Origin of the sequence: Microbacterium sp. SORGH_AS_0454 (assembly GCF_031453395.1) — a bacterium.
Taxonomy (GTDB): domain Bacteria; phylum Actinomycetota; class Actinomycetes; order Actinomycetales; family Microbacteriaceae; genus Microbacterium.
On sequence record NZ_JAVIYS010000001.1, the window covers coordinates 1769571 to 1825607 of the forward strand.

Sequence of the window (56037 nt, forward strand, 5' to 3'; positions counted from 1 at the left end):
GGGGCCGGAGTAGATGTGGCGGCTCAACAGGTCGATGACGCCGCGCAGATCGACCTGGAACTGCTGGGCGGGCGCGTGCGAACTCATCGGGGTGCTCCTGAACTCTCGCCGGTCGCCGATGTGTCGGGGGCCAGGATGGCGACCGTCCTCCAGCCTATCCACGAGCCCTCGACGACGGCCGCACGGGGGCTCCGTTCGTCGGCGGTGCGCCCGATGCCGTACACTTGCAGTGCAGTCGAAATCTGCATTCTTTCGCCATGCCCCCGGGCGTGCGGCATCCCTCCTCGAGGAATTCCGGGCGGAAGCGCGTCGATTTCGCATCCTGGATCCCGCGGGATCTTAGGGCGGTAGCTCAATTGGCAGAGCAGCGGTCTCCAAAACCGCAGGTTGCAGGTTCGATTCCTGTCCGCCCTGCGCACAGCGCACGCTGGCACAGACACAGACCTAGGTGGTTCGATGACGCAGGACGAGGCGAAGGGCGAGATCGTCGCCGAGCGCGGCGCGCCCCGCGAGAAGAAGCTCAACTTCTTCGCGCGGATCGCCCTGTTCATTCGTCAGGTCTTCGCGGAACTGCGCAAGGTCGTCACGCCGACGCGGCAGGAGCTCTTCAAGTTCACCGCCGTCGTCCTCGGGTTCGTCGTCGTCATGATGGCGATCGTCTACGGCCTCGACGTGTTGTTCGTGTGGATCACCACCGCCGTCTTCGGCGTCCCCGGTACCGCCGGCGCCTGACCGGCGTCTGGGCGGACGCGCGGCCCCACGAGCGGCCGCCTCTGAACGGAAGAGATCACAGTGTCTGAAAGATATGTCGACGACGCCGACTGGGCGACGGCCGCTGAGCAGTCCAGCGAGGACGACGAAGCCCAGGAGGGCAACGTGCTCGCGTCTCAGGAGCGTGCCTCCGACTCGGCCGAGCACACCGCGGTCCACATCGTCGATGACGAGACCGACACCGACGACGCCGACCTCGGCGACATCGACATCACCGACCCGGAGGCGGACGCGATCGTGAACGACGCTCTCGAGATCGACGAGACCAGCGAGGCCGAGGCCGCCGCCGAGGTCCTGAACGACTCCCTCGCGGAGGAGCAGGCGGAAGAGGCCGCCGAAGCCGCTGACGAGGTCACCCCCTACGACGGTCCCGACGTGAACGGCGAGCCCGACGCTCCCGTCCTCGACGAGGACTTCGTCGACGAGGTCTCCGCCGCCGCGGGCGAGGTCGACGCGGCCGAGGCCGCCGAGTCGCCCGCCGATGCCGCCAGCGACGTCGACGGCATCGACGCCGACGAGGACGCCGACCCGTACGAGGCGTTCCGCGCCGAGCTGCGTTCGCTCCCCGGTAAGTGGTTCGTCATCCACTCCTACGCCGGGTTCGAGCGCAAGGTGAAGGCCAACATCGAGCAGCGCAAGTCGACGCTCGAGGTCGAGGACGACATCTACCAGGTCGAGGTCCCCATGGAGGACGTCGTCGAGATCAAGAACGGCCAGCGCAAGATGGTCAACCGCGTGCGCATCCCCGGCTACGTGCTGGTGCGCATGGACCTCAACGAAGACACCTGGTCGGTCGTTCGCCACACCCCCGGTGTCACCGGCTTCGTGGGCAACGCCCACAACCCGACCCCGCTGCGCTTCGAAGAGGCCTTCAACATGCTGAAGAGCCTCGTCGAGGTCAAGGAGGCCGCCCCCGTCAAGGGCGCCGCCGCCAAGGGCTCGGCCACCACGGCTCGCGTCATCCCCGCCGAGGTCGACTTCGAGACCGGCGAGACGATCACCATCAAGGAAGGCTCGTTCGCGGGTCTGCCCGGCACGATCAGCGAGATCAAGCCCGAGAGCGGCAAGCTCACGGTGCTCGTGTCGCTCTTCGAGCGCGAGACCCCGGTCGAGCTGTCGTTCGACCAGGTCACCAAGATGATCTGACGCCCCGCGTCTTCGCGAACGCCCCGCTCGGCTCGGTCCGGCGGCGCGTTCGCCGTCTCCGGTGCCGCGCGGTGCTGTGCCGCGCTGCGTTGTGCCGCGCCGTGCCGCGCTGCGTTGTGCCGCGCCGTGCCGCGCTGCGCTGTGCCGCGCCGCGTGCCGCGCTGCGCTGTGCGGGCGCGGGCACCTCGGCGGGTGGGCGGGCGGAGCCCTGGTCCCCACGCAGAAACGCTCTGCGCGCGCAGAAACGCGTGGTCATCGCGTTTCTGCGCGCGGATCGCGTTTGCGCGGGTCACTTCGAGCGGACATTCCTGCCCACCGACGCCAGCGCGGCCACCTCGGCACGGCGCACCTGTCGCAGTCCCGCTGCCGTCAAGGCGTTTCGCAGCGCAGTCACCCCCACTGCGCCTGGGTAGTCCCATCGAGCGATCTGCCACCCCTCTCGGCGGAGCGCGTCCTCGCGTCGCTTCTCCGCACGGACCGCCTCGGCCGCTGCCACGGGATCCTCCCCGCCGTACTTCAGCCACCCGTCGCACTCGCCGATGATGTTCTGCTCCGGCCAGCAGAAGTCCGATCGGAATATCCGTCCTTCGACGTCGTGCTCGACCTGCAGCCGGGGCGAGGGAAAGCCGCACCACTCGATGACCGCGCGGCTGATCGACTCCGCCGGGGACTCGGCCAGCGGCGTGGCATGGGTCAACGCCCATCGCATGCGCCGTGCTCCGTACGCGTTGCGCTGCAGAGCAGCGCGCTCGAGTAACCGCTCGCTCTCGAGGCCGAAAGCTCGTAACGCCGCGTCGGCGACCGCGACGCCGAACGCGGGAGGCAGCGCACGGCTGAGATCGATGACCACGTCTTCGACCGCGGTGAGGCCGATGCCGACGACCGTGCATGTGGGACGCGTGTCGAGGCTGGTGTGTACGGTGACGTCGCCGTACCTGACCGACCTCGCGCGGCGTGCGTCGAAGATGTGGATGGTGCGGGGGTGACCGAAGATGGGGAGCCCGAGCAGCGCCGCAGCCGATTCGTGCGAGAAGACGGCATCCGGTCGCGTCAGTGCGAAGGCGTGGACGCGGGCGAGATAGCGATCCCACGGAGGTAGTGCGTCCCACGCGGCGCGGACGGCGTAGATACCGGTTCGCACGCGAACCAGAGATTCGTCGCGCCAGAGCGGTGGTCCGGGCCGTGGCGTGTCCGAGGTGAACATCAAGGGAGTCGGTGACGCGCGCAGCGCGCGGGGAACGGCATCCATTCGGCGAGGGTGCCAGGTTCACGGACAGCATGTGTGCGAGCTGTGGACAACCCCCGCGCGACCCAGGAGTAGGCGGGGGCCGTACGGGTGTCGGGGGCACCGTGATCGGCGGGCGGTGCGGGCGCAGGGTCACGCACGCGCATAAACACCGTTCGCGCGCAGAAACGCGCGGTCATCGTGTTTCTGCGCGCGGATCGCGTTTATGCGTGCTGCCACCGGTGCTGCCACCGGTGCTGGTGCTGCCGCTGGTACTGGCGGTGGTGCTGGTGCTGCCGCTGGTACTGGCGGTGGTGCCGGTGCCGGTGCTGGCGCTGGCACTGCCGCTGCCGCTGCCGCTGCCGCTCGCGGTGGTCGTGGGCGGAGGTCGGCGCGCAGGTCGAGGGGGAGCGGGCCCGGGCCGGCGACCCGCTCGCAGAAACGCTCGCAGCCCACAGAAACGCGCGGTCATCGTGTTTCTGCGCGCGGATAGCGTTTCTGCGTGCCGGGAGGCGAGTGCGCGGGCGTGGCGCGGGTGCGCGCAGGCGGGCGGGGGCCGAGGCGGGATCCGCTCGGGCGGGGAGAGCGTTGAGCGGTGCGAGGCGAGGACGGGAAGAGCCGCGGATGCCGAAACGCCCGGCGTCGCGTACAATGGCAAGGTTGCGTGCGTCAGTGCGCAACGACCGCTGCCCGGAACCGCCGGGCGTGCGGGAGAGAGGGAGCCGCGAGGCCCCCGCTCGAGAGAGGAAAAGGATATGGCACCCAAGAAAAAGGTGACCGGCCTGATCAAGCTCCAGATCAAGGCAGGCGCGGCCAACCCCGCACCGCCGATCGGTCCGGCGCTCGGTCAGCACGGCGTCAACATCATGGAGTTCTGCAAGGCCTACAACGCGGCGACCGAGGCCCAGCGCGGCAACGTCATCCCCGTTGAGATCACGGTCTACGAAGACCGCAGCTTCACCTTCATCCTGAAGACCCCGCCGGCGGCGGAGCTCATCAAGAAGGCGGCTGGACTGGCCAAGGGTTCGTCCACGCCCCACACGGTCAAGGTGGGCAAGCTCACCAAGGACCAGGTTCGCGAGATCGCCACCACGAAGCAGCCCGACCTGAACGCGAACGACATCGAGGCCGCCTCGAAGATCATCGCCGGCACCGCCCGTTCCATGGGCATCACGGTCGAGGACTGAGGGAGATAACAATGGCTACCAAGTCCAAGGCATTCCGCGCCGCAGCTGAGAAGATCGCGGCCGACACGTTCTACACCCCGACCGAGGCCGTCGCCCTCGCGAAGGAGACCGGCTCGAAGAAGTTCGACTCGACCGTCGAGGTCGCGCTGAAGCTCTCGGTCGACCCCCGTAAGGCCGACCAGATGGTCCGCGGCACGGTCATCCTCCCCCACGGCACGGGTAAGACCGCGCGCGTCATCGTCTTCGCCAACGGCCCCGCGGCCGAGGCGGCTCTGGCCGCCGGCGCCGACGAGGTCGGTGGCACCGAGCTCATCGAGAAGGTCGCGGCCGGCTACACGTCGTTCGACGCCGCCGTCTCGACGCCCGAGCTCATGGGCCAGGTCGGTCGCCTCGGTAAGGTCCTCGGACCCCGCGGCCTCATGCCGAACCCCAAGACCGGCACCGTGACCCCCAACCCGGCCAAGGCCGTCGAGGAGATCAAGGGCGGAAAGATCGAGTTCCGCGTCGACAAGCACGCCAACGTGCACTTCGTCGTCGGCAAGGCATCGTTCTCGGCCGAGCAGCTCGACGAGAACCTCAAGGCCGCTCTCGAGGAGATCGTCCGCCTCAAGCCCTCGAGCTCGAAGGGTCGTTACATCCAGAAGGGCGCCGTCTCGACCACCTTCGGTCCCGGCATCCCGCTGGACGTCAACGTCATCGTCTGACATCCGTCACCGAAAGCCCCGCCGCACCTCGTGTCGGCGGGGCTTTCGCGTTTCCGGGCGGCGCTGCGCCTGCACGATCGTGCAATACGGCGTCATGCGGGAAGACCGTCGCGCCCGAGCGTGTTCTGCTGGAGGGTACGCCTGCACCGCGTACCCCCCCACCACTCACACATGTCAGGAACAGCTATGCCCCGTCGCCGTTTGACCGTCCTCGCCGCCACCCTGGGCCTGAGCGCCCTCGCGCTGACCGCCTGCAGCGGCGGCTCCACCGCGGCCGACCCCGACGCGGGATCCGACCTCGGCCTCGTCTCGGGCGGCACGCTGACGGTGGCGACCGAGGGCACCTACCGCCCCTTCTCGTACCACGAGGGCGCGGGCGAGCTCACCGGTTTCGACGTCGAGATCGCCAAGGCCGTCGCCGACAAGCTCGGTCTGCAGGTGAAGTTCCAGGAGACCCAGTGGGACGCCATCTTCGCGGGCCTGGATGCCGGCCGCTTCGACGTCATCGCCAACCAGGTCTCGATCAACCCCGAGCGCCAGGAGAAGTACACCTTCAGCTCGCCGTACACCGTCTCTCGCGGCGTCATCGTGACGACCGACAGCGACAACGCCATCTCGAGCTTCGCCGACCTGTCGGGCAAGACCACCGCCCAGTCGCTCACGAGCAACTGGTACGAGCTCGCGACCTCGAGCGGTGCCCAGGTCGAGGCCGTCGAGGGCTGGGCACAGGCGGTCGCCCTGCTCAAGCAGGGGCGTGTGGACGCCACGGTCAACGACCAGCTCACCTACCTCGATTACGAGAAGACCAACAGCCCCACCGGCCTGAAGATCGCCGCGACCACGAAGGACTCCTCCGAGAGCGCGTTCGCTTTCAAGAAGGGTCAGGACAAGCTGGCGGATGCCGTGGACGGAGCTCTCGACGAACTCCGCGCCGACGGAACTCTCGCCTCGATCAGCGACAAGTACTTCGGCGCCGACGTCACGAAGTAACCAGCTGGTGTAAACCCCCGCGGATCATCCGCCTCCCCGCTCTAACGTGGGGGGCGGATGATCCGCTCGCGTGTGAGGAAGGAGGCTCATGAACGACATCTGGACCCTGCTCGTCGATTCGTTCTGGCCGATGGTTCTGGCCGGAATCACCGGTACGATCCCGCTGTCCCTGGCCTCGTTCGCGATCGGTCTCGTGATCGCGCTGGCGATGGCGCTGTTGCGGCTGTCGCGGAACGTGCTGCTGTCGGGCGTCGCCCGGTTCTACATCTCGATCATCCGCGGAACGCCTCTGCTGGTGCAGCTGTTCGTGATCTTCTACGGTCTGCCGTCGCTGGGACTGACGATCGATCCCTTCCCCGCAGCCGTCATCGCGTTCTCGCTGAACGTCGGCGGGTACGCGGCAGAGGTCATCCGCGCGGCAATCCTGTCGGTCCCGCGGGGGCAGTGGGAGGCGGCGCACACGGTCGGTCTGAACCGCCGCAAGACGCTGACGCGCATCATCCTGCCGCAGGCGGCTCGCGTCTCGGTGCCGCCGCTGTCGAACACGTTCATCTCGCTCGTGAAGGACAGCTCGCTGGCATCCCTCATCCTCGTGACCGAGCTGTTCCGCCAGGCACAGGCCATCGCGGCCTTCTCGTACGAGTTCATGGCGGTGTATCTCGAGGCCGCGCTCATCTACTGGCTGTTCTGCCTCGTGCTGTCGTTCGGCCAGAACGCCCTGGAAAAGAGGCTGGACCGCCATGTCGCCCACTGACACCGCTCCGCTGCTCGCCGTCTCGGGACTGCAGAAGAATTTCGGCACCAATCGCGTCCTCGACGGCGTCGACCTCGAGGTACGTCGCGGCGACGTGCTCGTGCTGATCGGTCCCTCCGGGTCGGGCAAGACCACGGTGCTGCGCTGCCTGAACGGCCTCGAGACCCCGGACGCCGGGGTGGTGGCGTTCGACGGGGGTCCGGTCGTGGACTTCTCGCGGAAGGTCTCGAAGGCCGACCGTGTCGGGCTGCGCGATCGCTCGGCGATGGTGTTCCAGCATCACAATCTCTTCCCTCATCTCACCGTCCTCCAGAACGTCGTCGAGGGGCCGATCCAGGCGCACGGCGTCCCTCGCGCCGAGGCCGTCGCTCGTGCCGAGACCCTGCTCGCCCGCGTCGGGCTGTCGGAGAAGCGCGACGCGTATCCGTCCGAGCTCTCCGGCGGCCAACAGCAGCGTGTGGGCATCGTCCGTGCGCTGGCCCTGCAGCCGGCGCTCCTGCTGTTCGACGAGCCGACCAGCGCGCTCGACCCCGAACTCGTGGGCGAGGTGCTCACCGTCTTGCGCGAGCTCGCGAACGAGGGCTGGACGATGGTGATCGTCACGCACGAGCTCGGCTTCGCGCGCGAGGTCGCCGACGAGGTGCTGTTCTTCGACGAGGGGGTCATCGTCGAGCGCGGTGCGCCGTCCGAGCTGTTGCGTCACCCGAAGAAGGAGCGCACTCGGCGCTTCCTCGACCGTCTGCTGCGCCCGCTCGACGGCCCCGACCCCTCGGACACCCCGACGTAGCTCCACGCGCAGTAGCGTCGAGGCATGGGCCGCCTCGAGGATCTGTTCGGCATCGATGTCCCGATCGTGCTCGGCCCCTTCGGCGGGCTCTCCTCCGTCGCCCTGACGGCGGCGGTGAGCACGGGCGGCGGGCTCGGCTCGTTCGGCCTCTACGGCTACACGCCCGAGCGCATCCTCGACACGGTGTCGCAACTGCGCGCCGCCACCGCGCGGCCGGTGGCCGTGAACCTCTGGCTGCCGCGCGGCGACGAGGTGACCCCCGCCGACCTGGACGTGCAGCCGTTCCTCGATGCGGCGTCGCCGCTCTTCGCCGCAGCGGGTGTCGAGGTCCCCGCCCCGCCGGCGGCGTTCCTCCCGTCCGTCGCCGACCAGCTCGGCGCCGTGCTCGAGGCCCGGCCCGAGGTGCTGAGCGTCGTCTTCGGGATTCCGGATGCCGCTACCCTCGCCGCCGCGAGAGGCCGCGGCATCCGTGTGATCGGCACCGCCACCTCGGTCGCCGAGGCCGTCGCGCTCGAGGCGGCGGGGGTCGATGCCGTCGTCGCCACCGGATCGGAGGCCGGCGGGCATCGGGTGTCGTTCCTCCGCGAAGCGTCGGCGTCGCTCGTCGGGACCTTCGCTCTCGTGCCGCAGGTCGTCGATGCCGTCGGCATCCCGGTCATCGCCGCGGGTGGGATCGCCGACCGGCGCGGGGTGGCGGCCGCCCTGGCTCTCGGGGCCGACGGTGTGCAGGTCGGAACGGCGTTCCTGCGCACCCGCCAGTCGGCGGCGACCGAGGATCACCGCGACGCGATCGCGCGATCGGTCGACACCGAGACCGTGCTCACCCGCGCCATGAGCGGGCGGCTGGCGCGCGGCATCCCGAATCGTGCGATGCGCGAGCTCGAGGCCGCGGGGATGATCGCCCCGTTCCCGGCGCAGAACTGGCTGACCGGGGTGTTCCGTGCCGCCGCGACGGCGAACGGCGACGGCGAGCTGGTGTCGCTGTGGGCGGGTCAGGCGGCGGCGCTGTCTCGTCTCGACGACGCCGCCGAGGTGCTCGACGAGTTGAAGGCCGGTCTCCCGACCTGACTCAAGCGGTGGCTCGGATCTCGAATCCGGAGGCGGACTCCCCGGTCCCCTCGACGACGTCCACATCGTCGACGCGGGCACCGGCCGGGCCATCGTGCGCCCAGGCGATCACGCCCTCGACCGCATCGGGGTCCCCGGCGAGGAACGCCTCCACCGACCCGTCGCGGCGGTTGCGCACCCAGCCGTCGACGCCGAGGCGCTGGGCCTCGGCCTGCATCGTGTAGCGGAAGCCGACGCCCTGGACGCGGCCGCTCACCGTCATCGTCACCGTTCGCATCGGGCCATTCTCGCGGACGACGGGGTGCGGGGTCGTGGGTCAGTGCGACAGCACGAGCGAAAGGGCGATCGCGAACATCACCACGGCGATGATCCCGTCGAGCAGGCGCCACGCGCGCGGGGTGTCGAGCCAGCGGCCGAGGAAGCGTGCGCCGTAGCCGAGGGCCGAGAACCACAACAGGCTCGCCGCGCACGCGCCCGTCGCGAACGCCCAGCGTCCGTCGCCGTGCGTCGAGGCCACCGACCCGAGGAGGAAGACCGTGTCGAGGTACACGTGCGGATTGAGCCAGGTGAGGGCCAGACACGTCAGCACCGTCGCCGCGAGCGTCGTGCGTGCCGGACGGGTCTGCACCGTCGTGGTCCCGGCGAGCGGTGCGAGCGAGGATCCCGAGGCGTCGAGGTGCAGCGTCGCGCCGCTCGGGCGCAGGGCGCGGCGCGCGGCGAGCAAACCGTAGCCGACGAGGAACGCCGCCCCCGCCCACCTCACGACGACGATGAGCCACGGCACCGCCTGCAGGACCAGGCCGATACCGGAGACCCCGAGCAGGATCAGCACCGCGTCCGATAGCGCGCACACCGCCACGACGGCGAGCAGATGCTCACGGCGGACGCCCTGACGCAGAACGAAGAGGTTCTGCGCGCCGATGGCGACGATCAGGGAGAAGCCGAGGCCGAGACCGGCGAGGAGGGAGGGGAGCACGAACTCGACGTTAGGGGGTGCTCGAGGCGTAGGCCAGCTCAGGATTCTGGCGCACCATTAGCATTCCTTCATGTCGATCCCCCTCGATCTCGCTCGCACCCTCGCCGTCGTCGTCGACGAGGGAACCCTCGATGCCGCCGCCCGTCGCCTCCACATCACGCCGTCCGCGGTGAGCCAGCGCATCCGGGCGCTCGAGGACCAGCTCGGTCGCGTCGTGCTCGTGCGCAGCAAGCCCGTCAGCGCGACAGAAGCCGGCGACGCCGTGGTGCGCCTGGCGCGTCAGCTCGCTCTGCTCGAACACGACGCGCTCGCCGCGATCGGGGCGGAGGGCGGGACGGTGGCATCCGTCCCTCTCGCCGTGAACGCGGACTCGCTCGCGACGTGGTTCCTGCCTCCTCTGGCCCGGGTCGCGCAGCGCCGGGCCGTCGTCTTCGACCTCCATCGCGACGATCAGGACTTCACGGCGGGGCTGCTCGAATCCGGGACGGTGATGGCCGCCGTCACCTCGCGCGAGGCCCCGGTGGCCGGGTGCCGGGTGCGCCGTCTCGGCGTCCTCCGGTACGAGGCGGTGGCGACCGCCTCGTACGCCGATCGATGGTTCGCCGACGGCGTCGATGCCGAAGCGCTCGGTTCAGCGCCGGTGGTCGACTTCGACCGGCGCGACGACTTGCAGACCCAGTGGCTGACGCGCCGCGGGGTGGCCGCAGCGGCTCCGCCGCGGCATCGGGTTCCGGCCTCCCAGGACTTCGCCACGGCCGTCGCACTGGGTCTGGGGTGGGGATTGCTCCCGGGGTTCCAATCGGCCGAAGCCCTGCGCGCGGGGGAGCTCGTGCGCCTCGGCGACGATCCGATCGATGTTCCGCTCTACTGGCAGCAGTGGAACCTCACCTCTCCGCTGCTCGATGAGGTCGCCGACGAGATCGTCGACGAGGGCCGCCGGATGCTGGCGGTCGGTTGAGGTCAGTCGTCGCTGACGCTCAGCACGATCTTCCCCCGCGTGTGCCCGCGCTCGAGCGCGGTGTGCGCGGCGGCGGCGTCGTCGAGTTCGAAGACGTGCTCGACGTACACGCGCACGGCTCCCGACTCGAGCAGCCGGGTGATCGTGGCGAGAGCTCCGCCGTCGGGGATCGTCTTGTAATCGGTGGAGCGGATGCCGCGCTCCGCGGCGGCCTCGCGGAAGCCGGGCCACGCCCCGGTGGGCACCTCGATGAGCAATCCCCCCGGGCGCAGCACCTCGAGCGAGCGCGTGCCGGTGTCGTCGGAGACGTTGCCGATGAGGTCGATGACCACATCGACGTCGGACACCACCTCTTCGAACCGTGTCGAGGTGTAGTCGACCACCTCGGCGGCGCCGAGCTCGCGAAGCCACTCCAGGTTGCGGGGAGATCCGGTCGCGATCACGTGAGCGCCGAAGTACGCGGCGAACTGCACCGCGAAGTGTCCGACACCCCCGCTGCCCGCGTGCACGAGGATGCGCTGGCCCTGATGCGCGAGGGCCGTCTCGACCACGATCCCCCAGGCCGTGAGGGCCGCCACGGGTACGCCGGCCGCCTCGACGTGCGACAGGGACGAAGGCTTGCGGGCGAGGGAGAGGGTCGGCACGACGACGTATTCGGCGTACGAGCCGCTCGTGCGCGGCACGGTGGCCATGCCGTAGACCTCGGTGCCGACGGGGAACGGGTGCGCGTCGAAGGGTGCCCGTACGACGACGCCGCTCACGTCGAGCCCGAGCACGGCCGGCCACGCCGAGATGGCGCCGGAGAGGCCGCGCCCCGCACGCGTCTTCGCGTCGATCGGGTTGACGCCCGCGGCGACCACCCGCACGAGCACCTCGCTCAGCACGGGAGTGGGAACCTCGACTTCGGCGAGGTGAAGGACGTCGGCGTCTCCGGGGCCGTCGAACACCACCGCCCGCATCGTGTCCGGCACCGGGGGAGCGGGCTGAAGGGCGGTCTCGGGACGCGTCGATCGGAATCTCATCGGGCGCTCACTCTCACTGCGGTCGGTCCGCGGCGACCTCGCCGCGATCCCCTCAGTCAACCCCGCCATTGTCTCGGCGGTGTTACGCCTCGGTCACCGTGTCGCGAAGCCCGCTCCTGCCCCGGCCCCGGGGAGCGATCAGTCGCGGGCGGGGACTTCGCCGACGGCCAGAGCGTGCAGCAGCGTCGACAGATGGCGGATGTCGTCGAGGGTCCAATCGGCGATCGCATCGAACAGGCGGCTCTCGTGCGGAGCACGTGCCTCCGCGAGGCGCGCGTGGCCCACCTCGGTGACGGCGATCAGCCGTGAGCGGCGGTCGTTCGGGTCGGGCGTCCGCGTGACCAGGCCGAGATCTTCGAGCTCGGTGATCGAGCGGCTGAGAAAGCCCTTGTCGGCGGCCAGCCGCTCGGCCAGGGCCGACAGGGTCAGCGGGCCGAAGCGGCTCACCACCGAGAGGGCCTTGAACGTCGCCGGCAGCATTCCCGGACTCACGCGTTCCGCCGCCTCGGAGACGAAGCGGCGGAACACGGTCATGAGTTCCGAGAACGACGACTCCAGGGCCTGCACGGCCACTCGGCGTTCGTCGTCCTGTTCGCTCGTCACGTCAGCCATCCTCTCCCATCTCGGCCGCTCGGCGTGCGCGGCGCGGGGAGCCGGCATCCTGTGTCGGGATGGTACCGGTGGCCGAGAGCGTGGCCATGGCCTCGGGCACGGACACGGTGGCGAAGTCGGCCTCGCTCGCCGCGACGCGCTCGGAGGTGGTCATGCGGGTCAGCGGGCGGTTGGGCAGGAACAGGATCGCGATGAGGCTCACCACCGCGACGGGCACGGCGATGAGGAACGAGTGGGCGATCGACTGCGCATAGATGTCCTCGACGATCACGCGGACGCTCTCGGGGAGGGTCGACACCTGCGGGATGGCCCCCGACTGCAGGCTCTGCGCGACCGAGGCCCCATCGGCGCCGAGGCCGATGATGGCGGCCTTGAGGTCGGCCGAGCGGTCGGTGAACAGGCTCGTCGCCATGCTCGCGAGAGCGGCCCCCATCACCGAGACGCCGATCGTGCCGCCCAGGCTGCGGAAGAACGTCACGCCCGAACTCGCCGCGCCCATCTGCGTGGGGTTGGCGGTGTTCTGCACCACGAGGACGAGATTCTGCATCGTCATGCCGACACCGGCGCCGAGCAACGCCATGTAGATCGAGACGAGGGTGAAGTTCGTGTCGTAGTGGATGGTCGACAGCAGGAAGGAACCCGCGATCAACAGCACGCCACCGGCGATGAGGAACGGCTTCCAGTGACCGAAGCGCGAGATCAGGGCGCCGACGACGATCGACGAGACGAGCAGGCCGCCGATCATCGGGATCGTCATGACGCCCGCCTCGGTCGGCGTGGCGCCGCGGGCCATCTGCATGTACTGGCTGAGGAACACCGAGGTGCCGAACATCGCGAGTCCTGTGGCGATCGAGGCGATCGTGGCGAGGGTGAACGTCGCGTCGCGGAACAGGGTGAGCGGCACGAGGGGCTCGGAGGAGCGCAGCTCGACCACGACGAACAGGATCGCGGCGAGGACCGCGCCGCCGACCATGAGCAGCGTCTCGGTGCTGGCCCACTCGAAGGTGCTGCCGGCGTTGGTGACCCAGATGAGCAGCAACGACACGGCGGCCGAGAGCAGGACGATGCCGACGTAGTCGATCTTCACCGCGCGCTTCGCCCGTGCCGGAAGGTGCAGCGTGCGCTGCTGGATCAGCAGGGCTGCGACGGCGAAGGGGAGGGCGACGAAGAAGTTCCAGCGCCAGCCGAACGCGTCGGTGATGACACCGCCGAGCAGAGGCCCGCCGACGGTGGCGACGGCCATGACCGCGCCGAACAGGCCCATGTAGCGACCGCGCTCGCGGGGGCTGATGATGTCGGCCATGATCACCTGGCTGAGGGCGGCGAGACCGCCGGCGCCGAGACCCTGGACCGCGCGGAAGGCGATCAGCATGTTCGTGTCCTGCGAGAAGCCGGCGGCGGCCGTCGCGAGCACGAAGATGGCGATGGCGATCTGGATGAGCACCTTGCGGTTGAACAGGTCGGCCAGCTTGCCCCAGATGGGGGTCGAGATCGCGGTGGTGAGCAGGGTCGCGGTGATGACCCAGGTGTAGGCGTTCTGGTCGCCGGACAGATCGTGCACGATGACGGGCAGAGAGGTCGACACGACGGTCGAGGCGAGCATCGACACGAAGGTGCCGAGCAAGAGGCCGATCAGAGCCGGCAGGACGCGCCGCTGTGCGGGCGCGTCGGTAGAAGTTGCTGTCATGCGGGAACTCCACGAAAGGGGGACGGATGCCGCGACGACACTGGCGCGATTGGTTGACTGATGTCAACGATACGCCTATTGCTTGACTTCCGTCAACTATTAATCGAGGAGGGCGAGAGCCCGATACCTGTCCGTGGGTTCCTTCTGCACCGGCACCGGCCGGCGTGCTTCCATGGTGCGGCGGTAGAGCTCGTCGATCAGCGAAGTCGCGAGCCCCACGAGCTTGGCGATCTCGCGCTCGTCTCGGTCGATCCACTGGCATCGCGGCTCGTCGTGCAGGGGGACGAAGCCGTCGTGCTGCTCCCAGGCGACGAGGGTGCGCTCGGCGCCGAGCACGTGCTGCTGCCACCAGATCTGGCGCATGTAGGTCTTCGGGATCGAGCGCCAGGCCTTGTTGGTGGTCTTGATCTCGGCGAGGACGATGCGGCCCTCGCCGTCGACGACCACTCCGTCGGGGGTCGCGAGGTGGCGCTTCTCGACGACCGCGTGGTAGAGCGCGGACGACGGTCGGATGCCATGGGTGGCTGCCACCCATGCGGCGATCTCGGGCTCGCGACGACGACCGTGGGCGGTGAAGGCGTTGCCCGAGAAGTTCGAGCCCATGAGCTTGGCATCCGCCGCCCGGGAGATCGCATTGGCGCTCGTGAGTGCGGCCACGTCGGTGGCGGTGATGCCCCGGGAGCGCGCGCGAATCCACGAGACGCGATCGCGCGAGTCGGCCACGATCCGGGCATCGAGGTCGGCGCTGCGAGAGGCGACGAGCTCGGGCGACATGGTTTCGACCCTAACCCCGCCCGCCCGTGGAGCGCATGAGAGCAGCGGCGCGTCGGCATCCGGGGTCTTGTGGGCGAAGTAAGGGTGACCTAAGTTGTGTGCATGAGTTCGGTTGACCCCTCGCTGCGTCGCCCCGACGGCGGTCGCTGGTGCGACCTGGAAGGCGCGGTGCTGCTCGGCGGCGACGCGCGCAACACCCCCGAGATGCGTCGGATCGCCGCGGCTCTCTCGCCCGGAGCGCACGCGACCGTGCTGGTCGAGATCTGCGGCGCGGGCGAGATCGAGGCGTTCGACGCCCCGGCGGCGCGGGTGAGCTGGCTCGACCGCACGATCGACGGCGAGTTGCGCCCGCGCGGCGAGAGGCTCGCGACGGCGATCCACGCGTGGTGTGCCGAGTGGGCCTGCGGGGAGGCGCCCGTGTGCACGGTGTGGCTCGGCGCGCGCACGCCCTCGCGCATCGTGCGCATGACCCGGGCCATGCTGCCGGCGGCGCGCGTCTCCTGAGGCCGGGCGGGTGGGGCGGGCGGTGAGCGCCCAAATCACGTGAACTGGGCCAACGGACACGCAATGACGTGTGGTGCGGGCGAGGTCGCGTGATGTCGAGGCTTGGGGGCGTTGCGTGGCCTCGGCTGGGGGAGGCCGGGCGAGAGGGGGCGAGAGGCTCCTCCCCAGTGGTGCGAGGCTGACCGCTGCCCACGGAATGGGGTGCTGGCAAGCCGGACAGGACGGAGAAGCGGGCAGGGTCGGAGGATGTCGAACGACCTCACAATCACCGACGCCCGACGCGCCCATTCACACGCGCTCGCAGCTCGTCGACCGTGACGTCGCGTCGAGCGAGATCCGGCGGGCGAACGGGGCGGGAGCGCTTGAGCGTCTGCAACGCAACGCCTACGTCGCGCGAGCGCCGTTCGCGGAGTTGCTCCCGTCGGCGCAACACCGGCTCAGGGTCGTCGCGGCCGCAGAGCAGATGCGGGGCGGGTCAGCGGTCGTCTCCCACCTGTCGGCTGCGGTGCTCCACGGTCTGCCTTTGTACCGCTTCGTCGAGCAACCGATCCAGATGACCTTGGCTGGCGGACGCCGCGCGTCGAGCCGTCCTGGCCTGCAGCGTCATCAGGGCCGGCTCGACGACGACGACATCGTCGAGGTCGACGGCATCCTGTGCACATCCGTGGAGCGCACGGTCTTCGACGTGGCGCGCACCAGCCCGTTCGAGACGGCGGTCGCGTGCGCCGATGGGGCTCTGCGCGGCACGTCGGTCGAAGGTCGCATTTTCGACCCGGATGCTCAAGAGGAGTGGCGTGATCTCATGTCGGAACGGACGCGGAATGCACCGGGCGCTCGGGGGGTCGTTCAGGCTCGGAGGGTGATCGCGTCTGCCGACGGGCGGGCCGAGTCCGTCGGGGAGAGCGTGAGTCGGGTGCAGCTCGTTCGGCTGGGATACACCGTCGAGCCGCAGGCGGCGGTGGCCGGACCACGGGGAACCACCTACTTCGCGGACATCGCTCTGCCAACTCAACACGTCTTCTGGGAGTTCGACGGCGCGGGCAAGTACACCGACCCGGTGATGCGTGGCAAAAAGTCCGCCGACGACGTTCTCCTGCAGGAGAAACGACGTGAAGATTGGATCCGCGCGGTCACGGGCTGGAAAGTCTGCCGGGGTGGCTTTCGCGACATCGTCACGCCGGAGGCGCTGGCTGCGCGCCTCGCGTCGTTCGGGGTCGATCTGCCGCGTTGAGCATGCGACGGTCCTCCCGCTCTTCGCTCGCGAAATCACGCGACGTGGTCGAACGCACATCGCCGTACATGTGCTTTCGTCCGCGTCACGTGATGTGGACGCGGGGTTGCCCGGGGATGGAGGGCTGGTTTGGCGGGGGAGCGGGGCATCGGGTACAGTAGTGACCAAGCCAAAGACCGTCGGTTATCGGAGTGCTCGCATTCCGATCGAAGCGTCTGCTGAAAAGCAGGGGACCTACGCAGGTAAACGAACTCTCCTTCGGGAATCCGAGCTCCGTGCGCCTGCGCCGGAGCTCTTCTTTTTGTCCGGACCCGGTGTCTTCGGCCGGCGCCCCGCCATCGCGGAGCGCCTCGTTCACACAAGGAGTGGCCATGGCGCAGAAGGATGCATCGGTCGCCGAGCTCACGAAGAACTTCGAGAGCTCGACCGCCGTTCTGCTGACCGAGTACCGCGGTCTGACGGTTGCCCAGCTCAAGCAGCTGCGCAACGACATCCGTCAGGACGCGGATTACGCCGTGGTGAAGAACACGCTGACCAAGATCGCCGCGGCTAACGCGGGGGTCACGGGACTGGACGACGAGCTCAAGGGCCCGTCTGCCATCGCGTTCGTGCACGGTGACCCTGTCGCCGTCGCGAAGAGCCTGCGTGCCTTTGCCAAGGCTAACCCTCAGCTCGTGGTGAAGGGCGGCTACTTCGATGGCGCCGCTCTGACCGCGGATGAGGTCAACAAGCTCGCCGATCTCGAAAGCCGTGAAGTCCTGCTGGCGAAGCTCGCCGGTGCGATGAAGGCGACGATGACCAAGGCGGCATACGTCTTCCAGGCGCTTCCGTCGAAGGCCGTTCGCACGGTCGACGCGCTGCGCGAGAAGCAGGACACCGCGGCCTGACTCGGCCCCGGATGATTAACCCGATCAAGGAGATACAACATGGCTAAGCTCAGCACCGAAGAGCTGCTCGACGCGTTCAAGGAGCTCACGCTCATCGAGCTGTCGGAGTTCGTCAAGGCGTTCGAGGAGACCTTCGACGTCACCGCTGCCGCCCCCGTGGCCGTTGCCGGCCCCGCCGCCGGTGGCGCTGCCCCCGCCGAAGAGGCCGAGGAGAAGGACTCGTTCGACGTCGTCCTCGAGGCCGCCGGTGACAAGAAGATCCAGGTCATCAAGGTCGTCCGCGAGCTCACCTCGCTCGGCCTCGGCGAGGCCAAGGCCGTCGTCGATGGCGCTCCCAAGGCCGTGCTCGAGGGCGCGAACAAGGAGACCGCCGAGAAGGCCAAGGCTGCCCTCGAGGAGGCCGGCGCTTCGGTGACCCTGAAGTAATCACGCTTCTCGGTCGCTTCAACGCGATACACGAAGGTCCGGATGCCAATGGCATCCGGGCCTTCGTCGTTACACCCGGGAGGCGAGAGACGTCGGCCGTCCGAGGGTGATGTCACCTTCGATTCTGTGAGACGCGGTTTCACCCGTTGAGGAACCGATGTTCACCAGATCGAAATAAAGAAGTCTGGGAAAAGGGTATGTGGATCATTTACGGTCGTTGAGACCCCCCGTCGATCCCCCCACCTCCGACGTCGCCCTGTGCACGCCGGTACTTGGAGACCCATGCCTTCCGTTGCTTCGCGCGTGTCCGCACGCCGTTTCTCCACCGCACTGAGCGCCGCTCTCGGCGTCGCCCTGCTCGGTTCCGCGATCGTTCCGCTGCCGGCGTCGGCGGCCGTCGGCTCCAAGGTGGTGATCAACGAGGCCTACCTGAAGGGCGGGAGCGCCGGCGCCTTCTTCAACCAGAAGTTCGTCGAGCTCTACAACGCGGGCGACACGGCGCAGGACCTCAGCGGGTGGTCGCTGCAGTATCGCGCCACGACGAACGTCGCCACGGGTAACGTGCAGAAGCTGACCGGTTCGATCGCCGCGGGCGGCTACTACCTCATCGCCCTCCCCGGGAACGGCAACCCGCCGGCCGGTGCAGACCTGCCCGCCGCCGACCTGACGAGCACCACCATCACGCCCTCGGGAACCAACGGCCAGCTCCTTCTCGCCAACGTCGGCGAGGCGGTCGCACCGGCAGCCGGCAACGTCACCGACGCCCGGGTGGTCGACTTCCTCGGCTACGGCTCCGCCGTCAGTTTCGAGACGAAGGCCGCCACGGTCACCGGAGGCACCACCACGCCCAACGCCCTCGTCCGCACCGACTTCGTCGACTCAAACGACAACTCCCTGGACTTCACCAACACCACGACGGTTACTCCGCAGGGTTCGGGCGCCGGCACACCGAACCCCGACCCGTCGGGTTCGGCGTCGCCGTCCCCCTCGCCGTCCGCCACGGCGACGCAGGCGCCGCCGGTCACGCCGGGCACGGTGATCCCGATCCGTGACATCCAGGGCACGGGTGCCACCACGCCCCTGGCCGACCAGACCGTCACCACGCGCGGCATCGTGACCGCGGCCTACCCGACCGGCGGCTACAACGGCTTCTTCATCCAGACGCCAGGCACCGGTGGTGAGCTCGACGTCGCCGCGCACCGGGCGTCGGATGCGATCTTCGTCTACGGATCGGCCGCGACGGCGAAGGTCGCCGTCGGCCAGCACGTCGAGGTGACCGGCACGGCCAAGGAGTTCTCGGGCCAGACGCAGATCACCGCCGAGGCCTCCGGGGTGAGCGTGCTCACCGAGCAGGCCGCCGCCGTGCAGCCCGCGAAGATCACGTGGCCGAAGACCGACGAAGAGCGCGAGCGCTTCGAGGGCATGCTTCTCGCTCCGCAGGGTGACTTCACCGTCACGAACTCGTACTCGACCAACCAGTACGCCGAGGTGGGTCTCGCCGCCGGCACCACGCCCCTGCGCACGCCCACCGACGTGGCCGTTCCCGACAGCCCCGAATACGTCGCCGCCGTCGCCGACAACAAGGCCCGAGCCGTCGTGCTCGACGACGGAGCGTCGATCAACTTCCTGAGCGACGCCAACAAGGGCATCCCCCTGCCGTACGTGTCGCTGACGACCCCGGTGCGCGTCGGCGCCCCGGTGACGTTCACGAAGCCGGTGGTCCTCGATTACCGCAACAACGCCTGGAAGTTCCAGCCGACGCAGCAGCTGACGGTCGACAACGCCAAGGACGTGCAGCCCGCGACTTTCGCGAACACTCGCACGAAGGCGCCCGCGCCGGTCGGCGGTGACCTGAAGATCTCGAGCTTCAACGTGCTGAACTACTTCACCACCACCGCCGTGAGCGTCGGATGCACCTCGGTCTACAGGGACCGCGAGAAAAACCCGATCACGGCGGACACGTGCCCTGCCCCCGGCCCCCGCGGTGCGGCGAACGCGGAGAACCTTCAGCGCCAGCAGGACAAGATCGTCGCGGCGATCAACGGCCTCGGCGCCGACGTGGTCTCGCTCGAGGAGATCGAGAACTCGGCGAAGTTCGGCAAGAACCGCGACGCGGCGCTGTCGACCCTCGTCGGAGCCCTCAACGCGGCGCTCGGCTCCGAGCAGTGGGCGTTCGTCCCCTCGCCCGCGACCCTGCCCGCGACGGAGGACGTCATCCGCACGGCCTTCATCTACAAGAAGGCCGTCGCCGCTCCCCTGGGAGAGAGCGTCATCCTCGACGACGCCGCCTTCCGCAACGCACGCCAGCCGCTCGCGCAGGCGTTCGCTCCGGTCGCGTTCCCGGATGCCAAGATCCTCGCGATCGTGAACCACTTCAAGTCGAAGGGCGACAGCAACCCCAAGGCGACGGGTGACAACGCCAACGGCATCCAGGGTGCTTTCAACGGCGACCGTGTGCGTCAGGCGGAGGCCCTCGGCAACTTCGCGAAGTCCCGCTCGGCCGCCGTCGGCACCGACGACGTGTTCCTGCTCGGTGACTTCAACTCCTACTCGCAGGAAGACCCGATCCAGAAGCTGCGCGACTTCGGCTTCGAGACGCTCGAGGCGGGTACGGGCAAGTACTCGTACTCGTTCAGCGGCCAGTCGGGCTCGCTCGACCACGTGCTGGCCTCGCCCTCGGCGCGTGCGCTGGTCACCGGCACCGACATCTGGAACATCAATGCGGTGGAGGCCCTGGCCCTGGAGTACAGCCGTTTCAACTACAACGCGCTGAACTTCTACGACTCCTCGCCCTACCGTTCCAGCGACCACGATCCCGTGATCGTCGGCCTCGACCTGTCGCCGACCACCCAGGTCAACCTGATCGGCATCAACGACTTCCACGGTCGCATCGACGCCAACACGGTGCGGTTCGCCGGAACCGTGGAGCAGATCCGCGCGCAGTACGGCGAGAAGAACTCGCTGTTCATCTCGAACGGTGACAACATCGGCGCCTCGGTGTTCGCGTCGTCGTACTTCGGAGACAAGCCGACGATCGACGTCTTGAACGCGCTCGACCTGAAGGCTTCGGCCACGGGTAATCACGAGTTCGACAAGGGCGCCGACGACCTCACGGGGCGCGTCGAGGGCCTCGCGGACTTCCCCTACCTGGCCGCGAACGTCTTCAAAGACGGCAAGCCGCTCCTGCAGGAGTACGCGATCTTCGAGGTCGACGGCGTGCGCGTCGGCGTGATCGGAGCCATCACGCAGTCGACTCCGACGCTGGTCACGCCCAGCGGCATCCAGGGAATCGAGTTCCGGGAGCCGGTCGCCGAGGTCAACCGCGTCGTCGCCGAGATCGACGACCAGGTCGATGTGATCGTCGCCCAGTACCACGAGGGTTCCGGCGCAGGCGAGAAGACGACGACGCTCGAGCAGGCCGTCGCGGCCGGTGGACCGTTCGCGAAGATCGTTACCGAGACCTCGCCCGAGGTGGATGCCATCTTCACCGGCCACACGCACCAGCTCTATGCCTGGAACGCGCCGATCCCGGGCCGCGAGGGCACCCGCCCGATCGTCCAGACCGGCAACTACGGGGAGAACGTCGGTCAGATCGTGTTGAACGTCGACGCCGACGGTGACGTCGTCACCTCCTCCGCCCGCAACGTCGCTCGGCTCGGGGGCAAGGACGCGGCCGTCAACACGGCGCTGGACGCGGAGCTCATCCGGACGTATCCGCGCGTCGCCGAGGTGAACGCGATCGTGACCGCGGCGCGTGCCGAGGCCGACGTGGTCGGACAGAAGGCGGTGGGGTCGGTGGGCGCAGACATCACAACGGCGTTCAGCGGTGGCTCGTACGTCGACGGTGTCTACACCGGCGGCACGCGCGGCGATCGGACGAAGCAATCGGCGCTGGGCGGCCTCGTTGCCGACGCTCTGCTCGACTCGCTCGATGATCCCGACCGCGGCGGTGCGGAGGTCTCGTTCGTCAACGCCGGTGGACTGCGCGACGAGCTGCTCTACGGCTCGGACGGCGTCGTCACGCTCGCCGAGGCGAACGCTGTCCTCCCGTTCCTGAACAACCTGTGGACGACCACCCTCACCGGTGATCAGCTGCGGCAGGTGCTCGAGCAGCAGTGGGGCGACTTCTCGCGGCGCACGGACAACGCCAACCTGTCGCTCGGCGTCTCCGAGAATCTCCGGTACACGTACGACGCGTCGCTCCCGGCCGGCCAGCGCATCACCGGTCTCTGGATCGACGGTGTGGCGGTCGACCCCGCGAAGGGATATCGCGTCGGTTCGTTCAACTTCCTGCTCGGCGGCGGCGACAGCTTCTCGGTCTTCGCCCAGGGCACGGACACCCGTGACTCCGGCCTGATCGACCGCGACGCGTGGATCCGGTATCTCACCGACAACCCCGGCCTGACCCCGGACTTCACCGCCCGTGGTGTGCAGGTGTCGGGCTCCACGACGGCCGCCCCGGGTACCGACCTCACGGTGACGGTGTCGAACCTGAACCTCACGTCGCTGGGTGCGCCGGAGAACACGACCCTCGACGCCTCCTTCGGGGCCGAGGCCGCGTCGACCCGCCTCGCCCTGTTCGCCGCTTCGACGGCGCGGGTCGCGGCTCTCGCGGCTCCGTCGGCGACGAGCGTCCCGGTTGTGAACGGGTCCGCGACTCTCACCGTGGGCGTGCCCGCCGACGCCGCCGGAACCCTGCAGCTGCGCCTGACGGCGCAGCCCACCGGCACCGAGGTCGTCGTCCCCGTGCGGGTCGCTGCCGCCGGTGACGGCGTCGGCACCCCCGGCGACGGTGCGGGCCAGGGCCAGGGCCAGGGCCAGGGCGGTTCCGGTTCGGGCGCCCTGCCGACCACCGGCACCGACACGGCGTGGATGGGCGCGGGCGTGCTTGCCGCCCTCGCGCTGCTGGGTCTGGGTCTGGTGGCCCGCCGACGGGCGACGCGCCAGGCCGACTGACGAGTGAGAAGGACGGGACCCCGGATGCCACGGCATCCGGGGTCCCGTCTTTTCACGTGGAGCGCGGGGGAGCGGTCGAAGCGCGGACGACCAGGCGCGTATCCGCCTCGGTACGCCACGCGGGTTGATCGTCCGTTCCCTCGATCATCGAGAGCAGCATGCGGGTCGCTTCGACGCCCTGTGCCTGCGGGAACTGCTCGATCGTGGTGAGCGAGAACATCTCGGCGTAGTCGTGACCGTCGATCCCGACGACGCTGAGCTCGGTGGGGACCGAGATGCCCATGCGGCGCGCGGCGATGATGACGCCGATGGCGACCTCGTCGCAGGCGGCGACGACGCCCGTCGGACGCGACGCCGCATCGGCCAGGAACGACGCCGCGGCCGCGTAGGCATCGGTGATCGTGAGGGTGGAGGGGACGCTTCGGATACGCACGGCGAGGCCGTGGTCGTTCATCGCGTTGCGATACCCGATCGAGCGTTCGTCGACGTCTTTCGCGGGGGCGTCGCTGCGAGGGGTACTGCCGACGAAAGCGATATCGGTGTGGCCGAGCGCGATGAGGTGCTGCGTGATGATTCGCGTGATGGCGACGTTGTCGAGGCCGAGGGTGGGCACTCCGCTCAGGGCGTTGCCGATGCTCACCACGGGCTTGCCGATGTTCGCCAGGCGCTCGAGGTCGGCGTCGTCGGGCTCGAGGGCGACGGCGATGATGCCGTCGAAGCGCTTTCGGGCGAGGTACGTGGAGTACAGACTCTCGCGGTCGTTCGAGCCCGGCTCGGCGACGTACAGGGTGACGTCGTAGCCGAGGGGGATCAGGGTGCGTTCCACGCCCTCGACGATCGAGCCGAAGTACCAGCGGTTGACCTTCGGGACGATCAGGGCGATCGTGCGCGTGCGCCCGGTCGCGAGGCTCACCGCGCTCGTCGAGGGCACATAGCCGAGTGATGCCGCGGCGTCGGTGACGCGTTGGCGCGTTCCGTCGGAGACGTAGCCGCCGCCCGTGAGAGCGCGGCTCGCCGTCGACTTGGACACGCCTGCCAGGCGTGCCACATCGGCGATTCCGCTCATGCCCTGATCTCCTCGTGATGCGTCGACGTCCGTGTCGACGTCGGAAAGAGTATCCGAGAATCCCACAAAGTGGAACCGGTCCCGGCCCGATATGCCGGGCGAGAGCCGCGTCTTTCCGCTAGTTATCGGTTCGTGACCTGAGGCTGGTTGCAAGTCTTCGGGAATGCCTCTACGGTTGCGTGGAATCGGTTCCCGACGGGACCCGGTGCACCAAGACACTCAAAGAGGAGAGACCACATGGGTATGTCACAGCGGTATCGGCTGCTTGCGCCCGTCGGACTGTTGGCGGTCGGTGCGATCGCTCTCGCTGGTTGCGCGGAGGGCGACAGCGGCGGCTCCGGAGCTTCGGGAGAAACGACCGTCCGCATCTCCGGTGGCATCACCGGTAGCGAGGCCGACCTGCTGAACCAGTCGTTCGACCAGTTCACCAAGGACACCGGCATCAAGGTCGTCTACACCGGCGACAAGAGCTTCGAGGGAAACATCGTCACCAAGGTGACCGGTGGCGACGCCCCCGACATCGCGATCGTTCCCCAGCCGGGTCTGCTCAAGACCCTCATCGGCACGGGCGACGTGAAGAAGGCGTCCGACACCGTGTCGTCGAACGTCGACCAGTACTGGGGCGAGGACTGGAAGTCCTACGGCAGCGAGGACGGCACCTTCTACGCCGCCCCGATGCTCGCCAACCTCAAGGGCTACGTCTGGTACTCGCCGGCGAAGTTCAAGGAGTGGGGCGTCGAGGTCCCCAAGACCCTCGACGAGCTCATGACCCTCACGGCGACGATCCAGCAGAAGACGGGCGCGGCCCCCTGGTGCGCAGGCTTCGCCTCGGGCGATGCGTCGGGGTGGCCCGGAACCGACTGGATCGAGGACATGGTCCTTCGCCAGTCCGGCGCCGACGTCTACGACAAGTGGGTCGCGAACGAGGTCAAGTTCACCGACGCCCCGATCAAGGAGGCCTTCGAGGCCACCGGCAAGATCCTCCTGAACCCGTCGTACGTCAACGCCGGCTTCGGCGACGTCAAGAGCATCAACTCGGTCGCCTTCGCCGACGTGGCCGCCAAGGTCGCCGACGGCAGCTGCCCGATGACGCACCAGGCCTCGTTCCTGTCGTCGAACTTCCTCACGGTCAAGAACGCCGCCGGCCAGACGCCGACGGTCGCTCCCGACGGTGACGTCTACGCGTTCCTGCTCCCCGGCGTGACCGAGGGCAACCTCGCGGTCGAGGGCGGCGGCGAGTTCGTCACCACCTTCTCCGACGACGCGAACGTCCAGAAGGTCGCCGAGTTCATGTCGACGCCCGACTTCGCCAACGCCCGCGTCAAGCTCGGCGGTGTGATCTCGGCCAACAAGGGCGCTGACCCCTCGCTCGCTTCGAGCGAGTTCCTGCAGGAGGCCATGAAGGTCGTGCAGGACCCGAGCACCACGCTGCGTTTCGACGCGTCGGACCTCATGCCGGCCACCGTCGGTTCGGGCTCGTTCTGGAAGGGCATGGTCAGCTGGATCGACGGTACGCCGACGGACCAGGTGCTGAGCGACATCCAGACCGGTTACAACAACTAACGCACTACCGCACCACCGATGGGCCGCCCGCCACGCGGGTGGCCCATCCGGGGTCCATACTTCTATTCCGCCCGCACGCACCACACGGGCACTCATCGATGAGCACGAAGGCGTGTTCGGGAGGGACGTCATGACCGATATCAAGAACGCGGAGAAGGCGCCGACGGCGTCACCTCCGCCGGGCGGACGAGCCGAGCGTCGCACGCGCGGCTCCGGCGCACGCAATCGGACCACGCTGCTCGTGGTCCTCGTAGGGCTCATCCTGGCGGTGGCGCTCTTCCTCTTCATGGTCACGCGGACACCCGCCGAGACCAAGCCGACCACCCTGGGCTTCAGCCTGAACAGCTTCTTCATCTGGCTCGGCGGACTCAGCCCCCTCGTCCAGATCCCGCTCGTCGTCGTCGCTTTCGGTGCCGTGGTGGGACTGCTGCTGCTCCTCATCGAGTACGCGCCGCGCTCCGGCAAGGGCTACTTCTGGCTGCGGCTCATCGCGTGCTTCGGCATCCCGGTGCTGGCCTTCATGCTGCTGCGCCCGTACCAGAACGCCGTCGTCTACGTCCTCGGTATCGCGATCCTGCTCGGCGCGGTCCTGTTCTACGCCGACTACCGTTCGCGCCAGGGTGCGGGATACCTCTTCCAGCTGATCCTCTTCGCGGCCCCCGCGTCGATCCTCCTGCTGATCGGCCTCGTCTACCCGGCCATCACCACCTTCTTCCAGTCGTTCTTCGACAAGACCGGTGACAACTTCGTCGGTCTCGAGAACTACATCTGGACCTTCACGAACCCCGAGGGGTTCTGGTCCGTAATCAACACGCTCATCTGGGTGCTCCTGGCCCCGACCATCGCCACGGCCATCGGTCTGGCGTACGCCGTCTTCATCGACCGCGCGGCGGGGGAGAAGTACCTGAAGGTGCTCATCTTCATGCCGTTCGCGATCTCGTTCGTCGGCGCCGGCATCATCTGGAAGTTCGTGTACGACTTCCGTCAGGGCGACCAGATCGGTGTGCTGAACGCGGTGGTCACGGCCTTCGGCGGGCAGCCGGTCTCGTGGCTCGCGGCCTCGCCGTTGATCAACACGCTGTTGCTCGTCGTCGTCTTCATCTGGAGCCAGACGGGGCTGGCGATGGTCATCCTGTCGGCTGCCATCAAGGCCGTGCCGCCGGAGCAGAACGAGGCGGCCGAGCTCGACGGAGCCAGCGCCTGGGAGCGTTTCATCAACGTCACCGTTCCCGGCATCCGCTCCTCGCTGATCGTGGTACTCACCACGATCGCCATCGGCGCGCTGAAGATCTACGACATCGTCGCCGTCATGACGGGCGGACGAAACGACTCGACGGTGCTCGCCTTCGAGATGGTCAACCAGCAGCAGCGTTTCCAGAGCTACGGGCACTCTGCGGCGTTGGCCGTGGTGCTGTTCATCTTCGTGCTGCCGCTGATCATCTTCAACGTCCGCCAGATCCGGAAGCAGAGGGAAGTGCGATGACCACCTCGACCGTGGTGATCGAACCCACCACCGACACACGCTCCGCACGCCAGGTCGCTCGCGACACGCGTAAGCACGAGGCGATGGCGCGCAAGCGCCTGACGTCGAAGGGCGCCACGATCGCGGCCATCGTGATCGCCTTCTTCTGGACGATTCCGACGTTCGGTCTGTTCATCACCTCGTTCCGACCGGGTTCCGACACCCAGTCGTCGGGGTGGTGGACGGTGTTCACCGACCCGTCGTTCACGCTGGAGAACTACCGCCTCGCGCTGACCTCGGGCGGGACCGCGTTGACGTTGGCGCAGTCCTTCCTCAACTCGCTCGCGATCACCATCCCGGTGGTGCTGTTCGCCCTCGCCGTCGCCTCGCTCATCGCCTATGCGTTCGCGTGGATCGACTTCAAGGGACGCAACTTCTTCTTCATCTTCATCTTCGCGCTGCAGATCGTGCCGCTGCAGATGGCCCTCGTGCCGCTGCTCAGCCTGTTCTCGCGCGGACTGACGATCAACGAGGTCACGATCTTCCCGGGCTTCGACCTGCGCGGTGTGGAACACAGCTTCGCGACCGTGTGGATCGCGCACGTGATCTTCGCGATGCCGCTAGCGATCTTCCTGCTGCACAACTTCATCGCCGAGATCCCCGCCGAGGTCATCGAGGCGGCGCGCGTGGACGGTGCCGGCCACGGGCAGATCTTCTTCCGACTGATCCTGCCGCTGGCCGCTCCCGCTCTCGCCTCGTTCGCGGTGCTCGAGTTCATCTGGGTGTGGAACGACCTGCTCGTGGCGACGATCTTCGCACCGTCGTCCTCGTTGCCGCTGACCCAATCGTTGAACTCGTTGTCGGGGACCTGGGGCGACCAGTGGTTCCTGCAGTCCGCGGGAACGTTCATCTCGATCCTGGTTCCGCTCATCGTGTTCTTCCTGCTGCAGCGCTTCTTCGTGCGCGGTCTGCTGGCCGGGGCCACGAAGGGCTGAGCCCGTCTCGACCGAGGGGGCGCGGCATCCGGAAGGGTGTCGCGCCCCTTCGTCGTTCCCCGGCCCGCGCGCCGGTGCCCATGCATAAACGCGATCCACACGCGGAAACACGCGCTCCTCGCGTTTGTGCGCGCAGAGGGCGTTTTTAGGTGGGAGGCGGGGCGGATGCCGTGCGGCGGGCTCGCGTGGGCGAGGGGCGTGGCGGGCGGGCCGGCGCGCGACCGTGGAGGGGGAACGGCGACCGCGCGGGCGGATGAACGCACTCCCTACGCATAAACGCGATCCGCACGCGGAAACGCGAGGAGAGCGCGTTTCTGCGTGCAGATCGCGTTTCTGCGTGAGGGGTGGGGAGCGGATCCCGCGCGGCGGGCGGCCGTGGGCGAGGGGCGTGGCGGGCGGGCCGGCGCGTGACCGCGGAGGGTGAACGGCGACCGCGGGGGCGGATGAACGCACTTCCGTACGCATAAACGCGATCCGCGCGGGGAAACGCGAGGAGAGCGCGTTTGTGCGTGCAGAGCGCGTTTATGCGTGGGGGCGGGGGCGGATGCCGTGCGGCGGGCTCGCGTGGGCGAGGCGCGTGGCGGGCGGGCCGGCGCGCGACCGCGGAGGGGGAACGGCGACCGCGGGGGCGGATGAACGCACTTCCGTACGCATAAACGCGCTCTGCACGCGGAAACGCGAGGAGAGCGCGTTTCCGCGTGCAGAGCGCGTTTATGCGTGGGGGCGGGGAGCGGATGCCGCGCGGCGGGCGGGCGTGGGCGAGGGGCCGCGGGGGTCAGGCGCTGCACGCGAGACGCGACTGGATGTCGCGCATCGCGTCGAGCTCGGCTGACTGGCCGGTCACGATCGCACCGGCGACCTCCTTGACGCGGGCATCGGTGCCGAGCTCGATGACGGCCTGCGCCATCGGGATCGCTCCCTCGTGGTGGCGGATCATCAGGTCGAGGAACAGGCAGTCCGCCGGGCGCCCCTCGTCGCTGCGCAGCTCGTCGAGCTGGGCGTCGGTGGCCATGCCCATCTCAGCGAGCAACTGCTCCTGCGTGAGCGCGGCGGTGTCGCCGTGGCTGTGCTCGCCCGACTTCTCCATCCAGGTCATCAGCGGCTGACTCGAAGACTGGGGCAGGCCCCACTGCACCAGCCACCCGTACATCTCGCCGCGCTGACCTGACTGCGCGGTGGCGATGTCGTACGAGAGGGTACGCAGCTCGTCGTCGTCGGTCTTGCGGTAGATCTCCATCGCCATGAGCACGGCCTGCGTGTGGTGCACCTGCATGTCGCGCGCGAAACCGGCCTCGGCCGAGTTCTCGCCCGGGTGCGCGGGCGCTGCCGTCGCGCCGAACGCGGTGAAGCGGCCGACCGCGAAGGCGACGGCGATCACCGCGACGGCGACGAGGGCGACGACGACCCAGCGGACCGTGGGGCGAGCGACCGGGGCGTCGTCGGTCATCAGGCCTTGCCCGGACCGTTGAGGCCTCCCGAGCACGCGGCGTTCGGCTCGGGGGCGTTCTGGCTGCGCCAGAACTCGGTGAAGAACTCCGCGATGCGCGGGTCGGTCGGGTCATCGAGCTTCAACTGGTGGTTCCACGCGCTGACCGCGACGGGGGTGTCCATGCCGGGGTAGGGCGAGAGAAGGGCGTAGCTCGAGGGCATGACGGCCTTGAGGGCGTCGATGCCGGCCTGGTCGACACGCTCCGGGTCGTAGGTGATCCACACGGCGCCGTGCTCCATCGAGTGCACCGCGTTCTCGTTCTGCTGCGGCTCGGTGTAGATGCCGCAGTTGAGCCAGATCGGGTTGTGCGGGCCGCCGGCGGGCGGGTTCTGCTCGTAGGTCACGGCACCCTGCACGTGATCGGAGCGGTTCTCGAACGTCTGCACACCGCTGATCTCGCGGCCGGTGCTGTTGCCCGCCTGGTAGCTGGTGGGGGGAGCGGGGGCGAAGGCGAAGGATGCCACGACGAGGCCGATCACCGCGACGGCGGCCGTGGAACCCACGACCCACCACACGAGCTTGCCGCGCTTACGCTTCGCGACCTGCTTCTGGTACTCGGCCAGCTTCTCTTGACGCTTCTGCTCACGCTGCTGCTTGACGGTGAGGTCGATCTGGGCCTGCTTGGCGGGGTTGCCGCTGGCTCGCTTGTCGGAGGGGGAGGTCATGCGCTGTGTTCTGTCTCTCTTCGGGGCGGGACACATCGGCAGCCGCCGACGTCCCCAGCCTATGCGGGTGAATGGGCCGATGGCCTGGGAGGAACCCGCGAGCCCGGGATGGTGGCGTGCGGGTGGTCACGGTAGTATGACGATGTCGAATCGATTCGAGGTTCGACGATCCCCCCTCTTTTCTCAGCCCGATTCCATCGGGCTGTCCGTGTTGCGAAACGAAATCAAACGCGTGCTCGATACTGCCTCCCACCCCGTCATCCCCTCGTCGCCCCGCTCGCCGCAGACGAACACCGGCGCCATCCGCGCGATCGGCAAGAACCCCGCCACCGCCCCGATCGTGCTCCACCCGGGCGACGCCATCCCCGCCTCCCGCCGCCTGCTGTACATCCTGGTGCTCGGCGCGCTCACGGCCCTCGGCCCGTTCACGATCGACCTCTACCTGCCGGCGTTCCCCGTGCTCGAGGCCGACTTCCAGACGACCGCGGCGGCGATCCAGCTCACGCTCACCGGCACCATGATCGGCTTCGCGCTGGGCCAGCTCATCGTGGGCCCGCTCAGCGACAAGGTCGGCCGTCGCCTTCCCCTGCTCTCGGTCACCGCTCTGCACGTGGCCGCGAGCATCTTCGCCGCCTCGGCGCCGACGCTCGAGACCCTCTCGATCGCGCGCGTGCTCATGGGTGCGGGTGCCGCCGCCGGTGGTGTCGTGGCCGCGGCCATCATCCGCGACCTGTTCGGCGGTCGCCGGCTCGTCGTGATGCTCTCGCGCATGGCCATGGTCTCGGGCGTCGCGCCCGTGCTGGCGCCCCTCGCCGGCTCCGCTCTGCTGCTGGTGATGAACTGGCGCGGCATCTTCGTCGTCCTCGCCGTCTACGGCGCCGTCATGCTCGTCTCGGCGATCCTGTTCGTACCCGAGACCCTTCCGCCGGCTCGCCGCAGCGGACCCGGTGCCACGACCGTCTGGCAGCGCTACGCGAGCGTGTTCCGCGACCGCGTCTTCATCGGGGTGCTCATCATCGGCGCGATGACCTTCAGCGGGCTGTTCTCGTACCTGTCGGCATCCTCGTTCCTCTTCCAGGTGACCTACCAGTTCAGCGCGCAGGGCTACGGCGTGCTGTTCGCCGCGAACTCCATCGGCGTCGTCGTCGGCGTGCAGGTGGCCTCGCGCCTCGCCGCCCGGTTCGGGCCGCAGTGGGTGCTGGCCGTCTCGACCGCGGTGCTCGTGCTCGCGGGCGGTGCCATCGTGCTGACCGACCAGCTGGGCCTCGGGCTGTGGGGCACGATCGTGCCGCTGTTCTTCTTCATGACCGCGTGCGGATTCACGTTCCCGTGCGCCCAGGTGCTCGCCCTCGACCGCCACGGCAAGGCCGCGGGAACCGCGCAGTCGATCATCGGTGCGGCGAACTTCGGCGTGGCCGGGATCATCTCGCCGCTGGTCGGTCTGCTCGCCACCGGTTCGGGTATCACCGCGACGACCATGGCCTCGGTCATGCTCGGCTGCGCGGTCATCGGCGTGCTGTCGCTGTGGCTGCTCGTGCGCCCGCGCACGGTGGAGCGCCTCGCGCCCTGACCAGCCTCGCCAGCCGGTCGGCGGCGCGCGCATTACCAGGTCGGTCCCGGGGGTTCGCTCCCGGGACCGCCCCATTCCCCCGTCGCCGCCGAGGCGGCATCATGAGGCGATGGATACCTCCGCGATCGACGACGTGCTGGACACGCGCCCGCAGCGATTCCGTGCGACGGTGGGCGTGGTGTGCATCGCCCTCGCGTGCGCGCTCGGGGCATGGGTGTTCTTCCGCGGGCCGAGTCCGTTCGCGCTCGACGTGTGGTGGAACCAGCTCTTCGCATCGTCGCCGTCACAGCCGCTGCTGATCTTCTCGATCGTGATGGACACGGTCGGGGGTCATCTCACCGCCGTCGTGATCGTGCCGGTCCTGGGCGCTCTGGCACTCTTCCTCTCGCGTAGGCGATGGTCGGCGCTGTACTTCCTGACCGCCTCGGTGGGCAGCGCTCTGCTCGTGCAGGTCGTCAAGCACACGTTCGGCCGCGCGCGACCGGAAGACATCCTCATCATCAGCGATTACGGATCGTTCCCCTCGGGGCACACGGCCAACGCGGCGACCATCGCGGTGGTCGCCGCCGTGCTCTTTCCCGCGTTCTGGGTGCGGATCGTGGGGGTGGCGTGGGTGGTGCTGATGGCGTTCAGTCGCACGTACCTGCACGCGCACTGGCTCTCGGACACCGCGGGTGGAGCGCTCATCGGCGCCGGTGCCGCCCTCGTCCTGGCGGCGGCGTTCTCGCGTCTGCGCGCCCGCGACGAAGACCGACTGGCGATTCGCAAGACACGCGAATCGGATGCCAGGGCATCGGTCGAGTCGTAGGCTGTCGCGCATGAGCGAGCCCGGCGACGCGCCCTCCGTTTCCGTCGAAGATCCATCGGCGGCCGATGCCGAGATCGCGCGTCTGCGCGCCGAGGCCGACGCGGCCGAAGCCGAACTCCGGCTGGCACGCGCTCGCGCCGACCTCGCTGCTGCTGAGGCGGCCGCTGCGGCGGCGCGTGCTCGTGCGGCGGGTGCGGCAGCGCCCGGCCCCGCGTCGGTCGTGCCGCCGGAGGAACGGTCGGCGACGACCCCCGACGCGGCCCCGGCCCCTGCCCCCGTCTCGTCCGTCGACGGCCCCCTCTCCGCCGCGCAGGTCGACGCGATCGCCGCCGGATACGCCGCCACCGGCGCAACCCTCGACCTGGGCGTGCTCGTGAACGGCGGGCCGGTGGCATCCGTGCCCGTACGTATTCCCCTCGCGATGACGAACCGCCACGGTCTCGTGGCCGGCGCGACGGGAACGGGTAAGACACGCACGCTGCAGCTGCTCGCGGAGCAGCTGTCCGAGAACGGCGTGCCGGTGTTCGCCGCCGACATCAAGGGCGATCTGTCGGGGTTGGCCGCCGAGGGCGTCTCGAGCGAGAAGCTCCTCGCGCGCACCGCCGCTGTCGGCCAGGACTGGTCGGCGCGATCGTTCCCGACGGAGTTCTTCGCCCTCGGCGACGACGTGGGGTCGGGCATTCCGGTGCGAGCGACGGTGTCGGGTTTCGGCCCCCTGCTGCTCAGCCGTGTGCTCGGTCTCAACCCGACCCAGGAGTCGAGCCTCGGCCTCGTCTTCCACTACGCCGACGAGAAGGGACTGGCGCTCGTCGACCTGTCCGACCTGCGCACGGTGCTGACCTACCTCACGAGCGAAGAGGGCAAGCCGGAGCTGAAGGGCATCGGCGGGCTCTCGGCGGCGACGGCGGGCGTCATCCTCCGGGAGCTGGTGGCTTTCGCCGCCGTCGGCGCCGACACCTTCTTCGGCGAGCCCGAGCTCGACGTCTCGGTGTTCTTGAGGACGGATGCCGCGGGCGCGGGCATCGTGAGCTTGCTCGAGGTGCCCAACGTCGCGGCACGGCCCCAGCTGTACTCGACGTTCCTCATGTACCTGCTCGCGGAGCTGTACGAGGCCCTCCCCGAGGTGGGCGATCTCGACAAGCCCAAGCTCGTGTTCTTCTTCGACGAGGCGCACCTGCTGTTCCGGGACGCGTCGAAGGCGTTTCTCGAGGCGATCACCCAGACCGTGCGGCTGATCCGCTCGAAGGGCGTCGGCGTCTTCTTCGTCACTCAGACGCCGAAGGACGTTCCCGGCGACGTGCTCGCGCAGCTTGGCTCGCGGGTGCAGCACGCTCTGCGTGCTTTCACTCCCGACGACGCCACGGCCCTGCGAGCCTCTGTGCGCACCTACCCCGACTCGGGTTACGACCTCGAGCGGGTCCTCCAGGAGCTCGGGACGGGCGAGGCGATCATCACCGTGATGAGCGAACGCGGGGCGCCCACCCCGGTCGCGTGGACGCGGATCTTCGCGCCGCGTGCGTCGATGTCGCCCCTCCCCGCCGAGGCGATGGCGTCGGCGGTGTCGGCATCCCCCCTCTTCTCTGCCTACGGAACGCCGATCGATCGCGAGTCGGCACGCGAGATCCTCGGTGCGCGCATGCAGGCGGCGACCGAGGCGAAGGACGCGGCGGAGCGGGCGAAGAAAGAGGCCGCGGACGCCGCCGAGTACGCCAAGCAGAAAGCGGCGATCGACAAGGCCAACGCCGAAGCGCAGAAGAAGGCGCAGCGCGAGTACGAGCGGATCCTCAAGAGCACCGCGGCTCCGCGCTCTCGCACCGCCACACCGACCGCCGGACTGGACGGCCTGCTCGGGCGCGGGGCGACCAAGAGCATCATCAACGGGGTCATTCGCGGACTGTTCGGCAACGGGCGGCGCCGCTAGCTGCTGCGTCTGCTCCTGACGGTCCGGTCAGGAGCAGGTGGCTCGGGTCTGTCTAGACTGATTCCTTACGCCTCGCTCAGACAAGCGTTTCCAAGTTCGGAGCGAGTGATGTTCTTGATGCGTAGAATTGGCGTTTCAGATCCATCACTACTGCGATTTCTGGGGGACAGGCCGTATGGTTCGGGACATGAGTAGTCGACAAAAGCCGGGTGACTCGTGGAGCGCGAATCGCGATCATCCTGACAGGGCTGAGTGGATCGAACTAGCTGTCGAGTCTGGGCGCGCAAGCCTTCTGGCTCAACGAGACGAACTATCTGGCATGCGAACGCGAGCCGTCGCGTTCGGGGCTTTGACGATCACGGCGTCTGCGTTCCTCGTCGGCACTGGTCTCGCGAACGCTCAACGAAACGCCGTTTTTTACATCATCGCGGCGCTCGGCACGCTTGCATTCGCGTCTATGGCGTTCTTTCTGTGGCGAATGGTAGCCCCGAAGCACGAGTTTAAATTTATTCTGGACCCAAAGGCCTTAGTTGATTGGGTGGAGGGTGCGCAGCCAGCGCCCTCTTTGAGAGTCGCTATGAGAAAGCTGGCCGTTGACACCATCCCAGGCATGTTGAACCAGAATGAAGCCTCCCTCAATAAGATTCGAGGGGCATATTTGAAGTTGTTGTTCAGCTCAATTGCAACACTTGCTATTTGGGTTGCCCTCGTCTGGATCTTCACGTGAGCCGAGGCGGTTCCGAGTCGGATGACGATTGGCAGCCGGTGAGCGACCCCGCGCCCTCTCGCCCGTGGGGCATCGCGCATCCAATCCGCGACCTTTCCGCGATTGTGATGGAAGTAGCTGGACTAGACGCGGTCGATGCAGAGCGTCTAGCGAAAGTGGTTCGCGATTCCGTTGCGGAGAAGTTTCGTCGTACCGCCGGAAACAGGAAGAGAATTCATCTTCAAATTCCCCAGCGAGCTGTCATAGATATCGATTTCAAGCTGCCTCGAGGCTCGACGAGGAAAAATCGCGTGTCGGCGGCGAGGCACCTGCCGTCGGGGACCACATTCGTGATCCGTGAAGCCGATTCGACACGCATTAGACCCAGTAGGGCGCGCGCGGTGAGGTTAGGGTCGGCCGCAACTGAAAGGAAGGTCTTGCGTTTAGAGCAAGGATCGAAATCCATTGAGATTGCGGTGAGAGTTCAGGGCGGTATCACCCGCGTGTCACGCGCGCCTCGGGTCCACGGTACGTCGGCGATACGAAAGTAGCCGGTTCGGTAACTGCGCGCCTCCCCGCCGTAAACCTCGACGGCTTTTCAGATCGAATCTGTCCGGCCGAACGGGACCGGATGCCGACCACCTGGCATCCGGTCCCATCGTCGTGGTCGTCGGTTACGGGCGGTGCAGCTCGAGCGGCATGGTGGACGTGTCGATGAGCGGGTCGTCGTCCTGGCGCGCTACCAGGGCCTTCGCCTCGCCGGGAGTCTCGACCGTGGGGACCGATCCGAGCAGCGGCCGCTTGGCCGTCTCGGGCATCGCGATGAGGGCGACCAGACCCATGGCGGCGAAGAACATGATGTAGAACGCCGGCATGAGGGTGTTGCCCGTCCAGTCGATCAGCGCCTGACTGAACAGCGGGGTCGTGCCGCCGAACAGCGAGACCGACACGTTGTAGGCGATCGCCATCGCCCCGAAGCGCGAGGCGGTGGGAAAGAGCGCGGGAAGAGTGGATGCCGCGATGCTCGCGTAGAACGCCACGGGTACCGCCGCGAGGACGAGGGCGATCATCACGGCCCACAGCTCGCCGATCTGCATGATGAGGAAGGCCGGCACGAGCAGCACGAGAGCGGAGCCGGCCGCCATGACGTAGATGGGCTTGCGGCCGACCTTGTCGCTCAGCCGTCCGAAGATCGGGAGCATGGCGGACATCAGCAGCAGGACGGGGACGGTGGCGACCGCCGACCCGACGTTCGAGATGCCGACCTCTTTCTCGAGGTACACCGGCATGTAGCTGGTGAGCGCGTAACCGGCGGTGTTGGTCGCGGCGACCAGGGCGATCGCGATGAGCAGCGGCTTCCAGTGATGGCGCACGATGCCGGTGAGACCCTGTCGCGACATCGGGTCGTCCTTGTCGATCTCGTTCTGGGCCTCGGCCGCGTGCGTCTGCTCGAACGAGGGGGTCTCGGGGATCTTGAGCCGGAACCAGATCGCGACGATACCGAGGGGCACCGCGAGAAGGAACGGGATGCGCCAGCCGTACTCGGTCATCGCGTCGGGGCCCGAGACGCTCGTGACGATCGCCGTGGTGATGGCCACAGCGCCGGCGCCCGCGGCGAAGCCGACGTAGGAGCCCACGTCGAGCCACGACGACCAGAAGCCGCGGCGCTTGTCGGGGGAGAACTCCGACACGTAGGTGGTCGCACCGGCGTACTCGCCGCCGGTGGAGAAGCCCTGGACCATCTTCAGCAGGTACAGCGGGACGATGGCCCAGAGTCCGATCTGAGCGGAGGTCGGCAGGATGCCGATGAGGGCGGTGGCCGTGGCCATCATCGCCATCGTGAGGAAGAGCACCTTCTGTCGGCCGATGCGGTCGCCGAGCGGGCCGAGGACGAAGCCGCCGAAGGGGCGGACGAGGAAGGAGATGGCGAATCCGAGGAGGGTGACCAGCAGACCCCACGGGTCGGGCAGATCGGAGGCGAAGACGGCGGTGAGCGTCACCGCGAGGTATCCGTAGATGCCGAAGTCGAACCACTCCATGAAGAACCAAGTTGCCGACGACGGTGCCGCCGATGGCGGTGCGCACGCGCTTCTTGTCGACGACGATGACGTCGTCGACCTCGAGCCGGGGGGCTTCCGATGTCGAGGGGGGTTTCTCGTTCATCCTTCTACCGTTACCCGCATCCGTCCTTCGTTTCCAGTCCGGCCGGTGCGTGCGGGCGGTGTGATAACCAGGCGGGAGTGCTGCCACGTCAAGCCCCCGAGGATGTCGGGGGTCCGGCGTACCGTGTCGGGCATGCCCGAGCTCTCCGCCCCCACCGGTCGCGAACCGGCGCTCATCGCCCAGCCCCGCCCCGACGGATCGGCGCCGCGCGCGCTGGTGCTCGGAGCCACCGGTTACCTGGGGGGAAGGCTCGTGCCGCGGCTGCTGTCGGCCGGCTACCGGGTGCGCGTCCTCGCGCGCGATGCGCGCCGGGTCGAGGCCTTCCCCTGGGGCGACGACGTCGAGACCGCCACCGGCGACGCGACCGACGCCGATGCCGTCCGCGCCGCGGTCGAGGGCGTCGACGTGCTCTACTACCTGATCCACTCGATGGGCAGCGGCCGGGATTTCGAGGCGACCGATCGCGTGGCGGCCCAGACCGTCGCCGACGCCGCCTCGGCGGCATCCGTCTCGCGCATCGTCTACCTCGGCGGCCTGCACCCCGACGACGCCACCCTGTCGGCGCACCTGCGCTCGCGCGTGGAAGTGGGCGAGATCCTGCTGCACAGCGGCGTGCCCACCCTGGTCTTGCAGGCCGGTGTCGTGATCGGCTCGGGCTCGGCGTCGTTCGAGATGGTTCGCCACCTCACCGATGTGCTGCCGTACATGCCCGCGCCCAAATGGGTGCGCAACCACATCCAGCCGATCGCCGTGCGCGACGTGCTGCACTACCTGCTGGGCGCGGCGCGTGTGGCCCCGAACGTCAACCGCGCCGTCGACATCGGCGGGCCCGACGTGCTGCGCTACGGGCAGATGATGAACGGCTACGCGATGGAGGCCGGGCTGCCGCAGCGCGCGATCGCTCCGCTGCCGGTGCTCACCCCGCGCCTCGCCTCGCACTGGGTGAACCTCGTCACCCCGATTCCCCGGGCCATCGCCCGGCCGCTCGTGGAGTCGTTGCAGAACGACTGCGTGGTCAAGGACCGCGCGATCGACGATCTGGTCCCGCGTCCCGAGGGCGGCCTGCTGCCCTACCGCGAGGCCGTGCGCCGGGCCCTGGGCCGCGTGAACGATGACGCGATCGAGACGAGCTGGCAGGACTCCGAGGTCTCGGGCGCCCCGAGCGACCCCCTGCCGAGCGACCCCGAGTGGTCGGGACGATTGGTCTACACCGACGTGCGCTCGATGACCACGAAGGCGAGTTCGGCGCAGCTGTGGTCGGTGATCGAGGGGATCGGCGGAGAGAACGGCTGGTACTCCTCGCCGGTGCTCTGGGCGATCCGCGGGCGGATGGACCGGCTCGTCGGCGGGGTGGGCCTGGCCCGCGGTCGGCGGAGCCGGTCGGTGGTGACGGTGGGCGACGCCCTCGACTTCTGGCGCGTCGAGGCGATCGAGCCCGGCCATCTGCTGCGCCTGCGCGCCGAGATGAAGGTGCCGGGCGGGGCGTGGCTCGAGCTGCGGGCGACGCCCGACGGCGAGGGGGCGCGGTTCGACCAGCGGGCGCTGTTCTTTCCCACGGGCCTCGCCGGCCGTCTGTACTGGCTCGCGGTGCTGCCCTTCCACGGACTGATCTTCAGCGGCATGGCCCGACGCATCACCGCCGCGGCCGAGCACGTGCAGCGCGACGATCTCGAGCCGAAGTCGAAGGCGGGCCGTATCGCGCCCGAGATCGCCGAGGTCGAGACGACCGCCGCGCCCTCGTCCGAGAACGTCCCCTCGGCTCGGGCGACAGCCCGCCGCCCCGGCGGCCGCAGCGCCTAGGCTGATCGGCGTGCCCCATGTCGCCCGCGTCCTGACCGTCTCCGATCGCTCGGCCGCGGGCCTGCGAGAGGACCGCGGGGGTCCGCTCGCCGTCTCGCTGTTGCGCGAGGCGGGCTTCGTCTGCGCCGACCCGGTGGTCGTGCCCGACGGTGCCGACAGCGTCGAGCGGGCGCTGCGCGACCTCGTCGCGGACGGCGCGGGGCTCGTCGTCACCACCGGAGGCACCGGGATCGCCCCCACCGACCGCACACCCGAGGGCACCGCCCGTGTCCTCGACCGCGAGCTGCCCGGCATCGCCGAGGAGCTGCGGCGTCGAGGCCTCACCGACACCCCCATGGCGGTGATCTCTCGAGGGCTCGCGGGGATCGTCGACCCCGGCACGCTCGTCGTCAACCTTCCCGGGTCGACGAGGGCCGTGGCATCCGGGATCGCCGTCGTCTCAGAGCTGGCCCCGCACATCCTCGACCAGCTCTCCGGAGGAGACCACGCATGAGCGCTGTCCGCATCGCCCGCTTGTCCGAGACCCCGCTCGACCTCGACGAGCACCTGGACGCCGTCGAGGAGTCGTCGTCGGGGGCCGTGACGACCTTCGTCGGACGCGTGCGCGACATCGACCCCGACGCCTCGGGCGCGGTCGTGGCGCTCGAATACAGCGCGCACCCTGACGCCGAGCAGACCCTGCACCGCATCGCCGGGACCGCGGCGGCGGGGACCGATGCGATCGTCGCCGTCAGCCACCGCGTCGGCCGGTTGGGCGTCGGAGAGGCCGCGGTCGTGATCGCCGTGGCATCCGGTCACCGCGCCGAGGCGTTCGAGGTCTGCCGCGCCGTGATCGAGACCATCAAGACCGAGCTGCCCGTGTGGAAGCGTCAGGTCGAGGCCGACGGCACCACGGAGTGGAAGGGCCTCGGGGGCTGACGGCTTCTCACGCCCGCAACGGTTTCGGATGACCGGGGCGCATCCGGATGCCGCAGCGAAATGGATCCGGATCCGATGCACGGATCCGCATCCGGCGGGCGGCGCGCGCCCCGGGCTCAGCCGCCCGCGAAGGGCGGGAGCACGTCGACGTACGTGACGCCGTCGAGGGGGACGTCGTCGTCGTGGCGCGTGCCGTCGACGAGCACGGCGCAGCGATCCAGGATGCCGCCGAGTGCGGGGTGGTCGGCGACGACGGCCGTGCGCACAGCGGCGAGGGTCGGTTCGGTGCGATCCTCGGCATCGGTTCCCGCCGCCTCCGCCGCCGCGGCGAAGTAGCGCACGCGCACGCTCACGCGGGTTCTCCCTCAGCGGTGGCGTCTTCGCCCGGGCGCAGCCAGTCGCCGGACTTGCCGCCGGTCTTCGACACGATGCGCACGTTCTCGATGAACGTGCCCTTGTCCATGCCCTTCACCATGTCGACGATCGCGAGAGCCGCGACGGAGACGCTCGTCAGCGCCTCCATCTCCACGCCCGTGCGGTCGGCGGTGCCGACGGTCGCCTCGATCTCGACGCCTTCGTCGGTGATCTCAAGGTCCACCGAGGCGCGGTGCACGCCGATGACGTGCGCGAGGGGGAGGAGCGCGGGGGTTGACTTCGCGGCCTGGATGCCGGAGATCCGCGCCACGGCCAGCACATCGCCCTTGGGGGCGGTGCCGTCGCGGAGGGCGGCGACCACCTCGGGCGCGCAGCGCACGAAACCGCGCGCGGTCGCGGTGCGGACGGTGGGCTGCTTGAGCGTGACGTCGACCATGCGGGCGTGGCCCGCGGCATCCAGGTGGGTGAAGGTCATGGAATCAGCATGACATCGAGCGGGTCGCCCACCGACACGGTGGACACCTCGGCGGGGACGATCGCGAAGGCCTCGGCGCGGGCGAGGGACGCGGCCAGGTGCGAGCCGGAGCCGCCCGCGGTGGCGGGGCGGACGGTGCCCTCGACGAGGTCGATTACCGCCGGAAGGTACTGGCGTCGGCCGGGGGGCGTCGTCCAGCTCTCGGATGCCGTGAGTCGGGCCAGGCGTCGATCGATGACCGTGCGCCCCTGCAGTGCCAGCAGAGCGGGGCGCACGAACACCTCGAACGACACCGCGACACTCACGGGGTTGCCGGGGAGACCGAAGACGAGGCGGCCGTCGTCGAGGACGCCGAAGGCCTGCGGCTTGCCCGGCTGCATGGCGATCTTCTCGAAGGAGATGCGGTCGGACAGGGCCTGGCGCACGGGTTCGTAGGCCCCCGCGCTCACACCGCCCGTGAAGACGACGACGTCGGCGTCGTGGGCCCGCTCGAGGAGGGCGTGGATCGCGCCGGCTTCGTCTCGAAGCGAGGCGATGACCGTCACCTCGGCGTCGGCGTCCGCGATGAGAGCCGCCAGGAGTGTCGAATTCGAGTCGGGGGTCTGCCCGCGCCCCGGCACGGTGCCCGGAGCGACCAGCTCGCTGCCGGTGGAGACGACCGCGACGCGCGGGCGGCGGCGCACGACGAGCTCGGCCACGCCGGCCGCGGCGGCAGCGGACAGGGCCCAGGCCCCCAGTCGCTCGCCGGCCGCGAGGACGACGTCGCCGGCACGGGTGTCCCCGCCCCGACGTCGGATGAACACCCCCGCGGCGGCGGGGGCGCGGAGCACCTCGACGACACCGAGCGAGTCTTCGAGACCACCCGCGGTGTCCTCGAAAGGGACGACCGCGTCGGCTACGGCGGGAATGGGCGCGCCCGTCATGATGCGCACCGCCTCGCCCGGGCCGAAGGCCGGGTCGGCCGAAGAACCGGCCGGCAGATCGGCGACCACGCGCAGGGTCGTCGGGGTGCCGGCATCCGCCCCCTCGACGTCGGCGAATCGCACGGCGAAACCGTCCATCGAGGAGTTGTCGAAGCCGGGCAGGTCGTGCGCCGCGAGGACCGGCTCGGCGAGCGTGCGACCGCTCGCGTCGGAGAGGACGACCGTCTCGGCGGGCAGGGCCGAGACGGCGGCGAGCACGCGGGCGCGGTGCTCCTCGACGGTGAGCAGCGGGGTCATCGGGGCCTCCGGGGTCAGGGTGAGACGGCAGGGCGTGCCGCCGGGACGAGCGGGATCACGTCGTGCCGGGCGCGCAGGGCGTCGATCACGACGAGCCGGCCGAGCAGGGGGTCCCCGGCGCCGGTGACGAGTTTGATCGCCTCGGTGGCGAGCATGCCGCCGACCTGCACGCACAGCGACCCCAGCACACCCACCTGCGCGCACGTCGGGGGCTCGCCGGCGGAGCCCGCGGGGAACAGATCGCCCAGGACGACCGGGGCGTAGCCCTCGGGCGGGGCCGACCAGAACACCGTGAGCTGCGCCGCCCACTCCTGCACGGCTCCCCAGACGAGGGGGATGCCGAGCTCTTCGGTCGCGGCGGCGACGGCCTCGCGGGTGTCGAAGGTGTCGCTCCCATCGATCACGAGGTGGGCGCCCGCGAAGAGTTCGCGTGCATTGTCGGCGGTGAGTCGCACGTGTCTCTCGTGGACGAGGGTGAGAGGCGAAAGATCGTGCACGGCGCGCGTCGCGGAGGCGGTCTTGGCGGTGCCGATGTCGTTGACGCGGTGCATCAGCTGGCGTTGCAGGTTCGTGCGCTCGACGGTGTCGTCGTCGATCACGACGAGTTCGCCGACCCCCGCGGCGGCGAGGGCGAGCAGCACGGGCGAGCCGAGACCCCCGGCTCCGACCACCGCGATGCGGGCCGAGGCGAGACGGCGCTGGCCCTCTTCGCCGATCGCGACGAGCACGGCGTGACGGGCGGTCCGGATGAGTTCTTCGGGGGCGAGGGATGCCACCGGCTCGACGAGCGGTCTCATCCGCCGATCGCGCTCATCGTGCGCTCGGGCTGGACAAAGTCGGCACGCGCCAATCCGACGCGGTCGGAGCCGTGGGCGCGGGGCTTGGCCCACATGGCATCCCGCCAGACCTGCGCGATCCCCTCGTCGTCGGCACCCGACCGCAGGGTCGAGAGCAGATCGGTCTCTTCGTGCGAGAACAGGCACGAGCGCACCTTGCCGTCGGCGGTCACGCGCGTGCGCGTGCACGCCGAACAGAACGGCTCGGTGACCGAGGAGATGATGCCGACGTGACCGGCCACCGCGGTCTCGCCGGGGCGGCGCACCTCCCACCGCTCGGCGGGGGCCGCGCCCCGCCCGCGGGGATCGGGGGCGAGCGAGAACGCCGTCTCGATCTCGGTGCGGATGTCGTGCGCCGAGATGACGTTCGTCGCCGTCCATGAGCGGTCCCCGTCGAGGGGCATGTCTTCGATGAAGCGCATCTCGAAGCCGTTCGACACGGCCCAGTCGACCAGCGGAACGATCTCGGTGTCGTTGATGCCGCGAAGCAGCACCGCGTTGATCTTGATGGGGCCGAGACCGGCGGCACGTGCGGCCTGAAGACCTGCGAGCACCTTGTCGAGGTGCGGGCGGCGGGTCAGCTCGGCGAAGGTCTCGGGATGCAGCGTGTCGAGCGAGACGTTCACGCGGGTCAGTCCCGCGTCTTGCAGCGCCTGGGCCCGACGGTCGAGGCCGACGGCGTTGGTGGTCATCGAGATGGGGAGGTCGGGGTTGTCCTCACGGATGCCGGCGATGATGAACTCGAGGTCTTTGCGCACGAGGGGCTCGCCCCCGGTGAGACGCAGTTCTTCGGCGCCCAGCGACTGCACCGCCACGCGGACGATGCGGCGGATCTCGTCGGTGCTCATCAGCTGCGCCTGCGGGAGCCACGGCATCCCGTCGGCCGGCATGCAGTACGTGCAGCGGAGGTTGCACTTGTCGATGACCGAGACGCGCAGGTCTGTCGCGACGCGACCGAACCGGTCGAGCAGGCCTCCCTCGCGGGGAGCTGCGGCCCCGCTCTCGCGGATCGCGCCGAGAGTGCTCGGGGCGCCGGTGCCGCGCAGAACCGTGGCGCCGAGGGGTACCGCGACCGGTCCCGGGGCGGCGACGTCGTGCGCAGCTTCCATGGGTCGAGCCTAAGTCAGCGCAGACGGGGGTGGGGCGGTGGCGCCTCCGGGGCTGGACCGCGGGGGTACGGTCGGGGGATGCCGAACACCTATCGCATCGCGCAGGCTGCGCGTCTTCTCGGAGTCAGCGACGACACCGTGCGCCGGTGGATCGATCAAGGGGTGCTGCCGACGACCGGGACCTCGCCGACCGAGATCCCCGGAGCAGCCCTCGCGGAGCGGGCCGTGGCGCTCGCCGACGAGCCCGACGATCCGACGGGTATCGCCTCGAGCGCGCGCAACCGCTTCGTCGGGATCGTCACGCGCGTGCGCATCGACGGGGTGATGGCGCAGGTCGACCTGCAGTGCGGGCCGCACCGAGTCGTGTCGCTGATGTCGGCCGAGGCGGCCGAGGACCTCGCGCTCGAGCCCGGCTCCCTGGCGGTCGCGTCGGTGAAGGCGACGGTCGTCACGGTCGAGGCGCCGCGCGGTTGACGCCGGCGGACTCCGCGGGCCGAACTCCGGAGATCCGGGGGTCGAGATAGCTCGGTGGGGCCATCGTGGGGCTCGAGAGCCGATTTCTCCGGAGTTCGGCGCACGGGTGCTCGGCGTAGGAATCCGTGGAAACGGGTCCAGCGCGTCCCGGAGTCCGCAGATGCGGAATACTGAGGGCAGAGCGAGCCGTCGGCGTCGCCGAAAGGACTTCTCATGCGCCGCAGTCTCCGCTTCTTCGCCGTTCTCGGTGCCGTCGCCGTGCTCGCCTCGGGCTGCGCGAGCGCGAGCTCGGCGACGGACCCGGCTGCGTCGGCATCCGAGGACTCCCTCTCGGGGACCGTCGAGGTGTACGCCGCGGCCTCGCTGCAGCGCTCGTTCGACGAGATCGCCTCGGCGTTCGAGGCGGCCCACCCCGGAGTCACGGTCAGCGCGGTGTACGACGGATCGAGCACCCTCGCGACGCAGATCGGCGAAGGCGCTCCGGCTGACGTCTTCGCCTCGGCCGACGAGAAGAACATGGCGAAGGTGAAGACGCAGGCCCCCGCCCCCCAGCTCTTCGCCGGCAACACGCTCGTGATCGCCGTGCCGAAGGGAAACCCGGGCGGCGTGGCCACCCTCGCGGACCTCGCCCGCGTCACGACGGTGCTGTGCGCCCCCGAGGTGCCGTGCGGCGCTGCCTCGGCGACCCTGCTGTCGAACGCGGGCGTGAGCGTGACCCCTGCCAGCTCCGAGCAGAACGTCACCGCGGTGCTGACCAAGGTCGCGGCGTCCGAAGCCGATGCGGGCCTCGTCTACGCCACCGACGTCAACGGTCGCGACGACGTCGAGACCATCGTTCCCGCCGGTGCCGACGCGGTCGTCAACCGGTACCCGATCGCCGCGCTGACCGATGCGCCGAACCCCGTCCTCGCCGCGGCCTTCGTGGCGTTCGTCCTCGGCGAGGACGGGCAGCGCGTGCTCGCCGACGCCGGGTTCCGCGCCCCGTGAGCGAGACGGGCTACGTCCCCCGCTGGTTGATCGTTCCGGCGGTGGCCGGCTTGCTCTTCCTCCTCGTCCCGCTGACCGCACTCGTGTCGCGCGTGCAGTGGGCGACGCTGTGGAGCGACGTCACCTCCGAGGCCGCCCTCTCGGCTCTCGCCCTGTCGCTGGGCACGGGGGCCGCGGCCACCGCGGTGTGCGGGGTCGTCGGTATCCCGCTCGCGCTGCTCATCGCGCGCAGCCCCGCCCGCACGGCAGCCGTGCTGCGGGCCCTGGTGACGGTGCCGCTCGTGCTGCCGCCGATGGTCGGCGGCGTCGCCCTGCTGTACCTGTTCGGGCGCAACGGCTGGTTCGGTTTCCTCGGCCTGCCGTTCACCACCCCCGCCGTCGTGCTGGCGCAGGTGTTCGTCGCTCTGCCGTTCCTCGTGCTCGCGGTCGAGGGGGCGCTGCGCAGCACCGGCGTCGAGTTCGAGCGTGCCGCCGCTTCTCTCGGCGCGAGCCGTGCGACGATCCTGCGCCGCATCACGCTCCCGCTCGCGGCCCCCGGCATCGTCGCCGGGGTCGTGCTGTGCTTCGCCCGCGCGATCGGGGAGTTCGGGGCGACCGCGCTGTTCGCCGGCAACCGCCCGGGCGTGACGCAGACCATGCCGCTCGCGATCTACACGGCGTTCAACGGCGCGGGCGTCTCGCAGGGCACCGCGGTGGCGCTGTCTCTCCTGCTGTTGATCACCGCTGTCGCGGTGCTGCTGCTCGTGCGCGGATGGCGGCCGGGGGTGGGCAGATGACGATCCCGGATGCCGCGGAGCTCCGCGCCCGCATCGCCGTGCGCCGCCGAGACTTCGTCGTCGACATCGCGCTCGACGTCGCCCCGGGCGAGACGGTGGCCGTGATGGGGCGCAGCGGCGCGGGCAAGTCCACGCTGCTCGGTGCCCTCGCCGGGCTGACCCCGCTCGACGAGGGCGAGATCTCCGTCGACGGCCGGGTGCTCGATCGCGCACCGCGGCTGCGCACGGCCCCGATGGAGCGCGGGATCGTGCTGCTCGGTCAGGAGGCCCGGCTCTTCCCGCACCTCACCGCGCGCGAGAACGTCGCCTTCGGTCCGCGGTCGGCCGGGGTCCCGGCATCCGTCGCTCGCTCCCTCGCCGACGAATGGCTGGACCGCGTGGGGCTCCCGGGAACGGGTGATCGTCGCCCCGCGCGGTTGTCGGGCGGGGAGCAGCAGCGCGTGGCCGTGGCCCGGGCGCTCGCCGCCGAACCCCGGGTCGTGCTGCTGGACGAACCGCTCGTGGCCCTCGACGCGGTCACGGCTTCGGAGATCCGCGCGATGCTGCTCGAGCGTCTCGCGGGGGTGACCACCGTCGCCGTCACGCACGACGCGATCGATGCGGCCGCTCTCGCCGACCGGCTCGTGATCGTGGAGCGCGGACGGGTGACGCAGGAAGGGCCCGTGCGCGAGGTGCTCTCGGTCCCCGCCACCGACGTGGCGGCGCGGATCGCGGGACTCGAGCGCCTCGAGGGCGTGGCTCGAGGCGGCGCGTTCGTGCGCGGTCAGCTGCGGCTGGAGTCGACGGATGCCGCATCCCTCGCCCTCGCGCGGACCGAAGGTGTGGCACTGGCCGCCGTCTTCCCCGCGTCGGCCGTGCGTCTCGGGGAGGGGACTCCGGCCCTCGTATCGCACCTCGAGCCGACCCCGACCGGCGTCCGGGTGGTCACCGATCACGGAGCCGCGGAGGTCCCCCCGGCCGAGGCCGCGTCGATCCGACCCGGCGACACGGTGCTCGTGAGCATCGCTGCCGAGCGCGTCCGTTTCGCCGCCGCCTCCTGATTCAGCCCGCCACCACGCGTCCGTTCTCGAGCCTCACCTCGCGGTCGACGAGAGCGTCGGGCACGTCCGCGTGCGAGACCAGGATCACCGCGCGATCGCGGTCGACCGCGCCGAGCAGGTCGCGGAGGAGGGCGTCGGATGCCGCGGGGTCGACGCCCGCGGTGGGCTCGTCGAGCACGAGCACGGGAAAGTCGCGAAGGATCGCCCGCGCCAGGGCGAGGCGCTGCGCCTGGCCGCCCGAGACGAGCCCGCCCCGCTCGCCCACGTCGGCGTCGAGGCCACCGCGCTCTCGCGTCCAATCGTCGAGCCCGACGCGCTCGAGCGCCGCCCACAGGTCTTCGTCGGTCGCGCTCTCGCGCGCGAACAGCAGGTTCTGGCGCACCGACTCGTCGAAGAGGTACGGCGACTGCTCGATCAGACCGACGGTGCGCCGCAGGTCGTCGCCCGAGATCTCGCGGGCCTCGAGACCGCCGAGCCGGTACGACCCCTCGTAATCGAGGAAGCGGGTGAGCACGTGCGCCAGCGTGGTCTTGCCGGCGCCGCTCGGGCCGGTCACGAGGACGCGCTCGCCGGGACCGACGCGGAGGGCGACGTCCTCGAGGCGCCCGGAATCGCCGTCGGCGTCACCGCGCGCCGGCCAGTGGGCACGGATGCCGCTCAGCTCGAGGCCGGCGCCGAGGACGGGGGCCTCATCGGTCGGGGCCGGTTCGTCGCGGGGGAGGCCGTCGGGGGTGGTCTCGGGCACGGCCTCGGCGATGCGCTCCGCGGCCGACCGCACCTGCCGCCACGAGGCGAGGGCGAGGGGGACCGGGCCGAAGACCTCGAACACCGCCATCGGCAGCAGCACGACGACCGCAAGGCCCGGCCCCGACAGTGCGCCGCCGGTGACAGCGGGGGCGGCGACGAGAAGGGCTATGAGGGAGGCGACACCGGCCAGCACCGACACCGCGCCCGAGGTCCGCCCCTGGGCTCCGCCGCGTCGGACGACGGCCCGGCGCAGTGCGGCGTCGGCTCGACGCACGCGCTCGATCGCGGCGTCCAGGGCTCCGTACGCCGTCAGCACGTCGAGATTGGCGAGCAGGTCGTGCACCGCGTCCGCGACGGCGGCGCGCAGCGGCGCGATCGAGCGCTCGGCGCGGGCGCCCGCGGCCCAGCCGACGGCGACGGCGAGGCCGAAGGCGGCGACGAGGCACACCAGCAGGACGACGGCCGCGGGCCACGAGACGAACGCGGCGAAGATCACGGCGGCGAGAGAGGTCAGCGCGGCGACCGCGAGCGGCAGCACGACCCGCAGGGGCAGGTTCTGCAGCTCTTCGACGTCGTCGACCACGCTCGAGAGCAGCCCTCCGCGGCGGGAGCGGGCGAGACCGTCGGGGGGCGAGCGGTACGAGGTCGCGCACGAGGTCGGCGCGGACTCCCGCGAGCTGGTGCAGAGCGGCGTCGTGGCCCGTGAGGCGCTCGAGGTAGCGGAAGACCCCGCGCGAGAGCGCGAACGCGCGCACTCCGACCACCGCCATCGACAGGTACATCACGAGCGGTTGCTCGGCGGCCCGGGCGATGAGCCAAGCGCTCGCCGCGAGCAACGCGATCGAGCTCGCCGCGGTCCCGACACCCGACAGCACCGCGGGTGCGAATCGTCGGGGCGAGGGCAGGGCGGAACTCAGGATGCCGCGCACCCGGGCGTTCACGAGCGCACCGCCTGGGCCGCGCGTGGGGTGCTCGACACGGGCGTGCGCTCGTCGGTGCGAACGGCGGACGACGGAGATTCGCGCGGGGGCGTCAGCTCGACCACGCGGTCCGCGATCGCCCGGGCGGAGCGGCGGTGCGAGACGAGAAGGACCCCGCGACCGGCATCGGCCTCGCGGCGCAGGGTCGCCCAGAGATGCGCTTCGGTGTCGGTATCCAGAGCGCTGGAGGGCTCGTCGAGGACGAGTGCCGGCACCCCGCCGACCCGCGCGCGGTACAGCGCCCGCGCGACCGCGACGCGCTGCGCCTGCCCACCCGAGAGTCCTGCACCGCCGGCGCCGAGCGCGATGGCGGGATCGATGTCGGCTGCTCCGGCGTCGGCGAGGGCCGCGGCGACCCGGGCGGAGTCGACCGGGGAGCCGAACGAGACGTTCTCGGCCACCGTGCCCGTGACGAGACCGGGTCGTTGTCCCGCCCAGGCCACCGAGTCCCGAGCGTGCGGCACGGTCACGCCGTCGACCCGCACCTCGCCGTCGTGCGCGGCGAAGCCGAGCAGCGCCGCGATCAGAGACGACTTGCCGACGCCGCTGGGGCCGTTCACGAGCACCACCTCGCCGGGCCCCACCGACAGCGAGACGGTGGGGAGAGCGTGCCCCTCGCGGTGCACCCTGACGCCCTCGAGCGCGATCGTCGAGCCGAGCGCCGGGGTGACGGCATCCGGAGTCTGCCCCTCGGGAGTCTCGGCCGAGCGGGCGGCGTCGAGGGCGTCGAAGATCTCGTCGGTGGCCGCGACCCCCTCGGAAGCCGCGTGGAACTGCACGCCGACCTGGCGCAGCGGCAGGTACGCCTCGGGCGCCAGCAGCAGCACGAAGAGCCCGATCAGCAGCGTGAGGTCACCCGAAAGCAGACGGAAGCCGATGGTGACGGCGACGATCGCGACCGAGATGGATGCCAGGAACTCCAGCGCGAAGCCCGAGAGGAACGACACGCGCAGCACCGTCATCGTCTCGCGCTTGTAGTCGCGCGTGATCGTCTCGATCGAGCGCGCCGCGCGGTGCTGGCGTCCGAAGGCCTTGAGCGTGCCGAGGCCCTCGACGGTGTCGGCGAAGCGTGCGGCGAGGCGGCCGAGGGTGCGGTACTGCCGTTCCTGGACGCCACGGGTGGCGAGACCGATCAGCACCATGAACAGCGGGATCAGGGGAATCGTCAGCACCACGATCAGGCCCGAGAGGGGGTCGGCCAGCGCGATGGCGCCGATGAGGATCGGCATGGCGATCGCGGTGGCCACGAGCTGCGGCAGATACCTACCGAAGTAGGCATCGAGTGCGTCCAGACCGTGGCCGGCGGTGAGCGACAGCGACGCCGAGTTTCGGCGGGCGAGCCAGCCCGGACCCAGACGTGTGACCGCGCCCACGAGCGCTGCCCGCAACTGCAGCGACGCCGCCGCCGCGCCCCGCGCCGCCGTGCGCTCCGAGGCAGCGATCAGCAGGCCCCTCAGGAGCACGAGCGATGCCGCCACGCCGATGTATCCCCACAGCTCGCCGACCGGTCGGCCCTGGATCGCGCCGACGAGCGCTGTGGCGAGCGCCCACGCGAAGCCGACGGTCACGCCGGTCTGCGCGAGCACGATCGCCGCGGTCACGGCGAAGAAGCCGCGGGAGGCGGTGGCGTAGCGGAGCAACCGCGGGTCGACGGGTCTCATCGGTCAGTGGGCGACGAGCGCGGCCTTCTCGATCCGGGCGCGGGTGACGCGCTTGCGGAACACCCAGTAGGTCCAGCCCTGGTAGGCGAGGATCAGCGGGAGGAAGATGAGCGCCGCCCAGCTCATGATCGTGAGCGTGTAGTCGGTGCTCGAGGCGTTGTCGATCGTGAGGCTCGAGCCCGCCGCGAGCGTGGAGGGCATGACGTTCGGGAACAGCGCGAAGAACAGCGCGGCGACGGCGGTGACGATCGTCACGGCGCCGAGGGTGAAGGCGGTGCCCTCGCGGTCGCGGGAGTTCGCGAGCCACGAGCCGATCAGCGCGAGCGCGGCGATGCCCGAGAGGGCGACCACGCCGAGGAACAGCGGAGCGCTCGCGGCGTTCGCGATCGTCCAGACGAGGAAGAGTGCGGCCAGGGCGATCGTGACCAGGCCCGCGCGTGCTGCGAGACGTCGAGCGTCGGCACGCACCTGCCCGTCCGTCTTGAGCGCGACGAAGTAGAGCCCGTGCAGGAAGAACAGGGTCAGGGTGGTGAGTCCCCCGAGGATGCCGTAGGGGTTCAGCAGCGTGAGCACGCTGCCGACGTACTCGTGGTCGGCATCCAGCGGCACGCCCTGCACGATGTTCGCGAAGGCGACGCCCCAGAGGAAGGCGGGGACGGCCGATCCCGCCACGATCATGCGGTCGAAGGTGCGCTTCCACTTCAGGGACTCGCGCTGGTGGCGGTACTCGAACGAGACACCGCGGGCGATCAGGGCGATCAGGATCGCCAGGAGCGGCAGGTAGAAGCCGCTGAACAGGGTCGCGTACCACTCGGGGAAGGATGCGAACAGCGCGGCACCGGCGACGATCACCCAGGTCTCGTTGAGGTCCCAGACGGGGCCGATCGTGTTGATGATCTGGCGGCGGGCGATGTCGTCCTTGCCGAGGAAGGGGATCGACATGCCGACGCCGAAGTCGAACCCGTCCAGCACGAAATAACCGACGAAGAGGAAGGCGACGATCCAGAACCAGAGGTATGCGAGATCCATGAGGGGCTCCTAGTAGACCGTGGTCGGGGTGTTCTCGACCGAGTCGTCTCGCTCGGCGTCGGGATCAGGCAGGGGCTCGGGGCCCTTCTGCGCGAACTTCACGATGAGGCCGAACTCCACGACGGCGAGGGTGGCGTAGACGAGGGTGAAGGCGATCAGCGAGATGAGCACGCTCCAGCCCGGGACGCTGGGGGAGACCCCGTCCTGCGTGAGCATGAGGCCGAACACGATCCAGGGCTGACGGCCCATCTCGGTGAAGATCCAGCCGACGAGGCTCGCGAGCATCGGCAGGGGAGCGGCCCAGATCGCCACGCGCCACATCCACGGGGCGACCGGACGGGTCGCCTTCTTGCGGGTGACCCAGAGGCCCGCGATGCTGACGAGCGCCGCGATCCCGCCGAGCGCGATCATCCAGCGGAAGGCCCAGTAGGTGACCCAGAGTACGGGGGCGAAGTTGCCGTCGACCTGGTCGGCGAACTGGGGGAACATCTGCTGGCTGTAGAGGGTGTTCAGGTCGTTGATGCCTTCGACGCAGCCGTCGAGCGAGTGCGTGGAGAGGATGCTGAGCAGGAAGGGCACACGGATCGAGAACAGCTCGCTCGTTCCGTCGGGCGTTCCGAGCGTGAAGATCGAGAACGAGGCATCCTGCCCGCAGACGGTGTTGAAGGTCGCTTCGGCCGCCGCCATCTTCATCGGCTGCGTGGCGACCATGACCAGACTCAGCTGGTCGCCCACGATCGCGACGAGCACGAAGGACACCAGCGTCGACCACAGGCCGAAGCGGAGCGTCTTGCGCATCATGTCGGTGTTGCGACCGCGTGCCATGTGCCACGCCGAGACGGCGACGACGACCATCGCGGCGAACATCCAGCCCGCGAAGATCGTGTGCGGGAAGGCCGCGAGGGCGACGGGATTGGTGAGCATCGCCCAGAAGTCGACGAGCTCGGCGCGGTGGCCGTCGGCCGACATCTGGTAGCCGACCGGGTTCTGCATGAAGGCGTTCGCGGCGATGATGAAGTAGGCCGACAGGGTCGCGCCGATCGACGCCATCCAGATGCTCGCGAGGTGCGCGAGGCGGGGGAGCTTGTCCCACCCGAAGATCCACAGGCCGATGAAGGTCGCCTCGAGGAAGAAGGCGAGCAGTCCCTCGAAGGCGAGGGGGGCGCCGAACACGTCGCCGACGAAGCGCGAGTACGCCGACCAGTTCATTCCGAACTGGAATTCCTGGACGATTCCGGTGACCACGCCCATGGCGAAGTTGATGAGGAAGATCTTCCCGAAGAAGCGCGTGATGTGAAGCCATCGCACGTCTCCCGTCCGATACCAGGCGGTCTGGAAGATCGCCACGATGAGCGACATGCCGAGCGTCAGAGGCACGAAGAGGAAGTGGTACAGCGTCGTCAACCCGAACTGCCAGCGGGCGAGGGCGAGGGGGTCGAGCCACTCCATCAGGAGCCTCCGATCGAACCGGATTATGTGGTCAGACCACATGCTACGCCGGGCCTCATCGGCGCGCCGGGGGATCCCTCGGCGTCGAACGATATACTCGGCAAGTCATTTCTGACCCGCCTGGAGGCGCCGTGTCTGTCCGTCTGAGCCTGCTCGCGATCCTCGACCGCGGCACCTGCTACGGCTCCCAGCTGCGGGCCGAATACGAGCGGCGTACCGGAGCGCGGGTCAATGTCGGCCAGGTGTACACGACCCTCGAGCGCCTCGAGCGCGACGGGCTGGTGCAGGGCGCCGGGCTCGACGACGAGGCGCGCGTGCTGTGGGAGCTGACCGCCGAGGGCCGCGTCGAGGTGCGAGCGTGGCTGGGCGGTGCCTCGCTGGTCGAGGGGCGCGACGACGTCGCCCTCAAGGTCGCGCTCGCGGTGACGCTCCCGGGAGCGGATGTGCCCGGCATCCTGTCGGTCCAGCGCGAAGCGGTCCGCGCGGCGCTCGCCGAGGTGCGGGAGGAGTGGACGGATGCCGTTCCCGCCGCCATCGTGCAGGCGGCGCGCCGTGCGCGGCTCGAGGCGGACCTCCGGTGGCTCGATGAGGTCGAATCGCTCACCGCGGGGGTGGAGCCGTTCGACCTGTCGGAGCAGCGCCCACGCCGCGGTCGTCCCGCGCGCAGCGTCGGCTGATCCCGACGTATCCGGGATCCGCCGTCGCGTCAAGGGCCGCGCGGTTCGGGGGCGGACAGCGCACTCTGGGATGACCCGGAGGAGCCAAGGAGTCGTCGCATGGTCATGGAAGCACCCCTCAGTCGCCCGGGATCATCGAAGGCTGCGGCTCGCGCCGCGGCGAAAGCGGCCCCCTCCTCGACTACGCCCGCCCTCACCGAGATCCCCTGGACGCGCGTCGATCTCGATCTGTACGAGGTCGCCCGCGAGGGGTACATCGTCGGATACGTCGAAGTCGTCGGCGCCGTGTTCGTGGCGCTCGGCGGACCGCGCTACGACCGCGCTGTCGAGGTCTCGCAGCACCTCACGTTCCACGCGGCCGTCGACGCGCTGGTGCGTCGCGTCTTCTGAGGCACGCGCCGCGCGGAGTAGGTTCCCGAGGGTGAGGGATCGCCGTGCCCGCGGCATCCGGTCACCGCACCAGGGTGTACCCGGCCTCGTCGATCGCCGCGGTGAGAGCGGCCTCGTCGGCTGAACCCGTGATGCGCACGAGCGAGGCGTCGCCCGCACGCAGGTCGACGTCGACGACCTCCACGCCGTCGAGCGCGTTGAGCTCTTCGCTCACGGCGCGAACGCAGTGCTCGCAGGTCATCCCCTCGACGCGGAGCACGACGGAGGACGCCTCGTCCGAGGCGACGGCGGGGGTGGATGCCGCGCTCTTGCACCCGCAGCCGTCGCCGCAGCCGCCGGCGGGGGCCGAGGTGAGGCCGAGGTCGATGCGCTGTTCGGTCATGTGCGTCTCCTTACGAGCGGACCAGGCGAGCGATCGCCTGGTTCGCTTCTTTCAGCTTCTCGTCGGCGACGGGGCCGCCCTGTGCGGCCGCTTCGGCCACGCAGTGGGAGAGGTGGTCGTCGAGCAGGGAGAGGGCGACGTTCTCGAGCGCCTTGGTCACGGCCGAGACCTGGGTGAGGATGTCGATGCAGTACTGGTCGTCGTCGACCATGCGCGCGATGCCGCGCACCTGGCCTTCGGCGCGGCGCAGACGCTTGAGGAGGTCGTCCTTGTGGCCCTCGTATCCGTGCATACCCCGATGATACCCCCATGGGGTATGCCTAGCACCGTCTTGCGCCGTGTCAACCCCCTCGGAATCCACGCTCGACGGGCGGATGGTCGGAACATCAGGAGGTCGACATGTTCTCTCGTCGCACCGGTGGTGGTCAGCGATGACCGCCGATCCCTTCCCCACCGGCCCCCATCGCCCCGTGCGCATCCCGCACCTGCCCCCGTTGCGCTCGCAGCGGCGAGAATCGAAGGATGACGCGAACACTGGCAGCGCTGCCGGGCGCCGCCCGGAGACTGTGCCTCAGCCGAAGAAACGGCGAGATCTGCACCCGTGAAGACGGCCACCGCGGCCTTCACCACCGCACCGGCGGACGACTGCTCTGGAGTGACCTGCAGGCCGACCCGCCCGAGTGCGTCGCGGGTGGGACTCCCGCCGAACCCGCCCCGACGCTCGATGACGGATTTCCCGGCGGCCGGGCACTGTGCCCGGTCTGCTGGGCGTTCGTGAACCGTGACGACGGCGGTCTGCTCGAACCCCACGACTCGTGGCGAGGGGACGAGTCGCGCGCCGAAGCCGACCGCCGTCGCGAGTGGTTCAACGCGTACGGGTGGTGACGAGCGCCGCGCGCCCGTCCACGATCTCGACCGTCTCGTCGAGGGCGTCGCGGTGCACGAGGTCGTGCGTCACGAGCAGCGTCGCGGTTTCGCGTTCCCGCGTCAGTCGAGACAGCAGAGCCATGATCTCCCCGCCCCGGGCGGTGTCGAGAGCGCTCGTCGGCTCGTCGACCAGCAGTACCCGCGGCTCGTGCACGAGAGCGCGCGCGATCGCCACCCGCTGACGCTGACCGCCGGAGAGCTGGGCGGGCCGACGATCGGCCAGAGCGCCGAGACCGACGGCCTCGAGCAGCTCGTCGACCCGTGAACGAACGAGCGCACGCCGTTCGCGCCGGTCGGGGCCGCCGAGCTCGGCCATGACCCGCAGCTGCTCGCGAGCGGTGAGGGCCGGGAGCAACTGCGGCTGCTGGAACACGATGCCGATGCTCTGGCGCCGCAGCGCCGTCGCCGCCGCGGCGCTGAGCCGGGTGGCATCCGTCCCCGCGACGATCACGCGCCCGGAGTCGGGGCGAACGAGGGTGGCGGCCAGGGCCAGCAGGCTCGACTTGCCCGAGCCCGAGGGGCCGGTGATGCCGGTCACGATGCCCGGGCGGCCCTCCAGGGTGACATGGTCGACGGCGGTGACGCGGGCGTCTGCGTCGGGATAGGTGAGGGTGACGTCGTCGAGAAGGATCATCGGGTGCTCCCGAGGGCGGTGAGGGGGTCGGAGGAGGTGACGGTGCGCAGCGACACCGCGGCACCGAGCAGGCCGAGC

The 56037-nt window shown here is 69.7% G+C and carries 55 protein-coding genes, 1 tRNA gene and 1 pseudogene (2 of these 57 running past the window's edge); 32 read left to right on the plus strand and 25 right to left on the minus strand.

The genetic code is table 11. The features are described from left to right. Positions 1-87 carry the 5' end (the start) of an HSP90 family protein gene (locus QE454_RS08180; RefSeq protein WP_307456233.1) on the minus strand. The gene continues 1737 nt to the left of window position 1, outside the view, so the window shows 87 of its 1824 coding nt (coding positions 1-87); its start codon is at positions 85-87; its stop codon lies off the left edge, out of view. 254 nt (positions 88-341) lie between these two features. On the opposite strand from QE454_RS08180, the gene QE454_RS08185 reads away from it, so the two are divergent. From QE454_RS08185 to nusG, 3 genes are all read left to right on the plus strand, one after another. After that, positions 342-414, plus strand: a tRNA-Trp gene (locus QE454_RS08185). 42 nt (positions 415-456) lie between these two features. Beyond that, entirely contained in the window at positions 457-732 is a 276-nt protein-coding gene (gene secE, locus QE454_RS08190) for a preprotein translocase subunit SecE (protein WP_210073325.1), read from the plus strand. Between the two features lie 60 nt (positions 733-792). Further along, positions 793-1917 (plus strand): transcription termination/antitermination protein NusG, encoded by a 1125-nt coding sequence (gene nusG, locus QE454_RS08195; RefSeq protein WP_307456231.1) that lies wholly within the window; start codon positions 793-795, stop codon positions 1915-1917. A gap of 289 nt (positions 1918-2206) precedes the next feature. Here the strand turns inward: nusG and QE454_RS08200 are convergent, their stop codons facing one another. Beyond that, positions 2207-3058, minus strand: a complete 852-nt coding sequence (locus tag QE454_RS08200; protein WP_307456229.1) for a hypothetical protein — start codon at positions 3056-3058, stop codon at positions 2207-2209. Between the two features lie 839 nt (positions 3059-3897). Here QE454_RS08200 and rplK point away from each other — a divergent pair. The 6 genes from rplK to QE454_RS08230 all read left to right on the plus strand — a co-directional run bounded on the left by rplK (position 3898) and on the right by QE454_RS08230 (position 8632). Next, positions 3898-4329, plus strand: coding sequence for a 50S ribosomal protein L11 (rplK, locus tag QE454_RS08205; protein ID WP_013585556.1), 432 nt, complete (start codon positions 3898-3900; stop codon positions 4327-4329). Between the two features lie 11 nt (positions 4330-4340). After that, positions 4341-5033 carry a 50S ribosomal protein L1 gene (gene rplA, locus QE454_RS08210; RefSeq protein WP_094734955.1) on the plus strand — a complete coding sequence of 231 codons (693 nt, stop codon included), beginning with the start codon at positions 4341-4343 and terminating at the stop codon, positions 5031-5033. Positions 5034-5219: 186 nt separating this feature from the next. Beyond that, positions 5220-6023: an amino acid ABC transporter substrate-binding protein gene (locus QE454_RS08215; RefSeq protein ID WP_307456227.1), complete on the plus strand. Its 804-nt coding sequence runs from the start codon at positions 5220-5222 to the stop codon at positions 6021-6023. 88 nt (positions 6024-6111) lie between these two features. Continuing rightward, positions 6112-6777 (plus strand): amino acid ABC transporter permease, encoded by a 666-nt coding sequence (locus QE454_RS08220; RefSeq protein ID WP_210073333.1) that lies wholly within the window; start codon positions 6112-6114, stop codon positions 6775-6777. Next, positions 6764-7564, plus strand: a complete 801-nt coding sequence (locus QE454_RS08225) for an amino acid ABC transporter ATP-binding protein (RefSeq protein WP_307456224.1) — start codon at positions 6764-6766, stop codon at positions 7562-7564. Before QE454_RS08220 ends, QE454_RS08225 begins: the two co-directional genes overlap by 14 nt. A 24-nt stretch (positions 7565-7588) precedes the next feature. Then, positions 7589-8632, plus strand: coding sequence for a nitronate monooxygenase family protein (locus QE454_RS08230; protein ID WP_307456223.1), 1044 nt, complete (start codon positions 7589-7591; stop codon positions 8630-8632). Between the two features lies 1 nt (position 8633). Here the strand turns inward: QE454_RS08230 and QE454_RS08235 are convergent, their stop codons facing one another. Then, positions 8634-8909, minus strand: a complete 276-nt coding sequence (locus QE454_RS08235) for an acylphosphatase (protein ID WP_307456221.1) — start codon at positions 8907-8909, stop codon at positions 8634-8636. A gap of 39 nt (positions 8910-8948) precedes the next feature. After that, the gene (locus QE454_RS08240) at positions 8949-9608 is read right to left on the minus strand and encodes a LysE/ArgO family amino acid transporter (protein WP_307456219.1); all 660 of its coding nucleotides are present in this window, start codon (positions 9606-9608) and stop codon (positions 8949-8951) included. A gap of 70 nt (positions 9609-9678) precedes the next feature. Here QE454_RS08240 and QE454_RS08245 point away from each other — a divergent pair, with 70 nt between their 5' ends. Further along, positions 9679-10566: a LysR family transcriptional regulator ArgP gene (locus tag QE454_RS08245; protein ID WP_210073342.1), complete on the plus strand. Its 888-nt coding sequence runs from the start codon at positions 9679-9681 to the stop codon at positions 10564-10566. 2 nt (positions 10567-10568) lie between these two features. On the opposite strand, the gene QE454_RS08250 is transcribed toward QE454_RS08245, so the two are convergent. The 4 genes from QE454_RS08250 to QE454_RS08265 all read right to left on the minus strand — a co-directional run bounded on the left by QE454_RS08250 (position 10569) and on the right by QE454_RS08265 (position 14661). Next, complete coding sequence (locus QE454_RS08250) at positions 10569-11588, minus strand: NADP-dependent oxidoreductase (RefSeq protein WP_210073344.1); 1020 nt, start codon at positions 11586-11588, stop codon at positions 10569-10571. A 138-nt stretch (positions 11589-11726) separates the two neighbouring features. Next, positions 11727-12191, minus strand: coding sequence for a MarR family winged helix-turn-helix transcriptional regulator (locus QE454_RS08255; RefSeq protein WP_396652951.1), 465 nt, complete (start codon positions 12189-12191; stop codon positions 11727-11729). A 1-nt stretch (position 12192) separates the two neighbouring features. Beyond that, entirely contained in the window at positions 12193-13887 is a 1695-nt protein-coding gene (locus QE454_RS08260) for an MDR family MFS transporter (protein WP_307456216.1), read from the minus strand. A gap of 99 nt (positions 13888-13986) precedes the next feature. Then, on the minus strand, positions 13987-14661 hold the full coding sequence (locus QE454_RS08265) for a YqaJ viral recombinase family protein (protein ID WP_267787875.1): 675 nt from the start codon (positions 14659-14661) through the stop codon (positions 13987-13989). A 102-nt stretch (positions 14662-14763) separates the two neighbouring features. On the opposite strand from QE454_RS08265, the gene QE454_RS08270 reads away from it, so the two are divergent. The 5 genes from QE454_RS08270 (at position 14764) to QE454_RS08290 (ending at position 22665) form a co-directional block, all read left to right on the plus strand. Further along, positions 14764-15165, plus strand: coding sequence for an SIP domain-containing protein (locus QE454_RS08270; protein WP_210073353.1), 402 nt, complete (start codon positions 14764-14766; stop codon positions 15163-15165). A gap of 523 nt (positions 15166-15688) precedes the next feature. After that, positions 15689-16396: a hypothetical protein gene (locus QE454_RS08275; RefSeq protein ID WP_307456214.1), complete on the plus strand. Its 708-nt coding sequence runs from the start codon at positions 15689-15691 to the stop codon at positions 16394-16396. Positions 16397-16767: 371 nt separating this feature from the next. Continuing rightward, positions 16768-17283, plus strand: a complete 516-nt coding sequence (rplJ, locus tag QE454_RS08280; protein WP_094735742.1) for a 50S ribosomal protein L10 — start codon at positions 16768-16770, stop codon at positions 17281-17283. Positions 17284-17322: 39 nt separating this feature from the next. Then, complete coding sequence (gene rplL / locus QE454_RS08285) at positions 17323-17709, plus strand: 50S ribosomal protein L7/L12 (RefSeq protein ID WP_013585572.1); 387 nt, start codon at positions 17323-17325, stop codon at positions 17707-17709. 282 nt (positions 17710-17991) lie between these two features. Continuing rightward, the gene (locus QE454_RS08290; RefSeq protein ID WP_309668582.1) at positions 17992-22665 is read left to right on the plus strand and encodes an ExeM/NucH family extracellular endonuclease; all 4674 of its coding nucleotides are present in this window, start codon (positions 17992-17994) and stop codon (positions 22663-22665) included. Positions 22666-22717: 52 nt separating this feature from the next. On the opposite strand, the gene QE454_RS08295 is transcribed toward QE454_RS08290, so the two are convergent. Beyond that, on the minus strand, positions 22718-23731 hold the full coding sequence (locus QE454_RS08295; protein ID WP_267787864.1) for a LacI family DNA-binding transcriptional regulator: 1014 nt from the start codon (positions 23729-23731) through the stop codon (positions 22718-22720). Positions 23732-23968: 237 nt separating this feature from the next. On the opposite strand from QE454_RS08295, the gene QE454_RS08300 reads away from it, so the two are divergent. The 3 genes from QE454_RS08300 (at position 23969) to QE454_RS08310 (ending at position 27751) form a co-directional block, all read left to right on the plus strand. After that, positions 23969-25294, plus strand: a complete 1326-nt coding sequence (locus QE454_RS08300) for an ABC transporter substrate-binding protein (RefSeq protein ID WP_210073361.1) — start codon at positions 23969-23971, stop codon at positions 25292-25294. Positions 25295-25424: 130 nt separating this feature from the next. Further along, a complete protein-coding gene (locus QE454_RS08305; protein ID WP_373459391.1) occupies positions 25425-26777 on the plus strand; it encodes a carbohydrate ABC transporter permease in 1353 nt (450 codons plus the stop codon). Next, a complete protein-coding gene (locus QE454_RS08310; RefSeq protein ID WP_210073363.1) occupies positions 26774-27751 on the plus strand; it encodes a carbohydrate ABC transporter permease in 978 nt (325 codons plus the stop codon). The genes QE454_RS08305 and QE454_RS08310 overlap by 4 nt, the downstream gene beginning before the upstream one ends. Positions 27752-28526: 775 nt before the next feature. Here the strand turns inward: QE454_RS08310 and QE454_RS08315 are convergent. Both QE454_RS08315 and QE454_RS08320 read right to left on the minus strand, forming a co-directional pair. Continuing rightward, positions 28527-29198, minus strand: a complete 672-nt coding sequence (locus tag QE454_RS08315) for a DUF305 domain-containing protein (protein WP_307312964.1) — start codon at positions 29196-29198, stop codon at positions 28527-28529. After that, a complete protein-coding gene (locus QE454_RS08320) occupies positions 29198-29905 on the minus strand; it encodes a DUF3105 domain-containing protein (RefSeq protein ID WP_307456207.1) in 708 nt (235 codons plus the stop codon). Before QE454_RS08320 ends, QE454_RS08315 begins: the two co-directional genes overlap by 1 nt. 232 nt (positions 29906-30137) lie before the next feature. On the opposite strand from QE454_RS08320, the gene QE454_RS08325 reads away from it, so the two are divergent. The 4 genes from QE454_RS08325 to QE454_RS08340 all read left to right on the plus strand — a co-directional run bounded on the left by QE454_RS08325 (position 30138) and on the right by QE454_RS08340 (position 34931). After that, entirely contained in the window at positions 30138-31475 is a 1338-nt protein-coding gene (locus QE454_RS08325; protein ID WP_307456204.1) for a multidrug effflux MFS transporter, read from the plus strand. A 109-nt stretch (positions 31476-31584) separates the two neighbouring features. Then, positions 31585-32283 carry a phosphatase PAP2 family protein gene (locus QE454_RS08330; protein WP_307456202.1) on the plus strand — a complete coding sequence of 233 codons (699 nt, stop codon included), beginning with the start codon at positions 31585-31587 and terminating at the stop codon, positions 32281-32283. Between the two features lie 10 nt (positions 32284-32293). Beyond that, positions 32294-34204, plus strand: a complete 1911-nt coding sequence (locus QE454_RS08335) for a helicase HerA-like domain-containing protein (RefSeq protein ID WP_307456200.1) — start codon at positions 32294-32296, stop codon at positions 34202-34204. A 187-nt stretch (positions 34205-34391) separates the two neighbouring features. Then, the gene (locus QE454_RS08340; RefSeq protein WP_307456198.1) at positions 34392-34931 is read left to right on the plus strand and encodes a hypothetical protein; all 540 of its coding nucleotides are present in this window, start codon (positions 34392-34394) and stop codon (positions 34929-34931) included. 653 nt (positions 34932-35584) lie between these two features. On the opposite strand, the gene QE454_RS08345 is transcribed toward QE454_RS08340, so the two are convergent. Next, complete coding sequence (locus QE454_RS08345) at positions 35585-36949, minus strand: MFS transporter (RefSeq protein WP_309668583.1); 1365 nt, start codon at positions 36947-36949, stop codon at positions 35585-35587. Between the two features lie 256 nt (positions 36950-37205). On the opposite strand from QE454_RS08345, the gene QE454_RS08350 reads away from it, so the two are divergent. From QE454_RS08350 to QE454_RS08360, 3 genes are read left to right on the plus strand one after another with little or no spacing between them, the layout of a single operon-like run. Continuing rightward, positions 37206-38873, plus strand: coding sequence for an SDR family oxidoreductase (locus tag QE454_RS08350; RefSeq protein WP_307456194.1), 1668 nt, complete (start codon positions 37206-37208; stop codon positions 38871-38873). 10 nt (positions 38874-38883) lie between these two features. Beyond that, positions 38884-39366 (plus strand): molybdenum cofactor biosynthesis protein B, encoded by a 483-nt coding sequence (locus tag QE454_RS08355; protein ID WP_307456192.1) that lies wholly within the window; start codon positions 38884-38886, stop codon positions 39364-39366. After that, positions 39363-39791, plus strand: coding sequence for a molybdenum cofactor biosynthesis protein MoaE (locus QE454_RS08360; RefSeq protein ID WP_307456190.1), 429 nt, complete (start codon positions 39363-39365; stop codon positions 39789-39791). Before QE454_RS08355 ends, QE454_RS08360 begins: the two co-directional genes overlap by 4 nt. A gap of 116 nt (positions 39792-39907) precedes the next feature. On the opposite strand, the gene QE454_RS08365 is transcribed toward QE454_RS08360, so the two are convergent. Genes QE454_RS08365 through moaA form a run of 5 tightly spaced genes read right to left on the minus strand, consistent with a single transcriptional unit; the run spans position 39908 to position 43806 of the window. Next, on the minus strand, positions 39908-40144 hold the full coding sequence (locus QE454_RS08365) for a MoaD/ThiS family protein (protein ID WP_210073383.1): 237 nt from the start codon (positions 40142-40144) through the stop codon (positions 39908-39910). Beyond that, positions 40141-40641 carry a cyclic pyranopterin monophosphate synthase MoaC gene (gene moaC, locus QE454_RS08370; protein WP_307456186.1) on the minus strand — a complete coding sequence of 167 codons (501 nt, stop codon included), beginning with the start codon at positions 40639-40641 and terminating at the stop codon, positions 40141-40143. The genes QE454_RS08365 and moaC overlap by 4 nt, the downstream gene beginning before the upstream one ends. Next, on the minus strand, positions 40638-41861 hold the full coding sequence (gene glp, locus QE454_RS08375; protein ID WP_307456184.1) for a gephyrin-like molybdotransferase Glp: 1224 nt from the start codon (positions 41859-41861) through the stop codon (positions 40638-40640). Before glp ends, moaC begins: the two co-directional genes overlap by 4 nt. 14 nt (positions 41862-41875) lie before the next feature. After that, positions 41876-42658, minus strand: coding sequence for a HesA/MoeB/ThiF family protein (locus QE454_RS08380; RefSeq protein WP_307456181.1), 783 nt, complete (start codon positions 42656-42658; stop codon positions 41876-41878). After that, entirely contained in the window at positions 42655-43806 is a 1152-nt protein-coding gene (gene moaA / locus QE454_RS08385; protein ID WP_309668584.1) for a GTP 3',8-cyclase MoaA, read from the minus strand. Before moaA ends, QE454_RS08380 begins: the two co-directional genes overlap by 4 nt. Before the next feature lie 78 nt (positions 43807-43884). On the opposite strand from moaA, the gene QE454_RS08390 reads away from it, so the two are divergent. The 4 genes from QE454_RS08390 to QE454_RS08405 all read left to right on the plus strand — a co-directional run bounded on the left by QE454_RS08390 (position 43885) and on the right by QE454_RS08405 (position 47083). After that, positions 43885-44280, plus strand: coding sequence for a molybdopterin-binding protein (locus QE454_RS08390; RefSeq protein WP_267787843.1), 396 nt, complete (start codon positions 43885-43887; stop codon positions 44278-44280). A gap of 213 nt (positions 44281-44493) precedes the next feature. Continuing rightward, the gene (modA, locus tag QE454_RS08395; RefSeq protein ID WP_307456177.1) at positions 44494-45267 is read left to right on the plus strand and encodes a molybdate ABC transporter substrate-binding protein; all 774 of its coding nucleotides are present in this window, start codon (positions 44494-44496) and stop codon (positions 45265-45267) included. Then, positions 45264-46043: a molybdate ABC transporter permease subunit gene (modB, locus tag QE454_RS08400; protein WP_307456174.1), complete on the plus strand. Its 780-nt coding sequence runs from the start codon at positions 45264-45266 to the stop codon at positions 46041-46043. The genes modA and modB overlap by 4 nt, the downstream gene beginning before the upstream one ends. After that, positions 46040-47083: an ATP-binding cassette domain-containing protein gene (locus QE454_RS08405; RefSeq protein ID WP_307456172.1), complete on the plus strand. Its 1044-nt coding sequence runs from the start codon at positions 46040-46042 to the stop codon at positions 47081-47083. Before modB ends, QE454_RS08405 begins: the two co-directional genes overlap by 4 nt. 1 nt (position 47084) lies before the next feature. Here QE454_RS08405 and cydC read toward each other — a convergent pair. From cydC to QE454_RS08425, 4 genes and pseudogenes are all read right to left on the minus strand, one after another. Beyond that, a pseudogene (cydC, locus tag QE454_RS08410) lies at positions 47085-48771 on the minus strand (thiol reductant ABC exporter subunit CydC). Beyond that, positions 48768-50471 (minus strand): thiol reductant ABC exporter subunit CydD, encoded by a 1704-nt coding sequence (gene cydD / locus QE454_RS08415; RefSeq protein WP_307456166.1) that lies wholly within the window; start codon positions 50469-50471, stop codon positions 48768-48770. The pseudogene cydC and the gene cydD overlap by 4 nt, the downstream one beginning before the upstream one ends. 3 nt (positions 50472-50474) lie before the next feature. After that, entirely contained in the window at positions 50475-51500 is a 1026-nt protein-coding gene (gene cydB, locus QE454_RS08420) for a cytochrome d ubiquinol oxidase subunit II (protein WP_307456164.1), read from the minus strand. Between the two features lie 9 nt (positions 51501-51509). After that, positions 51510-52949: a cytochrome ubiquinol oxidase subunit I gene (locus QE454_RS08425; RefSeq protein WP_307456162.1), complete on the minus strand. Its 1440-nt coding sequence runs from the start codon at positions 52947-52949 to the stop codon at positions 51510-51512. Positions 52950-53080: 131 nt separating this feature from the next. Here QE454_RS08425 and QE454_RS08430 point away from each other — a divergent pair, with 131 nt between their 5' ends. Both QE454_RS08430 and QE454_RS08435 read left to right on the plus strand, forming a co-directional pair. Continuing rightward, complete coding sequence (locus QE454_RS08430; RefSeq protein ID WP_307456160.1) at positions 53081-53626, plus strand: PadR family transcriptional regulator; 546 nt, start codon at positions 53081-53083, stop codon at positions 53624-53626. Between the two features lie 99 nt (positions 53627-53725). Beyond that, positions 53726-54016, plus strand: coding sequence for a hypothetical protein (locus QE454_RS08435; RefSeq protein ID WP_307456157.1), 291 nt, complete (start codon positions 53726-53728; stop codon positions 54014-54016). A gap of 61 nt (positions 54017-54077) precedes the next feature. On the opposite strand, the gene QE454_RS08440 is transcribed toward QE454_RS08435, so the two are convergent. Next, positions 54078-54398 carry a heavy-metal-associated domain-containing protein gene (locus tag QE454_RS08440; protein ID WP_210073417.1) on the minus strand — a complete coding sequence of 107 codons (321 nt, stop codon included), beginning with the start codon at positions 54396-54398 and terminating at the stop codon, positions 54078-54080. 10 nt (positions 54399-54408) lie between these two features. Next, the gene (locus QE454_RS08445; protein WP_210073419.1) at positions 54409-54690 is read right to left on the minus strand and encodes a metal-sensitive transcriptional regulator; all 282 of its coding nucleotides are present in this window, start codon (positions 54688-54690) and stop codon (positions 54409-54411) included. Positions 54691-54920: 230 nt separating this feature from the next. Here QE454_RS08445 and QE454_RS08450 point away from each other — a divergent pair, with 230 nt between their 5' ends. Beyond that, positions 54921-55283: a hypothetical protein gene (locus QE454_RS08450; protein WP_307312934.1), complete on the plus strand. Its 363-nt coding sequence runs from the start codon at positions 54921-54923 to the stop codon at positions 55281-55283. Here the strand turns inward: QE454_RS08450 and QE454_RS08455 are convergent. Together QE454_RS08455 and QE454_RS08460 are read right to left on the minus strand one after the other, a co-directional pair. Continuing rightward, on the minus strand, positions 55264-55959 hold the full coding sequence (locus tag QE454_RS08455; protein WP_267787826.1) for an ABC transporter ATP-binding protein: 696 nt from the start codon (positions 55957-55959) through the stop codon (positions 55264-55266). The genes QE454_RS08450 and QE454_RS08455 overlap by 20 nt on opposite strands. Next, positions 55956-56037, minus strand: the 3' end of a protein-coding gene (locus tag QE454_RS08460) for an ABC transporter permease (protein ID WP_307456155.1). The gene runs 980 nt beyond the window's last position; the window shows 82 of its 1062 coding nt (coding positions 981-1062); its start codon lies beyond the right edge, outside the window; it ends in the stop codon at positions 55956-55958. Before QE454_RS08460 ends, QE454_RS08455 begins: the two co-directional genes overlap by 4 nt.

Bases quoted from the DNA above. Each gene is read 5' to 3' on its own strand.
- secE (WP_210073325.1), top strand. From the start codon at position 457: ATGACGCAGGACGAGGCGAAGGGCGAGATCGTCGCCGAGCGCGGCGCG.
- rplK (WP_013585556.1), top strand. From the start codon at position 3,898: ATGGCACCCAAGAAAAAGGTGACCGGCCTGATCAAGCTCCAGATCAAG.
- rplA (WP_094734955.1), top strand. From the start codon at position 4,341: ATGGCTACCAAGTCCAAGGCATTCCGCGCCGCAGCTGAGAAGATCGCG.
- QE454_RS08215 (WP_307456227.1), top strand. From the start codon at position 5,220: ATGCCCCGTCGCCGTTTGACCGTCCTCGCCGCCACCCTGGGCCTGAGC.
- QE454_RS08220 (WP_210073333.1), top strand. From the start codon at position 6,112: ATGAACGACATCTGGACCCTGCTCGTCGATTCGTTCTGGCCGATGGTT.
- QE454_RS08225 (WP_307456224.1), top strand. From the start codon at position 6,764: ATGTCGCCCACTGACACCGCTCCGCTGCTCGCCGTCTCGGGACTGCAG.
- QE454_RS08230 (WP_307456223.1), top strand. From the start codon at position 7,589: ATGGGCCGCCTCGAGGATCTGTTCGGCATCGATGTCCCGATCGTGCTC.
- QE454_RS08235 (WP_307456221.1), bottom strand. From the start codon at position 8,909: ATGCGAACGGTGACGATGACGGTGAGCGGCCGCGTCCAGGGCGTCGGC.
- QE454_RS08245 (WP_210073342.1), top strand. From the start codon at position 9,679: ATGTCGATCCCCCTCGATCTCGCTCGCACCCTCGCCGTCGTCGTCGAC.
- QE454_RS08250 (WP_210073344.1), bottom strand. From the start codon at position 11,588: ATGAGATTCCGATCGACGCGTCCCGAGACCGCCCTTCAGCCCGCTCCC.
- QE454_RS08260 (WP_307456216.1), bottom strand. From the start codon at position 13,887: ATGACAGCAACTTCTACCGACGCGCCCGCACAGCGGCGCGTCCTGCCG.
- QE454_RS08265 (WP_267787875.1), bottom strand. From the start codon at position 14,661: ATGTCGCCCGAGCTCGTCGCCTCTCGCAGCGCCGACCTCGATGCCCGG.
- QE454_RS08270 (WP_210073353.1), top strand. From the start codon at position 14,764: ATGAGTTCGGTTGACCCCTCGCTGCGTCGCCCCGACGGCGGTCGCTGG.
- rplJ (WP_094735742.1), top strand. From the start codon at position 16,768: ATGGCGCAGAAGGATGCATCGGTCGCCGAGCTCACGAAGAACTTCGAG.
- rplL (WP_013585572.1), top strand. From the start codon at position 17,323: ATGGCTAAGCTCAGCACCGAAGAGCTGCTCGACGCGTTCAAGGAGCTC.
- QE454_RS08290 (WP_309668582.1), top strand. From the start codon at position 17,992: ATGCCTTCCGTTGCTTCGCGCGTGTCCGCACGCCGTTTCTCCACCGCA.
- QE454_RS08295 (WP_267787864.1), bottom strand. From the start codon at position 23,731: ATGAGCGGAATCGCCGATGTGGCACGCCTGGCAGGCGTGTCCAAGTCG.
- QE454_RS08300 (WP_210073361.1), top strand. From the start codon at position 23,969: ATGGGTATGTCACAGCGGTATCGGCTGCTTGCGCCCGTCGGACTGTTG.
- QE454_RS08305 (WP_373459391.1), top strand. From the start codon at position 25,425: ATGACCGATATCAAGAACGCGGAGAAGGCGCCGACGGCGTCACCTCCG.
- QE454_RS08310 (WP_210073363.1), top strand. From the start codon at position 26,774: ATGACCACCTCGACCGTGGTGATCGAACCCACCACCGACACACGCTCC.
- QE454_RS08315 (WP_307312964.1), bottom strand. From the start codon at position 29,198: ATGACCGACGACGCCCCGGTCGCTCGCCCCACGGTCCGCTGGGTCGTC.
- QE454_RS08320 (WP_307456207.1), bottom strand. From the start codon at position 29,905: ATGACCTCCCCCTCCGACAAGCGAGCCAGCGGCAACCCCGCCAAGCAG.
- QE454_RS08330 (WP_307456202.1), top strand. From the start codon at position 31,585: ATGGATACCTCCGCGATCGACGACGTGCTGGACACGCGCCCGCAGCGA.
- QE454_RS08335 (WP_307456200.1), top strand. From the start codon at position 32,294: ATGAGCGAGCCCGGCGACGCGCCCTCCGTTTCCGTCGAAGATCCATCG.
- QE454_RS08340 (WP_307456198.1), top strand. From the start codon at position 34,392: ATGAGTAGTCGACAAAAGCCGGGTGACTCGTGGAGCGCGAATCGCGAT.
- QE454_RS08345 (WP_309668583.1), bottom strand. From the start codon at position 36,949: ATGGAGTGGTTCGACTTCGGCATCTACGGATACCTCGCGGTGACGCTC.
- QE454_RS08350 (WP_307456194.1), top strand. From the start codon at position 37,206: ATGCCCGAGCTCTCCGCCCCCACCGGTCGCGAACCGGCGCTCATCGCC.
- QE454_RS08360 (WP_307456190.1), top strand. From the start codon at position 39,363: ATGAGCGCTGTCCGCATCGCCCGCTTGTCCGAGACCCCGCTCGACCTC.
- moaC (WP_307456186.1), bottom strand. From the start codon at position 40,641: ATGACCTTCACCCACCTGGATGCCGCGGGCCACGCCCGCATGGTCGAC.
- glp (WP_307456184.1), bottom strand. From the start codon at position 41,861: ATGACCCCGCTGCTCACCGTCGAGGAGCACCGCGCCCGCGTGCTCGCC.
- QE454_RS08380 (WP_307456181.1), bottom strand. From the start codon at position 42,658: ATGAGACCGCTCGTCGAGCCGGTGGCATCCCTCGCCCCCGAAGAACTC.
- moaA (WP_309668584.1), bottom strand. From the start codon at position 43,806: ATGGAAGCTGCGCACGACGTCGCCGCCCCGGGACCGGTCGCGGTACCC.
- QE454_RS08390 (WP_267787843.1), top strand. From the start codon at position 43,885: ATGCCGAACACCTATCGCATCGCGCAGGCTGCGCGTCTTCTCGGAGTC.
- modA (WP_307456177.1), top strand. From the start codon at position 44,494: ATGCGCCGCAGTCTCCGCTTCTTCGCCGTTCTCGGTGCCGTCGCCGTG.
- QE454_RS08405 (WP_307456172.1), top strand. From the start codon at position 46,040: ATGACGATCCCGGATGCCGCGGAGCTCCGCGCCCGCATCGCCGTGCGC.
- cydD (WP_307456166.1), bottom strand. From the start codon at position 50,471: ATGAGACCCGTCGACCCGCGGTTGCTCCGCTACGCCACCGCCTCCCGC.
- cydB (WP_307456164.1), bottom strand. From the start codon at position 51,500: ATGGATCTCGCATACCTCTGGTTCTGGATCGTCGCCTTCCTCTTCGTC.
- QE454_RS08425 (WP_307456162.1), bottom strand. From the start codon at position 52,949: ATGGAGTGGCTCGACCCCCTCGCCCTCGCCCGCTGGCAGTTCGGGTTG.
- QE454_RS08435 (WP_307456157.1), top strand. From the start codon at position 53,726: ATGGTCATGGAAGCACCCCTCAGTCGCCCGGGATCATCGAAGGCTGCG.
- QE454_RS08440 (WP_210073417.1), bottom strand. From the start codon at position 54,398: ATGACCGAACAGCGCATCGACCTCGGCCTCACCTCGGCCCCCGCCGGC.
- QE454_RS08445 (WP_210073419.1), bottom strand. From the start codon at position 54,690: ATGCACGGATACGAGGGCCACAAGGACGACCTCCTCAAGCGTCTGCGC.
- QE454_RS08450 (WP_307312934.1), top strand. From the start codon at position 54,921: ATGACGCGAACACTGGCAGCGCTGCCGGGCGCCGCCCGGAGACTGTGC.
- QE454_RS08455 (WP_267787826.1), bottom strand. From the start codon at position 55,959: ATGATCCTTCTCGACGACGTCACCCTCACCTATCCCGACGCAGACGCC.